We start from the raw sequence: 57423 nt of genomic DNA on the forward strand, positions 1-57423 counted from the left end.
GCTGCCTGGCTCTTGTTGCCGTGCAGCGCCATGGCGCTGATGCCGTTCTTCTCCAAAAACTCGGCCACGTTGTTGGCGCCGAACTTGGTGCGGGTGAACACTAGCACCTGGCTCCAGTTGTGCTGCTGGATGATGTGCGCCAAGAGCGCCTTTTTCTTACCCCGCCCGACAGGGTGGATGACCTGGGTGATGCGCTGCACCGTGGTGTTGCGCGGCGTGACCTGCACGCTTTGCGGGTTCTTGAGCAGGTTGTTGGCGAGGTCGCGGATCTCGTCGCTGAAGGTGGCGGAGAACAGCAGGCTTTGCTTGTCTTTGGGCACCAGGGCCAGGACCTTTTTGACGTCGTGGATGAAGCCCATGTCGAGCATGCGGTCGGCCTCGTCGAGCACCAGAATTTGCACTTGCCCCAAGTCCAGCATGCCTTGCTGTTGCAGGTCCAGCAGCCGCCCGGGGGTGGCCACCAAAATGTCCACGCCCTTTTTGAGCTTGGAAATCTGCGGGTTCATGCCCACCCCGCCAAAGATCACGGTGGAGCTCAGTTGCAGGTACTTGCCGTAGGTGCGAATCGATTCTTCGACCTGGGCCGCCAGTTCCCGGGTGGGGGTGAGCACCAGGGCGCGGATGCCGGTGCCGCCAAGCTTGTTTTGCGCGCTGCGGGCCATGGAGAGGCGGTGCAGCAAGGGCAGGGTGAACGCGGCGGTTTTGCCGGTGCCGGTCTGGGCGCCGCCCAAGAGGTCGTGGCCGGCCATGACCAGGGGGATGGCCTGTGCCTGGATGGCGGTGGGGGTCTCGTAGCCTTCTTCACGCACGGCTTTCAAAATGGCCGGGGCCAGTTGGAGTTCTTCAAATTTCATGGATGGTGTCGCCCGTTCCGGGGCGCTGGGTACCGGCCGTTCCGACTGCGCAAGGCAGCCGGTCAGTCAAAGGCAGATGGATTCAAAAGGTGGGCGCAATGCGGGACTGGGCCCCCAGCATGGTGCTGGCATTGCGGGCAACTGAAGCGCCGCAATGCGCTGGATTGTCGCACGGTCTCCTGTGACGTTTGTCACGGGGGCGTGCCAGCGCGCTTGCGCCACTGCGCACGCCATGGGTCGAATGCTTGCGCGCGCGCCGATAATGCCAACTTTTCGGTTGACCCAACAAGAAACTCCGCCATGGCCCAATACGTTTTTTCCATGAACCGCGTCGGCAAGATCGTGCCGCCCAAGCGGCAGATACTCAAAGACATTTCCCTCTCGTTTTTCCCTGGCGCCAAGATCGGCGTGTTGGGCACCAACGGTTCGGGCAAGTCGACCTTGCTCAAGATCATGGCCGGGCTCGACAAGGAGATCGAGGGCGAGGCCATCCCGATGCCGGGCCTCAACATCGGCTACCTGCCGCAGGAGCCCAAGCTGGACCCGAACCAGACGGTGCGCGAAAGTGTCGAAGCCGCCATGGGCAAGGTGTTCAGCGCCAAGGCCCGTCTGGAAGAGGTGTATGCCGCCTACGGCGCAGAGGATGCCGACTTCGACGCACTGGCTGCCGAGCAGGCTGAGCTGGAGGCCATCATCGCCACCGCTGGCACCGATTCCGAGCACCAGCTGGAGATCGCCGCCGACGCGCTGCGCCTGCCGCCCTGGGACGCCAACATCGGCGTGCTCTCGGGCGGCGAAAAGCGCCGCGTGGCGCTGTGCCGCTTGCTGCTGTCCAAGCCCGACATGCTGTTGTTGGACGAACCGACCAACCACTTGGACGCCGAATCGGTGGACTGGCTGGAGCAGTTTTTGCAACGCTACCCCGGCACGGTGGTCGCCATCACCCACGACCGTTACTTCTTGGACAACGCCGCCGAATGGATTTTGGAGCTCGACCGCGGCTCTGGCATTCCCTACAAGGGCAACTACAGCGACTGGCTGAGCCAGAAGCAGGCCCGCTTGGAGGCCGAGCAAAAGGGCGAAGAGTCCCGCGCCAAAGCCTTGAAGAAGGAACTGGAGTGGTCGCGTCAGAACCCCAAGGCCCGCCAAGCCAAGAGCAAGGCCCGACTGGCCCGCTTTGAAGAGCTGTCCGACTTTGAATACCAAAAGCGCAACGAGACCAATGAAATCTTCATCCCCGTGGCCGACCGCCTGGGTAATGAAGTCATCGAGTTCGTGAACGTGACCAAGTCCTTTGGCGACCGGGTGCTGATCGACAACCTCAGCTTCAAGGTGCCTGCGGGCGCCATCGTGGGCATCATCGGGCCCAACGGCGCGGGCAAGTCCACACTGTTCAAGATGATTGCCGGGCGCGAAAAGCCGGACTCGGGCGAGGTCAAGATCGGCTCCACGGTGAAGATGGCCTTTGTGGACCAGAACCGCGACGACCTGGCCAACGACAAGACGGTGTGGGAAGACGTCTCGGGCGGCCTGGACATCATCAACGTGGGCAAGTTCCAGATGGCCAGCCGCGCCTACTGCGGCCGCTTCAATTTCAATGGCGGCGACCAGCAAAAGCGCGTGGGCACGCTCTCGGGCGGCGAACGCGGGCGCTTGCACCTGGCCAAGACGCTGATTGCCGGTGGCAACGTGCTGATGCTGGACGAGCCCTCCAACGACCTGGATGTGGAAACCCTGCGCGCCCTGGAAGACGCGCTGCTGGAGTTTGCCGGTACCCTGATGGTGATCAGCCACGACCGCTGGTTCCTGGACCGCATTGCCACCCACATCCTGGCTTGTGAGGGTGACAGCCAGTGGACCTTTTTTGACGGCAACTACCAGGAGTACGAGGCCGACAAGAAGAGGCGTCTGGGTGAAGAGGGCGCCAAGCCCAAGCGGATGCGCTACAAGGCCCTCAAGTAACACCGGGTTGACGCACAACAGCCCCACCATGTGTTGTCAGGCTTCCCGGCTGGTATGAGCAAGGCAGCGCGCGCAACTGCCGGTGCATGGTTGCTGGGCGCGAGCGCGGTACCAGCTGCCAACACCCATAGCGCAAGTCCGGAGGCTGTGGGTTCCTTTGCCCAGATGGCCGCGCTGGCACTGGGACCCTTGTGGATCGGGGGCGTGTTTTTGCTTGCAGCGTGGATGGTGCAATACCGCAGGCGCAAGCGGCGAGGCATGGGCCGAGCCTCGCTGCAGGTGCACAAAAGAGCCACTGGCTGGGCGTTAGGGACCGCCGCGTTGGGCGCGGCGCTGACCTTGGTGCTGGCAGACGATGCGCGACTGGAGGCCTACCGTGACGCGCAGCGCTACTTCCAGCAGCAGGTGGAGCGTGCGCAAAATGCCCTATCGCAAGAGGTGGTGGCGCTGGCCAAGCCCTTGGGTGGCATGCGCGGGGCTTTTGCCATCGACGGCTCGGTATCGCGTCAAGAATTTGCTGCGATGGTGGATGCGCTTGATCTGCCCCGCAACTACCCCGGCATCCGTGGCATTGGCTTTGTAGAGCGGGTGACGCCGTCGGCATTGGAAACCTACTTGGCTCGCCAGGAGCGCATCGATGGGCAAGCAGCCACGATGCGCCCGGTGCTGGGTAACTTGCCCGAGCCGCTGGATGCGCATTTTCGGGTTCAGCACATCGAACCCCTCGCGGCCAACGGCCAGGAAGTGGGGCTGGACTTCGCCTCCGAGCCCAGGCGCCGCGCGGCGATGCGGGCGGCACTGCAATCGGGCGAGCCTTCGATGACGCGCAAAACCGCGTTGGCCATTGATCCCCTGCATCGCCCGGGGTTCCTGGTGTTTGTGCCGGTGTACCGGGCGGGTTCGGAGCGCCAGCCCATCGGCTTGACATTTGCGCCGGTGGTCTGGGCGGAGCTGATGGCCAGCAGCCCGGCGCATGACGATTTGTTGGTGAAAAAGCAGATTTTTGACGGCCCGAACTTCCAGACCGCCGAGCTTCTCTACGACAGCGATTTTCCAACCGGCAAGCAGGGTGACTTTGCTGGTCAGCGTGGCCCGCGCAACGCGCTGTTTGCCGAGGTCCGTTCGGTGCGTCTGTTTGACCAGGTGGTCTATGTGCGGGTGTCTTCCGCGCCGGCCTTCGAATCGGGGTTGGACCGGCGTTCGCACTTGATGCGCGCGCTCGCTGGTGGTTTGCTCAGTGGCTTGGCGGCGCTGGTGGTGTGGCTGCTCATTGCGGGACGCAGCCGGGCCGAGCGCTTGGCCCGCAGCATGACGGCCGACCTGGACCGGCTGGCGATGGTGGCCAAGCGCACCACCAACGCGGTGATCATGACCGATGCGCAGCAGCGCATCACCTGGGTCAACGAGGGCTTTACCCGCATCACCGGATACGGCTTGGACGAGGTCATTGGGCGGGTGCCTGGGCACTTCTTGCAGTCCGAGCGCACCGATAAAGCGGTGGCACGGGCGATTGGGGAAGACTTGCGCGCCCTGCGGGTTTCGCGCCACATGATCCAGAACCGCCACAAGGACGGACACCACTACTGGCTGGACATCGAGATCCAGCCCGTGCTGCGAGCCGATGGCAGCCTGGGCGGTTTCATGGCGATGGAGAGCGACGTCACCACCGAGGTGGAGGCCCGTGAGGCCTTGGCCCGGGAGACCGAGCGTGCCCACACGATCCTGGAGGGGACCGGTGTGGGCACCTGGGAGACCAACATGGTCACCGGTGAGTCGCAGTGGAGTGACCGTTGGGGTTCGATGATGGGGTATGCACGCCACGAGGTGGTGCCCAACGCCGCGGTGTTCTGGCGCACGGTGTTGCACCCCGATGACCTCAAACGGGTGGAGAACGCCACCAAGCTGTGCAACGCGGGCACCACCGACGGTTATGCCTGCGAGGTGCGGGTACGCCACCAGGACGGAAGCTGGATGTGGATCCTGACCCGCGCCAAGGTGATGTCGCGGCTGCCTGATGGTCGCGTCGAATGGCTGGGTGGCATTCAAACCGACATTACCGAGTCCAAGCGCACGGAACTCAATTTGCGCGATGTGGAGGCCTCCTTGGGCCGGGCGGGGCAGCTCTCGGGGGTCGGCGCGTGGGAGATTGAGCTGCAAAGTGGCGCGATCATTTGGAGCGACCAAACCTGCGCCATCTACGGTGTGCCACCTGGTCACCGGCCCACCATGGAGGAGATGCTGGCGTTTTATCCCGAGCATGCGCGGCTGGCCCTGGTGGCCGCGATGGACCGCGCCAAAGAGCGTGGACTGAGTTGGGACCTGACCACCGAAATGGTCGACGCCGACGGCGAGCCGCGCTGGGTACGTACCTACGGCGACGTGGAGTTCAATGACAGCGGCCCGGTGCGCTTGGTGGGCGCGTTCCAAGACGTGACCCAAGACCGCAAGACCCAACTCCAAATGCAACGCAGCGCCGCTTTGTTGCGCGGCGCCATCGACGCCATCAATGAGGCCTTTGTGGTTTACGACCCGCAAGACCGGCTGGTGTTTTGCAACGACAAGTACCGCGCGCTGTACGCCGAGTCGGCCGAGTTCATGACCGAGGGCGCCAGCTTCGAGAGCATTCTGCGTGGCGGCCTCTCCAAGGGGCAGTACGCGGCGGCGGTGGGGCGCGAAGAGGCCTGGCTGGCCGAGCGACTGGCTCAGCACCGCGCGGGCAACATCACGCTGGAGCAGCAGCTTGCAGATGGCCGTTGGCTCAAGGTGGTGGAGCGCAAGATGGCCGACGGGCACATCGTGGGCTTTCGGGTGGATGTCACCTCACTCAAAGAAGCGACTGCGCGGGCCGAGTCGGTCGGACAGTCCCTGGCCCTGGAACAGCGCCGCCTGCGCAGCATTTTGGAGGGCACCAACGTTGGTACCTGGGAGTGGATCATCGACACAGGCGCAGTCACGTTCAATGACCGCTGGGCCGAGATCGCGGGCTACACCTTGGACGAACTCGCGCCCATTGACATCAACACCTGGATTGCCCTCTCGCACCCCGACGATTTGCTGCGTTCCAACGAACGGCTCCAGGCGCACTTCGATAACCGCTCCGAGTTTTACGAGTGCGAAGTGCGCATGCGCCACAAAGACGGCCACTGGGTCTGGGCGCTCGACCGCGGGCGCGTGTCTGAGCGCACGCCCGAGGGCAAGCCCATCAGCATGTCGGGCACCCACATGGACATCTCGGAGCGCAAGCGGGCCGAACAGTCGCTCGCCGAGACCTCGGCCATGCTGCAAAACGTGCTGGACTCGGCGGTCAATGTGGGCATCGTCAGCGCCGGGCTGGACCGGGTGGTGCGGGTATTCAACAAGGGTGCAGAAAACTTGCTGGGCTACTTTGCGCACGAAGTCGTGGGCCACAGAAGCAGCAGCCTGTTCTTCGACATGGGCGAGCTCAACGCGCTGCGCAAGACCCTGGAGCTGCAACAGGGGCGTAACCCGACCATGCACGAGGTGTTTGAGCATGTGGTGAGCATCCGCGAGCAGCAGGAATGGACCTTTGTTCGCCAGAACGGCGAGCGCTTCCGGGGCAGCCTGATCGTGTCGCCCATGCGGGACGCTGCCGGGCAGACACTGGGCCACCTGGCCATCCTCTACGACATCTCGAAGCAAAAGGAGGTGGAGGCCTCTCTGCGCCAGGCGATGGTGCTGGCCGAGCAGTCCAACGTGGCCAAGAGCCAGTTCCTGGCCAACATGAGCCACGAAATTCGCACGCCCATGAATGCGGTCTTGGGCATGTTGCAACTGCTGGGTACCACCGCGCTGGACAGCCGCCAGGGCGACTATGTCCAAAAGGCCGACGGCGCAGCGCGTTCGCTGTTGGGCTTGCTCAACGACATCTTGGACTTCTCCAAGGTGGAGGCGGGCAAGATGCAACTGGCCCACGAAGAGTTTTCCATGGCCGCGCTGCACGATGAGCTGTCGGTCATTCTGGCTTCCAACCTGGGCGACAAGCCGGTGGACCTGGTGTTCGAGGTGGACCCGGCAATTCCGGATGCGCTGCTGGGCGACTCGCTGCGCATCAAGCAGGTGCTGATCAACCTGGCGGGCAATGCAGTCAAGTTCACCGCGCAGGGCCATGTGGTGGTGCGTTGGGCACTGCTCGAGCGTGGCCCGGAGGCGGTGCGCTTGCATGTCTCGGTACGCGACACCGGCATTGGCATTGCCCCGGAGAACCAGGCCCGCATTTTTGAGGCCTTCACCCAGGCCGAGGCCAACACCACCCGGCGCTTCGGCGGTACCGGCCTGGGACTGGTCATTTGCACCCGACTGATCCGGATGATGGGTGGCGAGATCGTGCTGCACAGCGCGGTGGGGCAGGGCAGCACCTTCAGTTTCGAGTTGGTATTGGCGGTGCCCAAGACGCAGCCCATGCTGATCGCCGCTGCCCCTGCCCAGGCGGTGGCGCGGCGTGTGCTGGTGGTAGACGACAACCCTGTGGCCTTGGCCAGCAGCGTGTCCATGGCGCAGTCGCTGGGTTGGACCGTGGCCCAGGCGCAGACCCTGCCCCAGGCCTTGGAGGTACTGCGCCAGGGGTTGGCCGACGGCCAAGGCCCCTGGGACGCGGTGCTGATCGATGCGCGCCTGCAGGGTGCCAGTGCCGCCGAGTCCGTGGACCTGATGCGCCAGGCGTTGATCCCAAGCCCGCAAACCAAGTTCCTGGTGCTGGGTGCGCAAAGCGACCGGCAGGCACAGCAGGGGTCCGGTGTGTCGCCATTCGATGGTGTGTTGGTCAGGCCGCTGACGGCGCGCATGCTGGCGCATTCTGTGGATATGGCGCAGCAAAGCAAGGCTTCGCCATCAGGGCAAGCCGCTCAGACCTCGGCCCAGGTCGCGCCGAGCGCCCGCCGTGTGCTCGACGGCATGCGCATCTTGCTGGTGGAAGACAACCCGATCAATCAGCAAGTGGCCAGCGAGTTGCTGCGCACCCAAGGCGCTGAGGTCACGGTGGCTGACAACGGCGCGCTGGGCCTGCAGGCCATTGCACAGGCCCAGCCCCTGTTCGACGCGGTGCTGATGGACTTGCAAATGCCGGAAATGGATGGCCTGACCGCTGCACGATTGCTGCGGCAGGATGCGCGCTTCCAGTCCTTACCAGTGGTGGCCATGACGGCCAACGCCATGGCCAGCGACCGGCAAGCGTGCTTGGAAGCCGGCATGAACGACCATGTAGGCAAGCCCTTCGATCTGCACGACTTGGTGAACACGCTGGTACGGGTGACGCAATGGGCTCCAGTTGCGGCAGGAGACGCTTGGGTTCTGGCCGCGCCCAGTGCTGCGCCCAAAGCGCCATCGCGGGTGTGGCCAGCGGGCTTGGACATCGACCGTGCGCTGGCGCGCATGGGTGGCAACGATGCCGTGCTGCTGCAATCCATTGCCGCGTTTGTGGCCGATGCAGCGACCGTCTGTGATCGGGTAGCGCAGCAGTTGTCGCAAGGCGACCCAGCGGCCGCCACACGCACCCTGCATTCCCTCAAAGGCTTGGCCGCCACCCTGGGCGCGGGTGGGCTGGCCGCGCTCGCGGCGGACGCGGAAAAGGCGCTTGCAGGTGCGCTCGGTGCAGCCCACATCGACGCGTTGCTACAGCAGATTGCGCGCAGCTTGGCCGAGGTGCTGCCCGCGCTGCAATCGGTGGCCGTACAGCTGGGTGGCGCGCGCGAGGTGTCCGACGGCCCCCCACCTGCATCGGCGCTGCCGGCCTTGCACACTTTGCTCCAAGCCCTGCAGGAAGGCGATATGACCGCGCTGGAACTCCATGCCGAACTGCGCCCGCACATCCCGGCCCTGTGGGCCGGCTGGATGGCGCCGCTGGACGCTGCCCTGGCCGAGCTGGAGTTGGAGTTGGCTGCGGTAGAGTGCGAAAAACTGATCACCCTGGTGACTGCCACATAAATTTGCATTGGGAGATGTACTGCCATGACCGAGACCGTCCGGCCCCGCCTCTCTACACCGCGCGCCATGAAAGTGCTGGTGGTGGAGGACAACATCATCAACCAGCGCTTGGTGGTCGGACTCTTGTCCAACCTGGGGCACACCGGCGTGGTCGTGGGCGACGGCGAGAAGGCCTTGCGCGCTCTGGCCAAACTCAAGTTTGACGTGGTGCTAATGGACGTGATGATGCCGGTGATGGACGGCCTGGCCGCCCTGCGTGCGATCCGCGATAACGAGCAAGTTCAAGGCGGCCATCTGCCCATCATCATGGTCACTTCGCACGACGAGCCCGGCGATGCGGCACGCTTCAAAAAGTCTGGTGCCGACGGCTACCTACCCAAACCCATCAGCGTGGACCAGCTTCAACTGGAGCTGGCACGCTTTGCATGAACTGCTTGCCCACCATGCGCACCCTCTCCGAATCCCATGCCCTGAACGTTTTGCTGGCCCCCGGTGTGGCGCTGATGCAGCGCCTGAAGATGCCGGTGAAGTTGTCGGTGATGGTTTTTTTGTTGGTGATCCCCCTGTTTTTGGCGGGTGGGTTCTTGCTGCATGCGCGCTTCAACGACCACCAGGTGGCGGCGTCCCAGGTGCAAGGCGCGCTGGCGGTGGATCTGCTCAGCGCGGTGGTGACCGAGGTGCAGCAGCACCGCAGTGCAGTCCAGTCGATCGACCTGCCAGGCATGCGCGAGCGACACAGCGAAACCGTGCAGCGCCTGCGGGCCACCACCGAGGCGCTGGACGCATTCGTGCAGGCCTCGCCAGAGCTGCGCCTGGGTGCGGATTGGCCAGCTGTGCTGCGGTCATTGCAATCGATCGCCAGCGCGCCGCCCAGCACCGACCTGCCCGCAAGTTTCCAAAGCGACACTGCCACCGTGCAGCGTCTGCGGGTGATGGTGATGCTGGCGGCACAGCATTCGTCCTTGGTGTTTGGCGGCAACTCCGAGGTGGCGCTGCTGCAAGATGTGCTCACCGACCACGCGGTGCTGTGGACCGAGGCGCTTGGAAAGTCGCAGGCGCTGGGTACGCGCTGGTACGGCGATGCATCGGGCAGCGCGGCCACAGGGGCGTGGCTGCTCGCGCTTGCGGACAACCTGGACGACGCGGCCGACACCGTGGACCAGAACCTGGCTGCCATGCTCGATGCCAGTGTGAGCCAACTGCCTGAGCGTGCCCGTGAGTCGGTGCAGGCCACCCGCGCCTTGTCCGCGTGGATGCGCGCGCAGGCCGGTAAGCCCGCCTCGGCGGACGCACAAACCACGTTCATGCGGCTCAGTGACGTGGCCTTGCAGGACATGCGGACTTTTCGTTCGTCGACCTCGCAGCAACTCATTGGCGTGCTGCAGCAACGCCAAACCGTGCTGGCGCGCCAGATCGCACTGTTGTTTGGTCTGGCCCTGGCGGGCTTGGTTTTGGTGCTGTACTTGAGTGTGTGCTTTTCGATTGCAACGCTCAAAAGCATCGAAACGCTGCACTTTGCCATCGCCGAGGGCACCCGTGGCAACCTGGCCACCCATGTCAACGTGCCGGGACGCGATGAGATGGCGCTGATCAGCCAGGAGTTTGAGGGGATGCTGGGCGTGCTGTCCGCGCTGGTGGCCGACGTGCGCAGCGCATCGGCCATGGTCACCCATGTCGGTGCCCAACTGGTGCAAGACGGGCACTCGCTGTCGCAGCGCACCCAATCGCAGGCCGTGAGCCTGGAGGAGGCCGCCACCAATGTGGCCCGCGTGAGCGACACGGTGGCGCGCAATTCGGAAGCCGCGCAGGAGGTCAGCATGATGACCAAGAGCCTGCACGCCGAGGCCGGCAATGCGGGCAGCAAGATGGCCAAAACCGTGGGCGGTATGGCGGCGTTGCAAACCACCTCGCAACGTATGCGCGACATCATCAGCACCATCGACGGCATCGCATTCCAAACCAATTTGCTGGCGCTCAACGCTGCGGTGGAGGCGGCGCGTGCAGGCGAGCAGGGCAAGGGTTTTGCGGTGGTCGCAGCCGAAGTGCGCAGCCTGGCGCGGCGCAGCCAGGGCGCAGCTGCCGAGGTACGCAACTTGATTGCTGAATCGTCATCGCGGGTGACCGAGACGGTCTCCGAGATCGAGGCCATCAGCGCCTTGATGACCAGCTTGGTGGCAGGCATTTCGGAGATCGCTCAGAACGTGGAGACCATGGCCGATGGCAGCGCCAAGCAAAGCCTCGCCTTGTCCGAAGTGGTGCAGGCGGTGGGCGACCTGGACCGGGTGACCATCGAAAACTCCGGTTTGGTAGACCGCACTTCGCACCGCTCCAGTCGGCTGATGCAACGCTCCCAAGAGCTGGAAAACGCGGTCACTTACATCAAGCTGCGCCAAGGCACAGCGGACGAGGCGCTGGACATCGTCAATCGCGCCTTGGCCTTGGTGCAGTCGGTCGGCTTTGACGAGGCCTTCAAGGTGTTCCACGACAAAGAGGGCGGCTTTGTGGACCGCGATTTGTATGTGTTTGTGCTGGACCGCGAAGGCGTGTACCGGGTGATCGGCGCCGACATCAAGCGGGTGGGCACCAGCTTGTTTGCCACGCCGGGTGTGGACGCCCAGCAGCTACTTGATGATGCCTGGCGGCGCTGTGGGCAAGGCGGTGGTTGGGTGGAGTACAACATCATCAACCCCGTCACCGGCGATGTGCGGGGGAAGTCCTCCTACGTGATGCCGCTGAGCGACGACTTGCTGATTGGTTGCGGTGCCTACCGCTCCGCCTTGTCCGACAGCGACAGCCGCATCGGTGCGTAAACCGTGGTGTTCAGCCGCTGTGGCGGCGCGTGTGTCACCGGTGTGCCGCAGCAGTTTTGCTTGCGTCCTGCGCCGCAAGGGCACCAGCCGCCAGGTTCTGGGGCGCCAGCTCTATAGCGGGTGCTCCACGTAAAACTTGCCGCCATGGAACAGCAAAGGTGAGGCCGTAGGCTCGTGGGTACAGCGTTCCACCTCGCCCACAAAAATCACATGGTCACCCTCTTCATATCGGCTGCGGTTGAAACACTCAAACGTGGCGGCTGCGCCCACGATGAGCGGTGCGCCGCTGCTGCCCGGGGTCCAGTCAACGCCCGCAAACCGGTCTACCCCTGGGGTTGCAAATTTGCGCGCCAGCGCCTGCTGGTCGGCACTCAGAATATTGATTGCGTAGTGCGAGCCCGTGCGAAACGCATGCAGGCTGCTGGCCGACTGGCTCAGGCTCCACAGCACCAAGGGCGGCGTCATGGAGACCGAGTTAAATGAGTTGGCTGTCAGCCCGACCAGTGCTCCCTCCTCTGTGCGCGCGGTCACGATGGTGACCCCGGTGGCAAACATGCTCAAGGCAGCTCGGAATTCCAGTTTGGTAAAGGGCGGTGAAGCCGCTTGGCGGGGTAGGGTGGTGGGTTGCATCCGTTGAATTTAACCGCATTTGGCACCGCGCCGGCCCGGGGCAAGGTGCCCAGCCCGTCGCATGGCCTTTCCAGGCCCGGAACTTAGAATCCCGCGATGCGCTTTTGCATCCCTGTTGCATCGGTACTGGTGGCCCTGGCAGGCTTGCACAGCGCGCCCGCCACAGCGCGCGCCTGTGCCGAATTCGTGAGGCGTTTGCCCAACGTGTCCCAGCCATTGTGCGAGTCGGCACAGCTGCGCGACACCCAGGCCCGCTCGGTCCAGAACCGCACCCTGTGGGCTCGCGATTTGGGCGTAGAAGATGCTGCCCTGCGTGTGCTGGTGGTAGGGGGCATTCATGGCGATGAGATGTCATCGAGCGCGGTGGTGTTCCACTGGATTCGGCTGGCCGCCAACCCGCCGGCCGACATGCCCCATCCGGTGCACTGGCGCTTCATTCCCAGTCTCAATCCTGACGGCTTGTTGGCCCGACCGCCTAAGCGCGTCAATGCCAATGGCGTGGATCTGAACCGCAATTTCCCCACGCCCAATTGGCACCGCGACGCCACCAACTACTGGGAAAAGCGCACACGGCGCGACCCGCGGCGCTGGCCTGGGCGCCATCCATTGTCCGAGCCGGAGTCGCGTTTCCTGAACGGGCAACTCGACGCCTTCCAGCCGAACTTGATCGTCAGCGTCCACGCACCTTACGGCGTGTTGGACTTTGACGGGCCGTCGGTACCGCCCAGCAAACTGGGGCGTTTGTACCTGGACCAGGTGGGCATTTATCCTGGCTCCTTGGGCAACTACGCCGGCATCCACCGCCGCGTGCCGGTGGTTACCGTGGAGTTGCCCAGTGCTTTGCGCACGCCCTCGGACGCAGAGATGGCCCAGATGTGGACCGACTTGCTGCGCTGGGCCGCTGAGCGGCTCGCGCCAGTTGCCAGCGCAAGCCCTTGACGCGCGCGGCGTTCAGTGGCCGAGGATCTTGGAGAGGAAGTCCCGGCTGCGTTCGTTTTGGGGGTTGTTGAAGAAGTCGTGCGGGTTGTTTTGCTCGACGATTTGCCCCTGGTCCATAAAGATGACGCGGTCGGCCACCGCTTTGGCAAAGCCCATTTCGTGGGTCACGCACAGCATGGTGATGCCTTGGCTGGCCATTTCGATCATGACGTCAAGCACTTCCTTGATCATCTCGGGATCGAGCGCCGAGGTGGGCTCATCGAACAGCATGATCTTGGGCTTGAGGCACAGCGCCCGGGCAATCGCCACCCGCTGTTGCTGTCCACCAGAGAGTTGCAGAGGGTACTTGGTAGCCTGCTCTGCGATGCGCACCCGCTTGAGCTGCTCCATGGCTTTTTCTTCGGCGTCTTTCTTGGGCATTTTGCCCACCCACATGGGCGACAGCGTCAGGTTCTCCAGCACTGTGAGGTGCGGAAACAGGTTGAACTGCTGAAACACCATGCCCACTTTTTTGCGCACATCGTCGATGGCTTTGACGTCGTCGGAGAGTTCCACGCCGTCGACAAACAGGTGGCCTTGCTGGTGTTCTTCAAGCCGGTTGATGCAGCGAATCAGGGTCGATTTGCCGGAGCCCGACGGGCCGCACACCACGATGCGCTCGCCGGTTTTCACTTGCAAATCGATGTCGCGCAGCACATGAAAATTGTTGCCGTACCACTTGTTGACTTTGTCGAAGGTAATGATGTTTTCAGACATGGGAGGGGTCCGTGTAAAAGGGGGACGGGGCGCTTAGCGCAGCTTGCTTTTGTTGACTTGCTTTTCGATCCACAGGCTGTAGCGCGACATCGAGAAGCAAAAAATGAAGTAAATCAGGGCGATGAACAGGTAGCCCTCGATCTTGAACGGGCGCCAGTTGGCGTCCGAGTTCAGGGCCAGGCTCATCGCGCCGGTGAGCTCGTACAGGCTCACGATGGTGACCAACGAGGTGTCCTTGAAGGTCGAGATGAAGTTGTTCATGATGCCCGGCACCACCATCGCCAAGGCCTGCGGCAGCACGATCTTGCGTTGGGTTTGCCAGTACGACAGGCCCAAGGTGGCCGCTGCCTCAACTTGGCCTTTGGGTACTGCCTGCAGGCCGCCGCGAATCACTTCGGCCATGTAGGCGGCAGCAAACAGCGTGATGCCCGCCAGCACCCGCACCAGCACGTCGATGCTGAAGCCCTGCGGCATCAAGAGCGGGAACATGAAAGACGCCATGAACAGCACCGAAATCAGCGGCACGCCGCGGATCAGCTCCACATAGATGGTGCAAACGCTGCGAATCGCCGGCAGCGAGGAGCGGCGCCCCAGCGCCACCACCAAGGCAATCGGGAAGGCCATGGACATGGACAGCGACGCCAACAGAATGGTCAGCGGCAGACCGCCCCAGCGGTCGGTCTCCACCTTGGTCAGGCCGAACACGTCGCCATACATCAGGGTGAAGAAAAACGCGAGTACCGCCACCCATGCCAATGCCAGCCAGGGCTTCCAGAAGGCGCGCATGCAGCTCACCACCAGCAGGCTGAGCAAGGCGGTGGTGGCGATCAGCGAGCGCCACTGTTCCTCAAACGGGTAGCGGCCAAAAATGATGATGCGGAACTTTTCGTACACCACGCCCCAGCAGGCGCCAGCAGCGGCCTGGCAGGCATCGTAGTCCTTGGCGAAGACCGCATTGATGAAGGCCCAGTTGATCAACTGGGGCAGGATGTAAAGCAGCGCCGCGCCTATGACCAGGGTGCCAATGGAGGTGGAGAGCCCGCCAAACAGGTTGGTGCGCACCCAGGCCACCAAGCCCTGTGTCTTGATGGGTGCGGGTCGCGCCGCGATCGGTTGGAATGTATTTGCGTTCATAAAAGTAGCCTAGGGTGTGCTGCTTAGCGCTCTTTGATAGCCGAACGCGTGTTGTACCAATTCATGACGACGGAGGTGAACAGCGAGGTGCTCAGGTACACCAGCATGATCACGGCAATGCACTCCACGGCACGCCCGGTCTGGTTGATGGCCGTGTTGGCGATCGACACCACGTCGGGGTAGCCAATGGCCACCGCCAGCGACGAGTTTTTGGTCAGATTGAGGTACTGGTTGGTGACCGGCGGAATGATGACCCGCAGCGCCTGCGGCAGCATCACCAGGCGCATGGACTGGCCGCGGCTCAGGCCCAGGGCGCTGGCTGCTTCCGACTGCCCCAGCGCCACCGACTGGATGCCGCCGCGCACCACCTCGGCGACGAAGGCCGCGGTGTAGACGGTCAGGCCCAACAGCACCGCCAGGTACTCTGGCGTCAGCGCACCACCGTTTTCCACGGCGAACTCGCCTTGCACCGGGCTATTCATGGCGGTGGGTGCACCACCCAGCAACCAACCCAGCAGACCTACGGCAACCACGATCGCCAGCGGCACCCAAAACATGCTGCGCGGGCGCCCGGTTGCCTCAAATGCCCTTTGGGCGCGCCCTCGGTAGAGCACCGCGACCACCACACCCGCAAGCAGCCCCCAGGCGGCCCAGAGGTGGCCTGCGGCCCACACGGGAATAGGAAAATTGAGTCCGCCCTTGCTCAGGAAGATGGAGCCGAGTACCAACGGGTCGCTGGAGTCGGGCAGCAGTTCGGTGAACATCAGGTACCACATCAGCAACTGCAGCAACACCGGGATATTGCGGAAGAACTCCACATACGCCGAGCACAGCCCCCGCACCAGCGCGTTGCGCGAAAACCGGCCCACGCCGATCAGAGTGCCCAGTAGGGTGGTCAACACAATGCCGATCACCGCCACCCGCAAGGTGTTCACAAAGCCCACCAAGTAGGCGCGCCAGTAGGGTTCGGCGGAATCGAACGGGAACAGGCTTTCGCCGATGTCGAACCCGGCGCCACCAAGCATGAAATCAAAGCCGCTTTGGATGCCGCGGGCCTTCATGTTGGTATTGGTGTTGTGGGCCAAATACAGCACCACAGAAACAATCACCGCGACGGTGACCACCTGGTAGATCAAACCGCGAAAGGCCTGGCTGCGCCAGGACCACGATTTCTTGGGGGGGGTGGAGGGTGTGGACATAGAACAATCAACCGGGTTGAGCTGCGCAATAGAAAAGGGGCCGGGCAACCTGGTTGCACCCGCCCCTTTTGGTTCAGTGCCTACGGATTAGCGCACCGGTGGTGCGTACTGGATACCGCCCTTGCTCCACAGGTTGTTCAGGCCACGTGGCAATTGCAGCGCAGACTTGGGGCCCACATTGCGCTCAAAGATTTCACCGTAGTTGCCGGTGGCCTTGATGGCGCGTGCCAGCCATTCCTTGTCCAGACCCAGCAGCTTGCCGGTGTCTTCGGTGGAGCCCAGCAAGCGGCCCACGACGGGGTCTTTGCTATTGGCTTTTTGCTCGTCCACGTTGGCCGAGGTCACACCGTACTCTTCAGCTTCCAGAAGACCGTAGATCACCCACTTGACGATGGTGGTCCACTCGTCGTCACCACGGCGCACCATCGGGCCCAGGGGTTCCTTGGAAATCAGGTCAGGAAGAATGACATGGTCGGCGGGGTTCTTGGCGACCTTGTTGCGGGTCGAAGCCAAACCGGATGCGTCGGTGGTGTACGCCACGCAACGGCCGGAGAAGTACGCGCCTTCAGCCGCTTCGAGCTTCTCGAACACCACAGGCTTGATGTTCAGGTTGTTGGCTTTGGAGTAGTCGGTCAGGTTCTTCTCGGTGGTGGTGCCGGATTGGACGCACACCGTTTGGCCCTTGAGCTGCTTGGCGCTCTTGATCTTCTTGTTCACCGGAACCATGAAGCCTTGGCCGTCGTAGTAGGTCACGGCGGTTTGGGTCAGGCCCAGGGAGGCGTCACGGGTGAGGGTGAAAGTGGTGTTGCGCGACAGCACATCGATCTCACCGGACTGCAGGGCGGTGAAGCGCTGTTGGGCGTTGAGGGGCACGTACTTGACCTTTTCTGCATCGCCCAGGACGGCTGCGGCGACCGCACGGCACACATCCACGTCCAGACCGGTCCACTTGCCGCTGGAGTCGGCTGCCGAGAACCCGGCCAAGCCGGTGTTCACGCCGCAAACCACTTGACCACGGGCCTTGATGGCGTCCAGGGTCTTGCCGGCAAATGCTGGCGTGGCCGCCAAAGTGCCAACTGCTGCGACCAGTGCTGCAACTGTTTTCAAAGTGTTCAATTTCATGTATCGGTGCTCCGGTTAAAAAAATATGCCCCAGTTCCGTGACTAAGCCGCCTCAGGATGGTGCAAGCCCGTGAATGTAGCGGCCCCATCAAGACGACTAGCTCAGGGTTTACTCTTGCTTCTCATGCAAAAAGAACATGAACTAATTCGGCGGTCAGGGCCATGCATGCCTGGGCATGCATAGGCTGAGCAGAAAGCGTGCCAGGCCGCCGATCGTGGCGGCCCGGGTCGGGCGCTGCTGGGGGCGGCTCAGACCGCGCCGCGTTCAAGCCTCTGCGACTTGCAGCACCAGCTTGCCGAAGTTTTCTCCCTGAAACAGCTTGAGCAAGGTCGTCGGGAACTGGTCCAGACCGATGACGATGTCCTCTTTGCTTTTCATGCGGCCTTCGCGCAGGTAGCCAGCCATTTCGGCCACGCCCACAGCGTAGCGGTCGGCGTAGTCGAACACCACGATGCCTTCCATGCGCGCCCGGTTCACCAGCAGGCTCAGGTAGTTGGCCGGGCCTTTGACGGGCGTGGTGTTGTTGTACTGGCTGATGGCTCCGCAGATCACGATGCGCGCCTTGCGGTTGATGCGGGTCAGCACCGTGTCCAAAATGTCGCCGCCGACGTTGTCGAAATAAATGTCCACGCCCTTGGGGCAATGGGTCTTGAGCCCCTCGCGCACCGCGCTGGGGCTGGCCTTGTAGTCGATGCAGGCATCGAAGCCGAGCTCTTGCACCACCCAGTCGCATTTGGCCTGTCCCCCGGCAATGCCCACCACCCGGCAGCCCTTGATCTTGGCGACCTGGCCCACAGTCTGGCCCACCGCACCGGCGGCACCGGACACCACCAAAGTCTCACCGGCGCGGGGCTGGCCTACGTCCATCAGCCCAAAGTAGCCGGTCATGCCGGGCATGCCCAGCACATTGAGCCACTGGCTCAGGCTGCCCATTCGCAGATCGATCTTGGTCAGGCCGCTGCGCGCGATGTCGGACGGCGCCAGCGCCAGGTACTCCTGCACGCCCAGACCGGCGCTGACCATGTCGCCCACCGCGTAATCGGGGTGGCGCGACGCGATCACCTGGCCGACGCCACCGGCGCGCATCACCTCGCCGATACCCACCGGTGCGATGTAGCTTTTGCCCTCGTTCATCCAGCCGCGCATGGCGGGGTCGATCGACAAGGCCAGGGTTTTGATCAGCAGACCGCCCTCGACGGGCTCCGTCACCGGGGCGGTGGTGTGGCTCCAGTCGCTGGCTTGGGGGAGACCGACCGGGCGTGCGGCAAGGCGAATCTGGTGGTTGGTGGTGGGTAGCGGCATGGGCTTGTGAACCAGGGGTTGAACAGGCACGCATCGTAGCCTGCGAGCGCAGCATGCGGCAACGCTCGCTGGGCCGCTGTGTCACGCCAGCGACTGCGTTGGCACCGACCGATAATGGCCAACCACTTACGACCGCTATGACCGCGCCATTTCCTCCCCCGTTTTTGTCCGATCCCACCCACCTTGCCGCCACCTTGGCGCGCCAAGGGTTTGCGGTGCTGGGTGCCGAGCAGGCCGCATCGCTGGCCGGCGTGGACCAGACGAGCTTGCTGGCTTGGCGCAGCTATTGGAACGACCTGCCACCGGACGGGTACTTGCGCGACGGCGGGCGCTACCGGCGCCGTCGCCACAGCTGCTTTGTGCTCGACGGTGGCCAGGTGCAACAGGTGCCGCACCGGGCGCATTGGCAGCCGGTGGCCTACAACGCTTTGCATGGGGGCATGCAGCGCCATTTCGAGCCGATTGCAGATGCCATGCTGGGCCAGGCTGCCTGGTCGGAACTCTTGGCCTGGCTGGGCCGTGTGGCCAGCACACTCAAGGGCGCGCAGCCTTGGTACACCGAGGCCCACCAGTTCCGGATCGACACCACCGACGGCATTGGCCGGCCCACGCCCGAAGGCGCGCACCGCGACGGTGTGGACTTGGTGGCGGTGTTCATGGTCGACCGCTTTGGCGTCAAAGGCGGCGAAACCCGGGTGTTTGAAGCCGACGGTCCCAGCGGCCAGCGCTTCACCCTCAGCCAGCCATGGTCAGTGCTGCTGCTTGACGACGCCCGCGTCATCCACGAGTCCACCCCCATCCAGCCGCTGCAAGCAGGCGGCTACCGCGACACGCTGGTGGTTACGCTGCGTGCGGGTGGGTTTCAAGCGGCGCAGTAGCGCCGGGCGTGAGCAGGTGCTGCACCAAAGCGCTGACGCTTTGAATTTGCGATCCAAACGGCAGCCGCCCCGCGCCCCGAAAGAACAGCCCCTTTTTGACATCGCCGCGCAGCGCGGCAGCCAGCTGGTTGTCGATGCAGAACTGCCCCCAGCCGGGTAGGCCGTCGCGCAGCCCGCACTGCGCCAGGCAGTCGAAGCTTTTGGTGCAACGCGACTTGGCATGCGCCACCGCTTGCAGCTTGGGTTCGAGCTTGAGGTAGGCGCGTAGCCAGGGCGTGCCCACGGCCCTTGCTGGCAGCCCCGCCACGCTGGTGAACTCCACCATGTCCTCTGCGCCAGCCTCGGCGAGCACGCGCTTGAACTCCGCATGGGCGTCGCTCTCTTGCGTCACGGCGAACGCGGTGCCCAGCTGCACGGCGTCGGCGCCCAGCGACTGCAGCCGCGCAATGTCCTCAAAGCTGCCGATACCGCCGGCTGCTACCAGCGGTATCTCGCGCTCCAGGCCGGCATCTTTCAAAAAGGCCCGCACCTGGGGCAAGGCGTTGGCAAATTCAAAGCGCGGATCGTGCAGATCGGCAATGCGTGCAGCGCCCAAATGACCGCCCGCCAAGCGCGGGTGTTCGATGACGATGGCGTCGGGCAGGCGCTTTTTTCGCTCCCATTTCTTCACCACCAACTGCACGCCGCGCGCGTCCGACAAGATGGGAATCAAGAGGGCTTGGGGATGCTCGCGCGCCAGGTCGGGCAGGTCCAGCGGCAAGCCCGCGCCCACCACTACCGCATCGATGCCGCACTCCAGTGCCTTGGTCACGCTGGCGGCGTAGTCGCTGATCGCACGCATCACATTGATGGCCAGCAGGCCCTTGCCTTGGCTGCGCGCACGTGCTGCTGCGATCTCGCGGCCAATGGCCTCCAGATTGGCCCGGTTGATGCCGGTCTTGGCCTCGTCGCCGGGATGCAGGTCGCGGGTTTGTTCCATCAGGTCGGGGTGGTGGCGGCGCAGGTCCACCGCCGACAAGGTGCCCACACCACCCAATGCGGCCACGCTGCCAGCGAGCCGGTTGCCCGAGACGCCAATGCCCATGCCACCTTGCACAATGGGCAGCAGGGTGCGGTCACCCAAACGCAAAGGACGCAAGCCGCTGCGGCGCAGCCAATCTTGCGCGTGGGCAGGAACGGTGGAGTCCAGGCTGGGAGTGATCATGTGCGCGCCCCGAAAAAAGCAAAAAAGCCAACCGCCCAGCTTAGAGCGCGGTTGGCTTTGCGTATTGCTTTAGGTCAAGACCGCGCCAATGCTCAGGCCTGGCGTTCAAAAATCGCGGCAATCCCCTGGCCACCGCCGATGCACATGGTGACCAGCGCATAGCGTCCGCCGATGCGCTGCAACTCATGCAGGGCCTTGACGGTGATCAGCGCGCCGGTGGCCCCAATGGGGTGGCCCAGCGAAATGCCCGAACCGTTGGGGTTGACCTTGGCCGGGTCCAGCCCGAGGTCGCGGCTGACGGCGCAGGCTTGGGCGGCAAAGGCCTCGTTGGCCTCGATCACGTCCAGGTCCTGCACGGTCAAGCCGGCTTTTTTCAGAGCCAACTGGGTGGCAGGCACCGGGCCGATGCCCATGTACTTGGGGTCCACACCGGCATGTGCGTAGGCCACCAGCCGCGCCATGGGCGCCAGGCCTCGGGCCTTGGCGCTGGCCGCGTCCATCAGCACCACGGCGGCGGCGGCGTCGTTGATGCCGGAGGCATTGCCTGCGGTCACGGTGCCGTTGTCTTTGAGGAACACCGGCTTGAGTTTGACCATGTCGGCGGCGGTGCAGTTGGGGCGGAAGTGCTCATCGGTGTCAAACGCCACATCGCCTTTTTTGCTCTTGAGCATGACCGGCGTGATTTGCGACTTGAAGTACCCGCCTTCCACCGCGCGCTGGGCGCGGTTGTGGCTCTCTACCGCCGTGGCGTCTTGTTCCTCGCGGCTGATGCCCCACTTGGCGGCGATGTTCTCGGCGGTCACGCCCATGTGGATGGTGTGGAAGGGGTCGTGCAACGCGCCCACCACCATGTCCACCATTTTGGTGTCGCCCATGCGCGCACCCCAGCGGGCACTGAGCGAGGCATAGGGGCCGCGGCTCATGTTCTCGGCGCCGCCACCGATGGCGATGTCGGCGTCGCCCAGCAAGATGCTTTGGCTGGCGCTGACGATGGCTTGCAGGCCCGAGCCGCACAGCCGGTTGACGTTGAACGCTGGCGTGCCTTCGCCGCAGCCCCCCTGGATGGCGGCCACGCGCGAGAGGTACATGTCTTTGGGTTCGGTGTTGACCACATGGCCAAACACCACATGGCCCACGTCTTTGCCGTCCACGTTGGCGCGGGCCAGCGATTCGCGCACCACCTGGGCGGCCAGATCGGTGGGGGCGATGTCCTTGAGACTGCCGCCAAAGGTACCAATGGCGGTACGAACCGCGCTCACCACAACAACTTCACGGGACATGCCTATCTCCTTATCGGTGTGTAAAAAATCCCTTGGGCACTGCGCCCGGTGTCGCAAGTGTGCCCGCCCAAAGCTGCGCCGAGCTTACGGGCGGTTTGATCTGTATCAGGTGGATGCGCTTTACGCAGCGGCCTGGTCGGCGGCCTGCGCCGCTTCGACGAGCAAGCGCAGTCTGCGCACGCCGTTCCAGGCGTCGGTGTCGAGCCGGTAGGCCAGCCGGGTGTGGCGTGGCAGCGGCTCGGTGTGCCCGAACCAGATGCCGTCGATGGGCTGGCCCTGAAGCAGCAGCTTGAGTTGCAGGTGCTTCTCGGCCACCAGCCGCTGCGACACCACCTCCACCTCATCGCAAAACACCGGCGCGGCAAAGCCCTGTCCCCACACCGCCTGCTGCAAGGTGTCGGCCACATCGAGCCGCAGGTACTGCGGCTCCAGCGCTCCGTCGGTTTCCAGCCGGCGCGCGAGGGTGGCCGCATCCAGCCAAGCCTGGGCCACCTCGATGAGCGCCTGCTCAAAAGTTTCCAGGTTTTCCTCCGCCACGGTGCAGCCCGCCGCCATGGCGTGTCCGCCGAAGCGCAGCAACACCCCGGGGTGGCGCTTGGCCACCAGGTCCAGCGCATCGCGCAAATGGAAGCCTGGTATCGACCGGCCCGAACCTTTGAGCTCGTGCTCCTTGCCCGGCGCGCCGCTCGCGGCAAACACAAACGCAGGCCGGTGCAGCCGGTCTTTGATGCGCGAGGCCACGATGCCCACCACGCCCTCGTGGAAGTCGGGGTCGAACACGCACACCGCGCTGGGCGGCTCTTGGCCTTCTTCAAACAGCGAGTCCACGATTTCCATGGCCATGTCGCGCATGCCGCTCTCGATGGTGCGGCGCTGGCGGTTGATGCTGTCCAGGGCGGTGGCGAGCTCATCGGCGCGGCCGGGGTCGTCGGTGAGCAGGCACTCGATGCCCACCGTCATGTCCGAAAGCCGCCCTGCTGCATTGATGCGTGGCCCCAGCGCAAAGCCAAAGTCGAAGGTTGTTGCGGCCTGCGCGTTGCGGGCACACACCGCAAACAGGCTGGCCATGCCTGCAGGCATGGCCCCGGCGCGCACCCGCTTGAGCCCCTGGGCCACCAAGCGGCGGTTGTTGGCGTCGAGTTTGACCACATCGGCCACCGTGCCCAAAGCGACCAGCGGCAGCAGTGCGTCGAGCTTGGGCTGGCTGGCCGCATCGAACAACCCTCGGTTGCGCAGCTCGCTGCGCAGGGCCAGCAGCACATAAAACACCACACCCACGCCGCACAGCGCCTTGCTTGCAAAAGGGCAGCCGGGCTGGTTGGGGTTGACGATCACATCGGCCAGCGGCAATGCGACCCTCCCGTCGGCACCCGGTGCGCCGGGCAGATGGTGGTCGGTGACTACCACCTGCAGGCCCAGCGCCTTGGCCTGCGCTACACCGTCGATGCTGGCAATGCCGTTGTCCACGGTCATCAGCACGTCGGCACCGCGCTCGCGCACCCGGCGCGCGATGGAAGCGGTCAAGCCGTAGCCGTCGACCACCCGGTCGGGCACCAGGTAGCTGGCCTGGGTTGCCCCCAGCAGCCGCAAGCCGCGCACCGCAACGGCGCAGGCGGTGGCGCCGTCGCAGTCATAGTCGGCCACGATGCACAGGTGCTTGTTGGCCGCCAGCGCATCGGCCAGCAGTACCGCCGCTTGCTGCGCGCCCAGTAGGTCGGACGGTGGCAGCAGCTTGGAGAGTGCGGCGTCGAGTTCCTCGGGCTGGGTCACGCCACGGGCCGCGTACAAGCGCGCCAGCAGTGGGTGGGTACCAGCCTGCTCCAGCGCCCAGGCGGCGCGCGGCGCGCTGGCGCGGGTCACGATGTTCATAGGCTGTGCAACAGGGTGGAGATATCGGGTGGCGCCAGGCGCTGCAGGCAGCGCGTCCACAAGTTGGCGGGTCGCAGCGAAAAGGTTTGCGCCGCCGTTGTGCCGCACAGCGTCAGCGCAGTGTGCGCCGCCGGGCTGCGTCCCAGGGCCTGCGCACGCAGCGCAGCAATGGGGCCTTGGTCAAGCTGTTGCCAGGCTTGGCACCAGGCGCTTGCATCGTCGTGCAATGCCGCATTGCGCAGCGCATCGTGGAGTTGGGGTGCCTGCGCCAACACGGCACCTGCATGGTTGCGGGCTTCTTCGGGCAGGTCGCCAGTGCCGCTGATCCAAAAGGCGTTGATCGCTTGCGAGCCGGCGCTTGCGCGCGCTGTGTTGACGGGGTGGGTGTAGAGCAGCATTTGCATCTCGTTTTGCAGTCGCCGCAGCGGCTTGGCCTGGGACTGCCGGGGCAGCCAATCGTCGATGCGGGTGCCGCGTACCCGGTCCAGCGAGGCGGTAGGCAGATTGCGAAACACCTCGCCCTGTGCCAGCCAGGTGCCACTGCGCAGCGTGTACAGGCGGATGCCGTCCTCAGCAAAGTAGCCGCGCATAGCGTCTTGCAGCGCGTTCGACTCCGCCTCGGTCACTTGCAGGGTGGCGGGGTCGTTCATGTGCACATGGTCAGAGTGCACGACCACATGGCACAGGGTCAGCAAGGCCCAGCCGGGCCGCAAGGCATCGAGTCCGAGGTGCTGGGCTTCAGCAGCGGCCCAGGGCAGCAGGCCGTCAGGCAGGGGGGAGTTGGGCCACAGGCTGCGTGCGATGCACTGCTCGTGCAGGGGCACCAGGTCGGTGGCGTCCCCGGTGACGCGCTCGGTGGGTGTGAGCCGTGACAGCAAGGCGCGCAATTGGGGCAGGCGCAGGCCCGACAGCGCCTGGGCGGTCGCCGCCCCGGTGGGCGCGGCGTAGGGAATCACCATGTGCATGGTCGGTATTGTGGGCCATTGCGGAGCCCACGGCGGATGGTGGATGGGGCGGTGCCACAATCGACGGGTGCGTAAATTTCCCTTTGAGATCCCCTACGAATTGCGAGTCGGCTGGCGTTACACCCGCGCTGGCCGCGCCACGCGGCGCAATGCCTTTATCAACTTCATTTCCGGCGTGTCTATGCTGGGTATTGCGCTGGGTGTGGCGGCGCTGATCATTGTGCTGAGCGTGATGAACGGCTTTCAGAAAGAGGTGCGCGACCGCATGCTCGGCGTGGTCTCGCATGTGGAGGTGTACGGCGCCGGTGGCCTGCCGCTGCCCAATTTGCCGCGCACCCTGGAGCAGGCGCGCAGCCACCCGCAGGTGGTGGGTGCTGCGCCGTTCATTGCCGCGCAAGCGCTGCTGGCGCGGGGCGAGGACATGAAGGGTGTGGTGGTGCGCGGTATCGATCCGGCGCTGGAGCACGAGGTGACCGATGTTGCCGCAGGCGCGCAAGCCGATGCGCTGCTCCAGCTGGTGCCCGGCGGTTTTGGCGCGGTGCTCGGTATCGAGCTGGCGCGCTCCTTGGGCGTGCGCTTGGGTGACAAGGTGACGCTGATCGCGCCCAGCGGGCAGGTCACGCCCGCAGGCGTGGTGCCGCGCCTCAAGCAAATGACGGTGGTGGGCACCTTTGATTCTGGCCACTACGAGTACGACGCCTCGCTGGTGATGGTGCATTGGGAGGACGCCGCCCGGGTGTTCCGGCTGGAGGGGCCCACCGGCGTGCGCCTGAAGCTGCGCGATTTGCACCAAGCGCGCGCGGTGGCCTTCGAGCTAGAGCAAACCATCTCGGGCGATGTGTACATCCGTGACTGGACGCGGCAAAACCGCACCTGGTTTGCCGCGGTGCAGGTGGAAAAACGCATGATGTTCATCATCCTCACCCTGATCGTGGCGGTGGCGGCCTTCAACCTGGTCAGCACCTTGGTGATGACGGTGACTGACAAGCGCGCTGACATCGCCATCCTGCGCACGCTGGGCGCGAGCCCGGCGAGCATCATGGCCATCTTTGTGGTGCAAGGCGCGATGGTGGGTTTGATCGGCACCATCGGTGGCTTGCTGCTGGGGCTGTCGGTGGCGTTCAACATCGACGTCATCGTGCCGGCGCTGGAGCGCTTGTTCGGGGCCAGTTTTCTGCCGCAAGACATCTACCTGATCAGCCGCATGCCCAGCGACCCGCAGTCGGCCGACATCGTGCCCATCGCCCTCATTGCCCTGGTGCTGGCCTTCCTGGCCACGCTGTATCCGAGCTGGCGCGCCAGCCGTGTCAACCCTGCACAGGCCCTGCGCTATGAATGACCCACGGTCCGCCCGGCCCTCCGGTCCGGGCCCATCCTCTGGCGCCAAAGTTGGTGCCGTGTCCAGCCCCGTCTTGCTCCAATGCCGTGGGCTGACCCAGCGCTTTACCGAAGGGCGGCTGGATGTGACGGTCCTGCGCGGCATCGACCTGGAGGTGCGCCGCGGCGAGACGCTGGCCATCGTGGGCGCGTCGGGCTCGGGCAAAAGCACCTTGCTGCACCTGCTGGGGGGACTCGACACCCCCACCAGCGGCAGCGTGACCCTGTGCGGGCATAGCCTGGCCGGGCTGGATGCCGCAGCGCAAGGCCGACTGCGCAACCAACACCTGGGCTTTGTGTACCAGTTCCACCACCTGCTGCCCGAGTTCAGCGCCCAGGACAACGTGGCCATGCCCTTGACGATTCGGCGCTCCGACCCGGCCCAGGCAGCGCAGGCTGCGGCGCGCCTGCTGGCCAAAGTGGGCCTGGCCGACCGGCTGCACCACCGCCCCTCGGAGCTGTCGGGCGGCGAGCGCCAGCGGGTCGCGATTGCCCGCGCGCTGGTGACCCAGCCCGACTGCGTGCTCGCCGATGAGCCTACTGGCAATCTGGACCGCAGCACCGCCGATGGCGTTTTCTCGTTGATGCTCGATTTGGCCCGCGAGCACGGCACCGCCTTTGTGGTGGTCACCCATGACGCCAGCTTGGCAGCGCGCTGTGACCGCCAGCTGCTGCTGGTGCAAGGCCAATTGGCAGAGCCTCCTGTGCCCCACCGGGATGCTGCCGCTGGTTGACACCCACTGCCACCTGGACGCGCCGGAGTTCGGTGCCGATGCGCACCAGGTCTGGCAGCGTGCACTGGCGCAAGGCGTGCAGCACTGCGTGATTCCGGCCGTGCACGCCGCCAACTTCGACGCCGTGCGTGCGCTGGCCCACCGCAGCGGCAACAGCTACTGCCTGGGCATCCACCCGCTGTATGTGCCGCAGGCCAGCGCGCAGGACCTGCAGCAGCTGCAGGCGCAACTCCAGCTTCACCAGCACGACCCGCGTTTGGTCGCCGTGGGCGAAATCGGTCTCGACTTTTTTGTGCCGGCGCTGGCGCAGCCGGCCATGCGCGAGAAGCAAGAGCACTTCTACCGCGCCCAACTGGCCATGGCCCGCGCCTGCAGGCTGCCGGTGGTGCTGCATGTGCGGCGCTCGGCCGACCGGTTGCTCAAGTTCTTGCGCGCCACGGCCACGCCCGGGCAGGCTTGGCAAGGTATTGCCCACGCCTTCAATGGCAGCGCGGTGCAGGCGCAAGCGTTTGTGGACTTGGGGTTCAAACTGGGTTTTGGTGGCGCGTTCACCTTCGAGCGCGCGCTGCAATTGCGCCACTTGGCCACCACCTTGCCGCTGGACGTGCTGGTGCTGGAGACCGATGCGCCCGATATCCCGCCGCACTGGCTCTACACCACCGCCGCCGAGCGTGCCGCTGGTGTGCCGCCGGGGCGCAACGAGCCGGGTCAGTTGCCGCGCATCGCCGCCGAGCTGGCGCAACTGCGCGGCATCGATTTGGTCGCGCTGGCCCACGCCACCACCGCCAATGCCACGGCGGCACTGCCTAAGCTGGCCGCGCTGCTGGTATAAACCGGCATGCCAAAAACAGCCCACGCGGCCTTGCCGGAAGTCAATTTCTCAGAGGAAGGCAGCGTGCGCCATTTGCACCTGGGCAGTCCCTGGATCCAGGGCTCGATGCGGATCGACGCCCCCACCGCGCTGGTACACGAATACATCCAACGGATGATGGGCTGGTTGCTGTGGATCGACCCTGCCACTTTGGGCCAGCGCCAGGCGCTGCAACTGGGCTTGGGCGCGGGATCGCTGACCAAGTTTTGCGCCAAGGAAGTGCGCATGAAGCAGACCACCGCGATCGAACTCAACCCGCAGGTGCTGCACGCCTGCCGAGGCTGGTTCAAGCTGCCGGCCGATGGCCCACGCATGCAAGTGCTGCTGGCCGATGCCGCGCAGGAGATTCGCGCGCCGCGCTGGCAGGCGGCAGTGGACGCACTGCAAGTGGACTTGTACGACGAACACGCCGCCGCCCCGGTGCTCGACAGCGCTGCGTTCTACGCCGACTGCCGCGCGGTGCTGACGCCCGAGGGCAGCATGGCGGTTAACCTGTTTGGCCGCACCTCCAGCTTTCAAGGCAGCGTCGACAAGATGGCAGCCGCCTTTGGCGCCGACGCGCTCTGGGCCTTCCCCGCCACCCGCGAGGGCAACACCGTGGTGCTGGCGCAGCGCACACCCTCGCGCCCCAGCCGCGCGGTGCTGACCGAGCGCGCAGCGTGGATCCAGGATCGGCTGGGCCTGCCCGCTGACAAATGGGTCCGCGCACTCAAGCCGGTGCAGCCATGAAGACAGGCTTGGCGCGCGCTGATACTGCTGGTGCCTTGGCAGAGCTGGCCCGCAGTGGCGCGCCCATTGACTGGCGCTTGCTCGTTCAGTGGCTGCAGGCCGACGGGCTGATTTCGCTGGATGAAGCGCAGCGCACGGTGGCACGTTGCGCCCAGGCAGAAAGCGTACAGCACCCCTTGGTGCGCCTGGCCAGCGTGGCGATGCGCGCGCAAGCCACCCAAAAGCCGCTCGACATCGATACCCTGACCCAGTGGCTGGCCGCGCGGGTGGGCATGGACCATTTGCGCATCGACCCGCTCAAGGTGGATGTCGCCAAGATTTTTGACGCCATGGGCGCGGCCTACGCCGAGCGCCACCGCATCCTGCCGGTGGTGGTGACGCCGACCCAGATCACGGTGGCCACGGCCCAGCCTTTTGTGACCGATTGGGTCGCCGAAGTGGAGCGGCAGTCGCGCCGCAGCGTGCGCCGGGTGCTGGCCAACCCGCAAGAGATATCGCGTTTCACCGCCGAGTTCTACGCCTTGGCCAAATCGGTGCGCAACGCCAGCAAGTCCGGCGCCAACAACGGCGCAAGTTTTGAGCAACTGGTGGAGCTGGGACGCAGCAACAAGCAGCTCGATGCCAACGACCTGGGCGTGGTGCAGGTGGTGGACTGGCTCTGGCAATACGCCTTTGATCAGCGCGCCAGCGACATCCACCTGGAGCCCCGGCGCGAGCAGGGCGTGATCCGCTTTCGCATCGACGGCGTGTTGCACCCGGTCTACCAAATGCCCATGGGCGTGCTCAATGCCATGACGGCGCGCATCAAGCTGCTCGGGCGCATGGATGTGATTGAGCGCAGGCGTCCGCAAGACGGGCGCATCAAGACCCGCAACCCACGCGGCGACGAAGTCGAGATGCGCATTTCCACCTTGCCCACCGCGTTTGGCGAGAAGATGGTGATGCGGATTTTTGACCCCGACAACGCGGTCAAGGAACTCGACGCGATGGGCTTCTCGCGCCACGACGCGCAGCGCTGGGAGGCGCTGGTGCGCCGGCCGCACGGCATCGTGCTGGTGACCGGCCCCACCGGCTCGGGCAAAACCACCACGCTGTACGCCACCCTCAAGCGGGTGGCCACCGAAGAGGTCAATGTGAGCACGGTGGAAGACCCCATCGAAATGATCGAGCCCGCCTTCAACCAGACGCAGGTGCAAACCCAGCTCGACTTCGGCTTTGCCCAGGGCTTGCGCGCATTGATGCGCCAAGACCCCGACATCATCATGGTGGGCGAAATTCGCGACCAGGAGACCGCCGAGATGGCGGTGCAGGCGGCGCTCACCGGGCACTTGGTTTTTTCCACCTTGCACACCAACGATGCACCGTCTGCGGTGACCCGCCTGCTGGAGTTGGGGGTGCCCGCCTACCTGATCAACGCGACGCTGCTGGGTGTCCTGGCCCAGCGCCTGGTGCGCACCTTGTGCCCGCAGTGCCGCGTGCCCGACCCGGGTTTGGCGCGCGATGCGTTGGCAGATCGGGTCAAGCCTTGGCCGATCGAGGGCACCTTCATGCCCTACCAGCCGGTGGGTTGCGTGGACTGCCGCATGACGGGCTACTCAGGGCGCATGGGGCTGTACGAGTTGCTGGAGGTGACCGAGGGTTTCCGGGAACGCGTGGCCGCACAGCCCAGTACCGATGCGCTGCGCCGACAGGCCTTGGCCGATGGCATGCGCCCGCTGCGTTTGGCCGGCGTGCTGCGGGTGGCGCAGGGCCTGACCGTGTTGGAAGAAGTGCTGGCGTCGACGCCGCCGATGGATACCTAGACCCAGTGGCGCGGCAGCGTGCTGCGTATTGCTGCGTATTGTTGGCCCGCAGTTTGCATGCAAAATGCGCATTGGGTTTTTTACGAGGAGACACAAGAATGAATATAAAAAGTCAAAAAGACTTTTTCTCTGGGCTGATGTTCATGGTGGTGGGCGTCACTTTCGCCTGGGGCGCAAGCACCTACAACATTGGCACCGGCGCGCGCATGGGGCCGGGCTACTTTCCGTTGGTGCTGGGCATCTTGCTGGCGATCTTGGGGGCGGCCATTGTTTTTGTGTCGCTCACCAAGGGCGGCCCCGATGGCGACAAGATCGGCAAGTTCGCCTGGAAGCCGCTGTTCTTCATCATCAGCGCCAACCTCGTGTTTGGTGTTTGCATTGGCGGCCTGCCCTCGATTGGTTTGCCGCCGCTGGGTTTGGTGGTGGGCATTTACTTGCTCACCTTCATTGCCAGCAACGCTGGTGACACCTTCAAGCCCAAGGAAGCTGCGGTGCTGGCCACCATTCTTGCGCTCTTGAGTTACTTGGCCTTTGTAGTGATGCTCAAGCTGCAGTTCCCGGTCTGGCCCGCCTTCTTTAAAGCCTAAGGACCGAGACACACCATGGAACTCTTTGACAACCTCGCCCTCGGCTTTGGCGTTGCCTTCACCGCCCAGAACCTGATTTACGCCTTTGTGGGCTGCCTGCTGGGCACCCTCATTGGGGTGCTGCCCGGCATTGGCCCCCTGGCCACCATCGCCATGCTGCTGCCAGCTACCTACGCACTGCCTCCTGTGGCTGCGCTGATCATGCTGGCAGGCATTTACTACGGCGCACAGTACGGTGGCTCCACCACCGCCATTTTGGTGAACCTGCCGGGCGAATCGTCCTCGGTGGTGACCACCTTGGACGGCTACCAAATGGCCCGCAACGGGCGCGCTGGCCCGGCACTGGCGGCGGCTGGCCTCGGCTCGTTCTTCGCGGGTTGCGTGGGCACCTTGATCTTGGCGGCGTTTGCTGGGCCACTGACCGAGCTGGCCTTCAAGTTCGGCCCGGCTGAGTACTTCTCGCTGATGATTTTGGGCTTGATTGGCGCGGTGGTGCTGGCCTCGGGTTCGCTGCTCAAGGCCATTGCGATGATCGTGCTGGGCCTGCTCATGGGCATGATTGGCACCGACGTCAACTCCGGCGTGGCGCGCTTTAGCATGGATATCCCCGAGCTCACCGACGGCATCGGCTTCATCGTGATTGCCATGGGCGTGTTCGGTTACGGCGAAATCATCAGCAACCTCTCCAAGAGCGCCAGCGAGCGCGAGGTGTTTACCGCCTCGGTCACCGGGCTGCTTCCCACCAAACAGGACTTCAAGAACATGATGCCCGCTGTGCTGCGCGGCACCGCTCTGGGCTCGGCACTGGGCATCTTGCCCGGTGGCGGTGCAGTGATGGCGGCGTTTGCGGCCTACACCCTGGAGAAGAAGACCAAGTTGCGCCCTGGTGAAGTGCCCTTTGGCAAGGGCAACATCCGCGGTGTGGCAGCACCCGAGGCGGCCAACAACGCCGGCTCGCAGACCTCGTTCATCCCCTTGCTGACCTTGGGCATCCCGCCCAATGCGGTGATGGCGCTGATGGTGGGGGCGATGACCATCCACAACATCCAGCCCGGCCCGCAGGTGATGACCTCCAACCCCGAGCTGTTCTGGGGTCTGATCGCCTCGATGTGGATCGGCAACCTGATGCTGATCATCCTGAACCTGCCGCTCATTGGCATCTGGATCAAGCTCTTGAGCGTGCCCTACCGCTGGTTGTTCCCCGCCATCGTGCTGTTCTGTGCGATTGGCGTGTACTCCACCAACAACAACACATTTGACATTTGGATGGTGGCCATCTTTGGTGTGCTGGGCTACCTGTTCATCAAGCTCGGTACCGAGCCCGCGCCCTTGCTGCTGGGCTTCATTCTGGGCCCGATGATGGAAGAGTACCTGCGCCGCGCGCTCTTGCTCAGCCGGGGTGACTGGAGCGTGTTCGTGACGCGCCCTTTGTCTGCCAGCTTGCTGGTGGTGGCCTTGGCCCTGCTGGTGATCGTGCTGCTGCCTTCGGTCAAATCCAAGCGCGAAGAAGCTTTTGTGGATGACTAAGCCCGCCATGCAACACCCTTTGCGCGTCGCGCTGCACAACGAGATCCATGCCCGGCCGCCCGAGGCCATGGGTGCACCGCTGTGCATCTCGCATGTGGTGATGGTGTGCAACGCCGAGCAGCGCGCCCAAAGCCGCGCGCACATGGCGGCGCTGGCACGCGACAACCACCTGCCCGCACCCGACGCGGCTGCCACCCACACCCGGGTGGACTTCGGGCCGTACCGCGTGCGCTGGGAGTTGCACACCGAGTTCGTCACCTGGACGTTTATTCGCCCCCTGAAGTCCGACCCCTTTGGCGACCGCGAGCCTGAAACCGCCAGCGCGGTGGTGCCGCGCGACTGGATGGCCCAGCTGCCGGGCCAGTGCCTGGCCTCGGTGCACCTGTGGGCCTTGCCTGCGGGCAGCGTGGAGCCCGACACCCTGGTGCGCCAGGTGCTGTCCGACGAAACCTTGGTCGCCTCCACCGTGGCCGATGGCTTTGCCGAGGTCTACACCGACTTTGCGATTCACGCCGATGGTTTCTCGCGCATGGTGGTGCTGGCCGGTAGCCTGACACCGCGCCGCCTGGGCCGCTTGGTGCAATGCTTGCTGGAGATTGAAACCTACCGCATGGCTGCCTTGCTCGGCCTGCCAGCCGCCCGCGAGGCGTCTGCGGTGCTGGCCTCTGCCGAACTGGAACTCGCCGAGCTGGCGCAGTCGATCCGCTCGGCCAACCGCGACGACGAGCCTGCCTTGCTCGACCGCCTGACCCGGCTGGCCGGGCAGGTGGAGAGCCAGCACGCCGCCAGCCACTCGCGCTTTTCCGCCAGTGCGGCCTATTTCGAGTTGGTGGACAAACGCATTGGCGACATCGCCGAGTCCCGGCTGGCGGGCATGCAAACCATCCGCGAGTTCATGGACCGCCGCTTGACCCCGGCGCGCAGCACCTGCGAGTGGTCGAGTCGGCGGCAAGACGCCCTGTCGCAGCGCGTCTCACGCATCAGCAACCTGTTGCGCACCCGGGTGGAAATTGAGCAGCAGCAAAGTAGCCAAGCGTTGCTGGCCGCGATGAACAGCCGCCAGGGCATGCAACTCAGGATGCAGTCCACCGTGGAAGGCCTGTCGGTGGCGGCCATTACCTACTACATCGTGGGTCTGGTGAGCTATCTGGCCAAGGGTGCGCAGCACCTGGGCTGGCCACTGGGGCCGGAGGTGACTGCTGCGGCCACCATTCCGGTGGTGGTGGGGGTGGTGTGGTGGTCCATGCGCCGCCTGCACGCCAAGGTCTTCAAGGCCTGAGCGGCCTCAGGCAAACCAGGCCTCAAAACCCGCCTCCGGTTCGAACCGCCGCCCCCGTTGCACCAGCCGTGTGGGGCCGGGCAGGGCGCGCTCTGCTACGTCGTGCAAAGCGTCTCCGGGGTAGCAAAGAATGCGCTGGCCATCTTCGGCCAGCATGGCCTGGGGAAACACCCGTGCCGGAGGCCGCGTCTGGCAGTGCTGCAACACCTCGGCCACGCTGCCAAAACGCGCCAGGTGCGCCAAGGTCATGGTCTGCGGCGGGGCCATCACCATGGTTCCGCGCACATACTGCTCCAGCGCCGCGCGCGGGCGCAGCCAGATGCTCTCGGTGGTTTCGTGTGCGTCGTGGGTGGCTGACTGGCCTGCTGGCAGGGCCGCCACAAAAAAGCGGGTGTCAAAACGTTTGCTGCCCATGGAGGGCGACAGTGGTGTGATCCATCGCGAGAACGGCCGCAGGGCGCGGGTGTCCAGCCGCAGCTGGAGCCGGGCCAGTGTGGCGTTGAAGTCGTGTCCAGCGCGCAGCATCTGCATCGCTGCCAACCCTTGCTCGGCTGTCAGCGCCTGACCAAACAGCACGCCTGCTTCCTCAAACACCTCGCGCACCGCTGCCACATACAAGCCCTGCGCACGCAGCGGCTCCAAATCCGGCTCGGCCAAGCTGGTGTGCAATGCCTGCACATCGCTGTCGAGGTGCCGATGGGCGTCAAGCTGCAGGTCGCTGGCGTCGAGCTTGCCGCCGGGAAACACATAGGCGCCGCCCAGCACGTCCGAGTCCGTGTGGCGGCGTGCCAGGAACACTTCGGGGCCTTGGGGCGTCTCGCGCAGCAGCACGACGGTAGCCGAGTCACGCGGCGGGCTGTGGGGCAGGGGCGGTGCCGGTGTGGGGATGGTTTGCATGCGAATGCGGCCATTATCGACGCGGCGATTGCGGTGCCAAGGCGGCTTGGGCCGCGCCAGCGCGCCGCGCGCGCCTGTGGTACCTTCGCTGGCCCAAGAAGACGCAAAGGGCCCTACGGCATGGATACGAATTTGCAGGGCCATACCGCCCTGACCGAGCAGCAACTCGCCGGCATGCGCCGCGGCCTCGAAAAAGAAAGCCTGCGTGCCTTGCCCAACGGTGCACTGGCCATGACGCCGCACCCCGCCGCCCTGGGTTCGGCGCTCGCCCACCCCCACATCACCACCGATTTCAGCGAGTCGCAGCTTGAGCTCATCACCGGCGTGCACGCCAGCGCGCAGGCCTGCATCGACGAGCTGGTACAGGTGCAGCGCTTTACCACCCAGGTGCTGGGCGATGAAATGCTGTGGGTTTCCAGCATGCCCTGCGCCTTGCCCGAGGACGATGCGATTCCGCTGGGCCAGTACGGTAGCTCCAACGTGGGCCGCGCCAAGACGGTGTACCGCAGCGGCTTGGGCTACCGCTACGGGCGGCGCATGCAGACGATCTCGGGCATCCACTACAACTGGTCCATGCCCGGCGTGTCCAGCGAAGACTACTTCGCACTGATCCGCAACTTTCGGCGCAACGCGTTTTTGTTGCTGTACCTGTTTGGCGCGTCGCCCGCCAGCTGCAGCAGCTTTGTGGCCGGGCGCGCGCACCAGTTGCAGGCGCTCAACCCGCACACCATGTACCTGCCCCACGCCACCTCCTTGCGCATGGGGCGGCTGGGCTACCAAAGCGATGCGCAGTCCTCGCTGGCGGTGAGCTACAACAGCCTGCAGGGCTATGCCGCCTCTTTGCACGACGCACTTACCCAACCCTACCCGGCCTACGAGGCGGTGGGCGTGCGCGATGCGCAGGGCCAGTACAAGCAACTCGCCACCACGCTGCTGCAAATCGAGAACGAGTTCTACGGCACCATCCGGCCCAAGCGGGTGATTTTTCAGGGCGAGCGGCCCCTGCATGCACTGCGCGAACGCGGCGTGGAGTATGTGGAAGTGCGGCTGTTGGACCTCAACCCATTTGAGCCAGTGGGCATCAACGCGCAAACGCTGCGCTTTATCGATGTGTTCTTGCTGTACTGCCTGACCCACCCCAGCCCGCCCGACACCCCGCAAGAAATTGCCGCCATGGCGCGCAACCAGCACCGCACCGCCGAGCGCGGGCGCGAGCCGGGCTTGCTGCTGGAGCGCGCAGATGAACAAGTGCCACTCACCGCGTGGGCCGCAGAGATTCTGGCCGCCATGCAGCCACTCGCTGAGCGCTTGGACGCCATCAACGGCTCCACTGGCAGCGCAGGTTCCGATGGCAGCGCGCACGCCCACGCGGTGCAGGCTGCGCGCCAAGCGCTGGAGCAGCCCCACACCTTGCCCTCGGCGCGGGTCTTGCAGTCCATGACCGAAGACCACGCCGGGAGCTTTTTGGCCTGCATGCGCGCGCACTCCGAGGCCACCCAGGCCGCCATGCTCTCCGAGCCCCTGCCACCGGCTGTACTGCAGTCCATGCAAGCGCAAAGCGCCGAGTCGCTTGCGGCGCAGCACCGCATCGAGGCGGCCGACACCATGCCCTTCGATGTGTACTTGCAAGCCTACCTGTCGCCCAAGCGTTTGCTGGCCAGCGCGGCGGCACCGGCGTAGCGCGCACCGCCAGGGCGCAGCGCAACACACTCCCCAAGGCACAGGCATGGCGATTCAGTGGTTTCCGGGTCATATGCACTTGACCCGCAAGGCGATTGAGGACCGCATCAAAGAGATTGATGTGGTCATCGAGCTGCTCGACGCACGCCTGCCCGGTTCCAGTGCCAACCCGATGTTGGCCCAGCTCACCGGCCACAAACCGGCGCTCAAGGTGCTCAACAAGCAAGACCTGGCCGACCCCGAGCGCACCGCCCTGTGGTTGGACCACTACAACGCGCTGCCCGGTGTGCGCGCCTTGGCGCTGGACGCCAGCACAGTAGCTCCTGCGCGCGCGCTGGTGGCGGCCTGCCATGCGCTGGCGCCCTTGCGCGGCGGCATGGCCAAGCCGATGCGGGTGCTGATTTGCGGCATTCCCAACGTGGGCAAGTCCACCCTCATCAACACCCTCAAAGGCAAGCGCGCCGCCAAGACCGGCGACGAGGCCGGTGTGACCAAGGCGGAGCAGCGCATTGCGATTGCCGACGACTTTTACCTCTACGACACACCGGGCGTGCTGTGGCCGCGCATCATCGTGGCCCAAAGCGGCTACCACCTGGCCGCCAGTGGTGCCGTGGGGCGCAATGCGTACAACGACGAAGAGGTGGCGCTGGAGTTGCTCGACACGCTGCGCAGCCACTACCCGCAATCGCTACAAGTGCGCTACAAGCTGGGCGACATCGCCGCGCTGCGCAGTGAACAGTTGCTGGAGGCGGTGGGCCGCAAGCGCGGCGCGCTGCAGTCCGGCGGCACGGTAGACACCAACAAGGCCGCAGAGATATTGATCCACGACTTTCGCAGCGCCGCGCTGGGCCGCATCACGCTGGAGACGCCGCAGGAGTTTGCCCAGTGGCTGGCACAAGGGCAGCAGCGCGATGCAGAGCGCCAGGCCAAAAAAGACGCGATGGAGCAAGCGCGCTTGGTGCGCCTGAAAAAAATTCCCCGGCCCGATCCGCCGGTGCCCGCAAGCTAAGTTGCAGCGCGTATCGACGCGTCCAGCCACTGCGCCACGCAGTCGGCAAACGCCTGCGGTTGCTCCACCATCACCCAGTGGCCGGTGGCAAAGGGTGCGACCTTGCAGCCCTCGCGTTGGGCCAAGGATTCAAGCCACTGTGGTGAGTGAAACATGTAGGGCTTGCGCTGGCCGTAGATGAACAGCACCGGGCAGGCCGGCTTGACCCGAATGCAACCGCGCAGGCCACCGTGCAGCTTCATCCACAGCATGGCGTACGGAAAATTTTTCTGCCATTGCAGGTCCTCTGGCGGCGTGGGGCAGCCCAGTTTGCGCGCCATGAAGCGCGTCAGCGCATTGCCTGCGCCGCTGCCAAGGTAAGCACCGGCATACCAGGCGCAGGCAAGCCAGTATTGGTACTTGAAGATGGCCCACTTGGCGCCGGGCGTGAGCGAGCGCATGTAGGCGCCGGTGTTGTGGTCGCCAATGTCCACCGCCGCGATGCGCGCCACCTTGTGCGGATGCCGCGCAGCGTACTCGTAGCCAAAGGTGCAGCCCCAGTCGTGTATCAGCAATGTCACTGGCGCATGGGGGCTGACCGCCTCCACCACCGCGGCAATGCGCGCCGTCATGTCCGCCAAGGACAGGCCGCGTTCGGGCGGTGTGCCGTCAAAGCCCGGCAAAGAAAACCGCACGCAGCGCCAGCGATCTTGCAGCTGTGCCACGGTGCTGTCCCACAGCCGGTAACTGTCGGGCCAGCCGTGCAGCATGACGATGGTGTGTTCGCCATGGCCGTCGATGTGGACCTCGATGCCGTCCACGGTTTGGGTGCTGGTGCTGGTGGTGTACATACGGCTCCTGGTGTGCGGGTTGCAGGAATGTTTTGATGCACATCAAGCCCACACGGGGCAGAAGGCGCATCATGGAACGGTGTTCATCCACTCCGTGAGAAATAAACCATGTTCAAAAGCATTTTGTTGGCAACCGATGGTTCGGCCGCTTCCACCAACGCGGCCCGCATGGCAGTTGACTTGGCCCGCGTCCATGGCGCCAAGCTTACCGCGGTCTATGTGTCCGACCCGTACCCGTATTTGGGTGTGGGCGAGGTCAACCCCATGGGCTACCAAGCCTACAGCGCAGCCGCGCAGCAACTGGCTGCTCAGGCGCATGCGCAAGTCGAGGTCATGTGCAAGTCGGGCGGAGCGGCAGTTCCGCTGGCAGTGCAGTTGGTAGAAGACGTGGGCGCGGCTGCGGGCATTGTGCAAACCGCCCAGGGCGTGGGTGCCGATGTGATCGTGCTGGGATCGCACGGCCGCTCGGGCATTGCGCGGCTCATGCTAGGCAGCGTGGCAGCGCGGGTGGTGGCCGAGTCGCCGATTCCGGTGCTGGTCTGCCGCTAAGCAGCGCGAGGCGCTGGCTGCGCTAGGCACGGGTGGCGTGGCTTGCTTACGCGCCAGCCACCCTAGCGCCTAGACGCTGCCGGAAGCCTTGCGGTCGGCAACCACTTTTTGCGCCGAGGGGCGCTCGCCAATGCGTTTGATGTAGGGCTTGTAGTCGATGCCCGCAGCGCTGAGCATGTCTTCGCCGTACACCGCGCGGGTGGCCATGCCCACCAGTGGCAGGTTGTTGAAGGCCACCACATCGGCCATGGAGAACTCGTCACCGGTGGCGTAGGGCGATAGCTTCAACAGGTGCTTGACCCCTGCGATGTTGCGCTGCAGTGTTTTTTGAACGCGGGCCTTGGTGTCGTCGCTGACGGTGCCACCAAAAAACGCTTGGCCATACAGCTCGCGCGCCACCAGCTCCAGGTGCAAGTCGATGTACATCATCAACTCGCGCACCTTGCCCGCTGCAAAGGCGTCGCTGGGAAACAGCGCGGGTTGCGGGTAGGCCGCCTCCACGTACTCCAGAATCGCCTGGCTCTCGCACATGCCACCCTGCGCGGTCTTGATAAACGGAACCTTGCCCAGCGGCGAGATCGCCAGCACCGCCGGGTCGCTGCTGCGCGGTTTGACCATCTCTTCGGTGAACGGCGCGCCCTTTTCGAGCAGCGCCATCTTGACGACGTTGTAGTAATTGGAGAGGGCGAAGCCGCAAAGAGTAATCATGGAAGTGCCTTGGGTTGAAAGGTTGGTAGGGGTTGGGTGGGGGGTAGGGGCTTGGGGAGAGCGCTTGGGTTGGTGCGTCGCGTTGGCGTTGCTGTTTATAGCGCTGCGTTTAGTTGATACCCAAGAACTTGCCAAGCGCTTCGGTGTCCAGCGCGCCGGTGTTGCTCACCACCTGGCCGGTCACTTGGTTCTTGGCGATGATGTGCGGCACCGATGCCACGCCCAGGCGGTTGAGCAGCTGGGTGTTGTTCTTGATCGCGCTTGCCAGCTCGGGTGCCACGCTGCTCGATGCCGCCATGCCGCCCGCACCTGCGAGGATGGACGCCTCGTGCGCATTCATGGCTTCTACCGGGTCGGTGGCGGACATCAAGGCGGCGCCCTGGGGCTCGCTCTTGGCGTTGATGAAGGCCACCGGCAACCACACAAACTTGACTTTGTTGTGCAGCGGCAAGGCCTGCTGCCACAGATGACCGCAGTGTGGGCACTGCGGATCGAAGAGCACGTACACGGTGTTGGCCGCCATCATCGAGCCGACGGTAAAGCCCCGCCCTTCTTTGGCCACGGCGTCCAGCGATTGGTCGGCTGGGATGCTGGCCACGGTTTCTTTTTGCGGGGTGTCTTTGGGCGAGCAGGCAACCAGGGTCAGCGCACTTGCAACACAGGCAGCCAGGGCGAGGCCGCGCAGAGCGGAGGGGAGGTGGTTCTTCACGGGCAGCTTTCCATCAGGGTGAAAAATGAAAAGTGCATAGCGTAGCTGCAAAACCGCCCCCCTCAGACCCCGCCGCCGGTAAAGCCCCGCAGTTGATGATTTCGCGGGCACCCCAGCGCAGCCCAATGCTGGCGCGGATTTGCGGGCTTGTGAACATGGTTATCCACAAAGTGGCCCACAGGCCGCGTGGGTAAGTTTGGCGCGCGGCCAGCGTGTACTTAGAACGACGACCCAGGCTCGCTCAAAAACGCCAGCTCTGCTGGCGTGGACGCGCGGCCCAGCGGGGCGTTGCGGTGGGGGTAGCGGCCAAAGCGGTCGATGATTTCCTTGTGGCGCAGCTCAAAGCGCAGGGTGTCTTCCATGCCGGCTTGCGAAAACAGCGCCACCGCCTGCGCATGCACCAGCGCGGACTCGCTGTGCATGTAGGGCATGTAGGCAAAGCTGCGCTGCGCCAGGGGCAGGCTGCGGTCTTGTCCGCTGGCCACCAACTCTTGCGCCAGCACCAGCGCCAAGGCGTCTTGCGCAAAGGCGCGCGGCGTGTCGCGGTACACGTTGCGCGAGAACTGGTCCAACACCAGCACCTCCGCCAAGCGCCCCTCGGGCGTGGCGCGCCAAGCAAACAACTCACACCGTGCCGCAGACTCCAGCGTGGCACCGAAGCGGGAGCGGATGGCTTCGTCCAAGGCGGCGTCTTTGGCGTAGTGCTGCTCGGGGGTTAGCTCGGTGAACCAGAAGTGAAGGATGGGTTGGTGGTGCATATCAATCCTTCAAACTTCGAAACGGAAGCTCTAACTTGGCAAACAGTTCATTCCCTTGCTTATTAGCTAAAGACAAAACAAATTCAGGCTCGATTGACCATGCATATGCCAGCAGGCCACGAAGATGGGCAACATTTTCCCCATTTAGATAGCCCTTGCCATAGAGGTACAGCTTGGCGCGAATATCCCGCTTTCGTTCTCGTCCTAGCGAGACTTTTTGATTCGGCGTGATTGTCAACCCAACGAGCGACCGGCGATATCTCTTGGATACATTCACCGTCTTCTTATCGTTAATGGCGAGTTTTGGGGACTGAATCGATGAGGTAAGCCTATGTACCTCTGCCTCAACCTCCTTGAGCGTATCTTTACGCATTGTTGAAAATGCGAGGTCATCGGCATACCGACTGTACGTGACTTCTCGTTCCCGACAATAGGAACTGATGCATGTATCAAACTCAAACATCATGGAGTTTGATATGGCTGGAGACGAAGGGGCCCCAATAGACAAACCAAAACTACGGTCTAACTTATTCCGCCACGCAACGATATTTACAAAAATATCCAAATCATCTTCCTCAAGATTTGAATTGCGCTTTGCGTGTTGCCTAATGTCGGCCGCAGTAATGGATGGAAAGAAATTTTTAAAGTCGAGTTTTAGAAGGTATTTCGATTTGACATGGTGGCGAGCATGATCGGCTATTGATTGGTCCGCTACATAAGCGGTAGCAGCCTCATGCACCGGCCATTTTTCAATTAACTCTGCATGCAGAATGCGCTGCAAAAGTTTTACCTCTGGCGCGGGCTGAGCAATGGTCCGAACTGACTTTCCATCTCTTTTCGGTATTTGGTAAACCTTGTATCTGCGAGACGCAGTCGCAATGATTGTTAAAAGCTCTTCTCTTTCGAATGGCACCTCCCGCAGGAGCAATTGGAGCAACTTCATAGGTCGGCTCCCTTCGGGAAAAACTTCTGGAATACTTTTTCTCGGTCAGTGGAGATTCGATTCGTCAGTACTTTGACTTGCAATCGAGCGCGATTGAATTTTTCATTAGGTGATATACCTTTGAAATCCAAATACCTTGTTCCCCGCGTTGCTGGCGCGTAATAGTCGATTCCACCGTACCTGCGCTTCCTAATCAGTTCTGATTTTTCTAACGTGAAGAGAATCTGCAAAATTCGATGTTCGTTGGCGCTGACCTGAAAGTGTTCAAAAAGCAGTTTGATATCTGTAAACGTAACAACTTCGATAAGAGCAATAAGATCAAGGGCAAGGGCGAATTGATGTTGCTTGTCCTCCGGCGTAAACGTCCGCTTGGTCTTGTTTCTCGCTTTCTTCTTCAAAACGGCAGCATTGATGACATTGATATCGTTCAATATCTCCGTTTCGTCTCTGGCTGGCACTACGCACACGCTATCCGTATCTTTCTTCTCCAGTTGGCGAAGTGGGCCAAGGCTAATGAAAGACTTGATTGGATGGCGATCCCCAAGTACTACGATAACTAAGCGATCCTTTAAGGACTCGATTTGGGAGAACGCGCCCAATTCGGCAATTGATCCAAAGGCCTCTAGGAATACCACAATCGCAGCGGTCAAGTACCCTAGATCGGCCTCAAAGAGCAGTAAATCGCTATAGGTGTTGAAGTTGCTCCAATCCTCATAGCTTTCTGGCATGAGAACTTTAGATCTGTCACCGGGCAAATTTGTCGTAAGCCACTGGACATACGCATCACGGCAACTCTTTGGTGAAGACCCGGCTGCGATCTCGCTTGGGCTTGATAGCGGGCCACCGAAAATTGCCACAAGATCGGGCAAGGCGTCAACGGTTCCACCATCTGGGGATATGACTGACTTTACGAGTTCGACTTCGCTTTGGGCCATAGAAAAAGAGCTCAGATACCCTGATTACAGGCACGAAACCGGACCTGCGGCCACTCGTGACAGACTTGGCGCGATTGGCCGCAGGGCCGGTTTCGTGCCGTCGAAGTCACTCAATTCATTTCCGTCTGGCAAATCGCCCGACGATGGCTAGTTACCTTCACCACAAACGCGTAGCTGAGCAAATGCATTATGCCGTGCAATAGATGCCTATCTGATACCTTTCTTGTGGATGCCACAAGTTACTTCCCCCAACTATCCTTCAACCCCACCGCCAGGTTAAACACCGGCTTGCCCCCCGTCACATGGTCCACCCGATCCGCCACAAAGTATCCATGCCGCTCAAACTGAAACTTCTGGTCCGGCAGCGCATTCGCCAGTGACGGTTCCACCAACGCGGTGACCACCTTCAGGCTGTTCGGGTTCAGGCTCTCGATGAAGTCTTTGCCGCCCGCGTCCGGGTGGGCGTCGTTGAACAGGCGGTCGTACATGCGGACTTCGGCGCGCACGCCGTCGGCCACGCCGACCCAGGTGATGGCGGCTTTGACCTTCACGGTTTCGCTGCCGGGGGTGCCGCTTTTGGTGTCGGGCACCACGGTGGCCAGCACTTGGGTGATGGTGCCGCTGGCGTCTTGGGTGGCGCCGGTGCATTCGATCACATAGCCGCCTTTCAGGCGCACTTTGTTGCCGGGGTAGAGGCGCTTGTAGCCCTTGGGCGGCGCTTCTTCGTAGTCTTCGCGCTCAATCCACACTTCTTTACCGATGGTGAAGTGGCGCGCAGGCGCCTCAGTGCCTTCGGGCGGGTGTGGCAGGGCGGGCAGGCTGCAGGGCTCCAGGTAGCTGGCGCCGCCTTGGGCTGCAAACACTTCGTCCCAGTTGGTCAGCACCAGCTTGACCGGGTTGAGCACGGCCATGCCGCGGTGGGCGGTGTTTTCCAGGTCTTCGCGCAAGCAGCCTTCCAGGGTGCTGTAGTCGATCCAGCTGTCGCTCTTGGTCACGCCAATGCGCTCGGCAAACAGTTGCAGGCTGCTCGGGGTGTAGCCGCGCCGGCGCAGGCCGACGATGGTGGGCATGCGCGGGTCGTCCCAGCCAGACACTTTTCGGTCGTACACCAGCTGGGCGAGCTTGCGTTTGCTGGTGATGACGTAGGTGAGGTTGAGCCGCGCAAACTCGTACTGCCGGGGCGGGGGAGCGGACAGCAGGCCGCCCACCACGCGGCCATCGGGCAGTGCGGTGGTTTCGGTCAGGCGCTCTAGCAGCCAGTCGTAAAACGGGCGCTGGTCTTCAAACTCCAGGGTGCAGATGCTGTGGGTGATTTGCTCCAGCGCGTCTTCAATCGGGTGGGCGAAGGTGTACATCGGGTAGATGCACCAGGTGTCGCCGGTGTTGTGGTGGGTGGCGCGGCGGATGCGGTAGATGGCCGGGTCGCGCATGTTGATGTTGGGGCTGGCCATGTCGATCTTGGCGCGCAGCACCATGGAGCCGTCCTCGTGCAGGCCGTCGCGCATTTCGCGAAACCGCGCCAGGTTCTCGGCGGCTGTGCGGCTGCGAAACGGGCTGTCCACGCCGGGCTTGCCAAAGTCGCCGCGGTTGGCGCGCATTTGCTCGGCGGTTTGCTCGTCCACGTAGGCGTGGCCGGCCTCAATCAGCGTTTCGGCAGCGCGGTACATGAAGCCAAAGTAATCGCTGGCCTGGTAGGGCGCGGTGTTGCCGGGCTGGCTCCAGTCAAAGCCCAGCCAGCGCACCGCGTCGATGATGGAGTTGACGTACTCGGTGTCTTCTTTTTCGGGGTTGGTGTCGTCAAAGCGCAGGTGGCACACGCCGCCGTAATCACGCGCTAGACCGAAGTTGATGCAAATGCTTTTGGCGTGGCCGACGTGCAGGTAGCCGTTGGGTTCGGGCGGAAAGCGGGTGCGGATTTTGGCGGTATCGGGCGGCGCGGCGGCATGGTGCGCCGCATCGCCCGGGCTGCCGGCCCAGCGGCGGCTGGCGTAGGTGCCAACGGACAGATCGTGCTCGATGATCTGGCGCAAAAAGTTGCTGGGTTTGGTGGCTCCTGGGGTGCTGTCGGGTGGGGGCGTGCTCATGCGTGCGATTCTAGACGTCACATCTTCCACAAATGGACCAGCCGCTCGAGTGCAAACGCACCCAAAACCGAGTTGCCTTTGGCATCAAGTTCGGGCGCCCACACCGCCACCGCCATGCCAAACTGGCGCGGCGGCACTTGGCCCAGAGCGGGTATGTAATCGGCCACACGGCCGGTGCCGTAAAGAGGTTGAACGTCGGCGTAAATCTGGTCGAGGATGTTTTGCATGCAGCGGGTTAGGGGAGCAACTCCCAACCCTGGGACGCCATGCAACCTTTGAGTTGGCTGCGGGCTTCCACCAGACGCTCGCACATTTCAAAGTCGCGTGCCATGACCTGCGAGCCTCTGTCGCCACGCATGTCTTTCCAAGGCAACTCTGCGTAAGCTTGGGGAATTTGGGCGCAACCCGCCAGCAACAAGACGGTTCCTAAAGTTGCGGCTACGGCCCGGCAGTTGTGATGTTGAACCATGGGTAGGGACGAAAAAAAAGGGGCCCTCGCTAGAGAGCCCCAATCGTTAACACTCACACTATCGAATCACAAAGGAAGAACCTTAGCGAATGACGGCCAGGGTTTCCAATTTGCCAGCGCGCACAGTCTTGAGCGTCAGGGCACCGTTCTTGATGTCGCCCTTTTCGTCAAAGCTGATGGGGCCAGTCACGCCCTTGTAGTCGGCGGTAGCGGCCAACACGGGCAGGTACTTCGCTGGGTCAGAGGAATTGGCCTTGACCATGGCAGCAACCATCAACTTCACAGAGTCATACACATAGGGTGCGTAGACCTGCACTTCAGCGCCGAACTTGGTCTTGAACTTGTTGCGGAAGTCTTCCATGCCAGCCTTGGCTTCACCTTCCACGCCACCGGCTTCTGCACAGAACACTTGGTCGTCAGCAATTGCATCACCGCCGAGCTTGACCAGTTCGGTGGAGCAGATGCCGTCGCCGCCCATGAACTTGGCCTTGATGCCCAAGGACTTCATTTGCTTGAGCATGGGGCCAGCAACAGCGTCCATACCGCCGAAGAACACGACGTCAGGCTTCTTGCCCTTGATGGTGGTGAGGATGGAGTTGAAATCGGTGGCCTTGTCGGTGGTGAACTCTTTGGCTACCACTTTGCCGCCAGCGGCTTCGACGGCTTTGGTGAACTCTTCAGCCACGCCTTGGCCGTAAGCGGTACGGTCATCGATCACCGCAATGGACTTGCCCTTGAGGGTTGTCACAGCGTACTTGCCCAGGGTGCCGCCCAGTTGGGTGTCGTCAGCCACCACGCGGAAGGTGGTCTTGAAACCTTGGCGGGTGTACTTGGGGTTGGTAGCCGAGGGGGAAATCTGGGGGATACCAGCTGCGCTGTAGATGGCAGAGGCGGGGATGGAAGTACCGGAATTCAAGTGACCGATCACACCAGCAACCTTGGCATCAGCGAGCTTTTGAGCCACTGCGGTGCCTTGCTTGGGATCGGCTGCGTCGTCTTCAGCAACCAGCTCAAAGGTGACCTTCTTGCCGTCGATCATCACGCCTTCGGCGTTCAGTTCTTCGATGGCCATACGGGCGCCGTTTTCGTTGTCTTTACCAAGGTGGGCGATGGCGCCGCTGATGGGGCCAACGTGACCGATCTTCACAACATTAGCCGGAGCCGCCGCTGGCGCGGCTGCCGGTGCAGCTGCTTCTTCTTTCTTTCCGCATGCCACCAGCAAGGTTGCAGCAGCCAATACCGTCATCGCGCTTTTCACTCGAAATTGCATAAAAACTCCATGAATTGATAGATTGCTGTGAATATATTTTCCACGCCCCCTACGTTAACCGACTTTTCTTGCCCTGTACATGGGACATCTGCTAGGCGATTTGGGCCTAGAAAAGGTCGCAGAAGCGCTTTTTCCGAGGTGATTAAAGCAAACGGTATGCCACCGCCAGTCCGACCGGGCGACGCCCGGCCGGACTGTGGCTTAGGCCCAGCTCGCCTTGTAGTCCTTTGCGTACTGCGCCAAGGTGCGCGGTGCCTGGCCGGTGATCTCGCGCACATGGTCGGTGGTGCGCTCGGCATACCCGGCCTTGAAGTAGCCCAAGATCACCAGCAAGAACTCGGCGTAGTCCTGGGGCAGGCCCGCCTCTTTCAATGCAGTCAACATGGCCTCTGGCGGGATATCGGTGAAGCCGATGGGCTTGCCGCTGGCCTGCGTGAGGATGGCGGCTACCTCGTTGTGGTCCAGCGCCAGTGGGCCGGTGAGGTCGAAGTCCCGGTTGGCAAAGGTGTCGCTGGTGAGCAGCCGGGCGGCCACCGCCGCGATGTCGCGGGCGTCGATGAAGCTGCCCTTGGCAGCGCCCACCGGCAAAAAAATCTGGCCCGCTGAACGTATGCCTTGCAACCAAAAGGTGTTGAAGTTTTGCATGAACCAGTTGGGCCGAATGATGTTGTAGGCCAGGCCAGAGGCCTCCAGGCGGCGCTCGGCTTTGCGCAGCGGCGCGTTGTCGTCCGCGTTGGCGCCCATGGCCGACATCAGCACCACCTTCTTCAGGCCGCGCGCCTTGGCTTCGTCGACCAAGGGGGCCAACAGCACGTCCTGGTTGGTGTGCCCGGGTGGGGCCAGAAAGAACGCCCGGTCCACACCGTTGAACGCGGTGCTCAGACCCCCATGGTTGAGCAAATCGAGCTGAACCTGGTCTGGGGCAGTGGGCGCTCGGCTGGTCGCCTTGACCACGGTTTCGCCCTGGGCAGCCAGAAGGCGGGAGAGTTCAGAACCGACGGTGCCACTGGCACCAAGAACAAAAATACGCGGCATGGATAGCTCCTGTGATGAGATTGCAGAGGCGTGCATGTTGCCAAGGTCAATCCGTATCAGGAATGGACAAAAATTCATTTTTCATGTTCAATCGTCCGCATGGACTTGCTTTCAAACATTCTTCAAGACGCGGGAATGCGCCGCCGTGTGCTGGGTTTGCGCACCATTGCGGACGATGTGGCGCTGCGTTTTCCCTGCGACAAAAGCATCGGTCTGCATGTGGTGATGCAAGGCCCGGTGCATGTGCATGCGCCCACGCTGGCGCAGCCGCTGGCCCTGGCCACCGGTGACGTGGCCTTCATGGCGCGGGGCTGCGACCACGCGCTCAGCGTGGGCCCCAGCTTGGAGGGCCTCAGGCCAGAGACGATCACGCAGGAGTCCGCGTCGGCAAAGGCAGGGAACAGCAGCACCGTGGTGGGTGGTGCCTACCAGCTCTGGAACACGCCCTTGCACCCGCTTTTTTCCGAGTTGCCGGCGTGGACGGTGTTGCGGGCCGAGACCCGGCCCCGCTTTGGTCCGTTGGCCTTGGCTGCTGGTTTGATGGAGCAAGAGATTCTGGCCGACACCCCTGGCAGCGACACCATCGTGCAGGCGCTGCTGGATGCGGTGTTCACCTACGCGCTGCGGGAGGTGGTTGCACAGCGCGGCCAGGTCGGCCAAAGCTGGAGCCACGCGGTGCGCGACCCGCAGGTGCTGCGCGCACTGACATTGATGCACGAGCGCAGCGCGCACCCGTGGACCTTGGACGAGTTGGCCCAGCACGCCGGCCTGTCGCGCACCGCGCTGGCCGAGCGCTTTAGAGACGCCATGGGCGACACCCCACTCAACCACCTGCGCGTGCTGCGCATGCAGCGCGCCATGCGCTTGCTCGCAGAGACGCAGCAGCGGCTGGAGGCGGTGGCAGCCGAGGTGGGCTACGGGGATGCGTTCAGCTTCTCCAAGGTCTTCAAGCGCACGGTGGGCGTGTCGCCCAAGGCCTTTCGTTTGCAGGATACCGCCAGCAAGGGGCACCCCTGGCGCATGGGCGCCGCCTAGTCCAACAAGGTGTCGGTGAAGGCGTTGATGGCCGCGACGTCCGGCGGTAGTGCGGTGTAGTGCAAGCCCTCGCGCACCAACGTTGCGCGCAGCCCGCGGTCGATTTGCTTGGCCTGCTCTTCATCTTGAAAGCGGCCGGTGTGCACGTACTTTTTGTCGCCACGTTCGACAAACACATTGACGTTGTTGTGTTGGCGGTACCACTGCAAGATTTGCTGCCGGGTCTTGCCGATGTCGCAGATGTTGTCTTCGTAGTGCTCGTTATAAAACAGGATTTGAGGCAAGGAGCATTCGGTGATCAGGAATTGCACCTGGCCGTCGAGCAGGTTGAGCATCTCAAACTGTCGCTGTGCAATGAAGTACTGATTCTTGAGCACCTCATAGTTTTGCTGCCAGACCAGCGACTTGGCGTAATCCGGGATGGTCTCGGCGGTTTTGTGGCGTAGGTTGAGGTGCAAGACGATGGCCGCAGAGAACAGCGATTTGTCGCAGCCCGGCCCGCCAATGATGTTGATGACCTTGGTGGGGTAAAGCCGCATCTTGGACTCGGGCAGCACGTTGACGCTGGTGTAGCGGAGGGTCATATGTCGGTGTGTCCCATGGAAGTTGCAGTCTGTGCACGATGGTAGTGCGCTGCCCGGGCCAGCGCAAGCCACGGCGGTGCACGCGCGCCACCCGGCGGTGGGACAAAGTTGGCCGTTTACAGCTTGCCTGTCACGCCACCTTCCTAGAATCGCGACATGAAACGAAACTACCTAGTAGGAGCCTTGGTGCTGTTGGTCGCGGTGGCCGCGCTCGCAGGGTGGATGGCGCAACGCTCGAACGCGGACGCCCCAAGCTACCGCAGCACCAAAATCGAGCGCGGCAACTTGCAGGCCAGCGTGGCCGCCAGCGGCACGCTCAACCCGGTGGCGTTGGTGACGGTGGGTACGCAGGTAAGCGGGCAGATTCGGGAGGTGTATGTGGACTTCAACTCCGAGGTCAAGGCCGGCCAGTTGCTCGCACAAATCGACCCCGAGACTTTTGAATACCGATTGCGCGCGGCGCAGGCTGACCTGGATGCGGCCAGCGCCGCAGTGATGACGGCGCAGGCCAACCAGACTTCAGCGCAAGCCCAGGTGGCCCGCGCCCAGGTGGACCTCAACGAGGCGCAGCGCGACATGGAGCGCAAGCTGCATTTGGTGGAGCGGCAGTTCATCGCCCAAAGCGAGGCAGACAAGGCGCGCGCCCTCTACAACACCAGCGAACAGGCGCTCAAAGCCGTGCAGGCGCAGGTGGGCGTGGCGCAAGCCAATGTGCGTCTGGCCCAGGCTAATGTGGCACAGCGCGAATCGGCGCTGGCGCAGGCGCGCATTGACCTGTCGCGCACACGGATCACTTCGCCGGTGAACGGCATCGTGATCAAACGCACCATCGAACGCGGCCAGACGGTGGCCAGCAGCCTGCAAGCGCCCGAGCTGTTCATTCTGGCCAAAAACCTCAGCGACATGCAGGTGGAGGCCAGCATCGACGAGAGCGATGTGGGGCGGCTGGCGGTGGGGCAAAAGGCCAGCTTCAATGTCGACGCCTTTCCCGGCCAGACCTTTGAGGGTGAAATTCGCCAAGTGCGCAAAGCTGCCTCCAATGTGGCCAATGTGGTGACCTACGTAGCGGTGGTGGGTTTCTCCAATGTCGGCGGCAAGCTGCTACCGGGCATGACCGCCAACGTGAAGGTCACCACCGATGTGCGCAAGGACGTGCTCAAGCTGCCCAACGCGGCCTTGCGGATGCGCATCGCTGGGGTGGTACCGGCAGCGGGCGCCGTTGCGCGTACCGATGGCGCCGGCCGTGGAGGTGCGACCGCCCGGGTGTACCAGCTCGGCGCAGACGGCAAGCCGCGCGCCTTTGCGGTGCGCGTGGGTATCAGTGATGGCGCGTTCAGCGAGTTGCTGGTGCAGCCACAAACCCCCGCGGCCGAGGCGCTGGTAGAGGGCGCAGAGGTCATCACCGCCACGGGTGCTGCGGCGTCAGCGGCGTCCAACCGGCCGGCAGGCCCGAGGCCGCTGTTTTGATCGCGCTGCGCAGCGTCTCCAAAACCTACGACATGGGCACGCCCGCGCAGCGGCGCAACGGCGCGGGGCAACAGGTGCATGCGCTGCGTGATGTGTCGCTCGATATCGAGGCGGGTGCGTTCGTCGCGGTGATGGGCGCATCGGGCTCAGGCAAGTCCACACTGATGAACATCCTGGGCTGCCTGGACGCCCCCAGCAGCGGCAGCTACCACTTGGGCGGCGAGGCGGTGCATGCGATGACACCGGACCAACTGGCCTTGGTGCGCAACCGCCGCATTGGTTTTGTGTTCCAGCAGTTCAATCTGTTGGCGCGTACCTCGGCTTTGGAAAACGTGGAGCTGCCCATGGAGTACGCCGGTGTAGGCGCAGCGGCACGCCGCACGCGGGCCCGCGCCGCGCTGGAGCGGGTGGGCCTGGGCGAGCGGCTGAACCATTTGCCCACTGAACTCTCGGGCGGGCAGCAGCAGCGGGTGGCGATTGCACGGGCGCTGGTCAACCAGCCGCAGCTCATCTTGGCCGACGAACCTACGGGCGCTTTGGACTCGCAGACCAGCGAGGACACCATGCGCCTGCTGGCCGACCTGCACCGCGAAGGACTCACCGTGGTGCTGGTCACCCACGAACCCGAGGTGGCAGCCTGGGCGCAACGCAAGTTGGTGTTCAAGGACGGCCGCATGGTCGACGACCTGACCTTGCCGCCGCGCACAGGGAGTGCCGCATGAACGCAGCGGTGGCTTTGCGCAGCGCGCTGCGTTCGCTCAGCGCCAACGCCTTGCGCAGTGTGCTGACCATGCTGGGCATCATCGTCGGCGTGGGTGCGGTGATCACCATGGTGGCGGTGGGACAGGGTGCCACCAGCCGGGTACAAGAGCAAATGAAGGGCTTGGGCTCGAACGTCATGCTGGTGGTGCCAGGTGGGGTGTCGCAAGCCGGGGTGCGCTTGGGCGCGCAGACGCGCCAGCGCCTGACCGAAGAGGATGCGCAGGCGATTGCGCTGGAGATTGCAGAGGTGCAGGTGGCCGCGCCCACCTCGCGCGCCAGTGGGCAGATTGTGTTTGGCAACAGCAACTGGGGCACCAGCATCATGGGGGTCACCAACGAGTACCTGGAAGCACGCGAATGGACTTTGCTGAGCGGCCGGCCTTTTGACGCCGCCGAGCTGGCGGGCTCGGCCAAGGTGGCCTGGATTGGGGCCACGGTGGCACGCGAGTTGTTTGGCGACCAAGACCCGGTGGACCAGACGATTCGGGTGCGCAACATTCCGATGACGGTGGTCGGTGTGCTGGCGGTAAAGGGCCAAAATTCCATGGGCCAAGACCAGGACGACACCGTGATGGTGCCCTTGTCCACTTTGCGCAACCGCATCTGGGGCGGCGACGCCAGCAGCCGGCTCAAGCGGGTGGGGTCGATTTTGGTGAAAGTGCAAGACGGCAAGGACATGACCCAGGTCGAAGAGAACATCAAGGACCTGCTGCGCCAGCGATTCAAGGTAGCACCGGGCGGCGACGACCCGTTTGTGGTGCGCAATCTCACCGAAATTCTGCGGGCGCAAGAGGAGTCGAGCCGTGTGATGACGCTGCTGCTGGCGGCGGTAGCCGGTATCAGCCTGTTGATTGGTGGCATCGGCATCATGAACATCATGCTGGTGAGCGTGACCGAGCGCACCCGCGAGATTGGCCTGCGCATGGCAGTGGGGGCGCGTGCGCGCGACATCCTGGCGCAGTTTTTGATCGAGGCGGTCACGCTCAGCCTGATTGGTGGAGCCATCGGCGTGGTGCTGGGTGCGGCGGCGACCTGGGGTGTGGGTGCCTTGTCCGGTTGGGAGGTGTCGCTCAGTGCGGCTGCGGTGGCGCTGGCCGTCGGGTTTTCGGTGCTGGTTGGCGTCTTCTTCGGTTTCTACCCAGCCCGGCGTGCCTCTAAACTTCAGCCCATTGCAGCGCTGCGCTACGAATAACTCAAGGGGACATCGTTTTGGATTTTGTTTTGCTGGCCAAGGCGGCTGTGATGGGTGTGGTCGAGGGCTTGACCGAATTCTTGCCCATCTCCAGCACCGGCCATCTGATTCTGGCCGGTGCCTTGCTCGGCTTGCACGACGAGAAAGCCAAGGTGTTTGACATTGCCATCCAGACCGGCGCCATCGTGGCGGTGATCTTGGTGTACTGGCAAAAAATCCGCGCGACCGTGGTGGCGTTGCCGTCTGACCGGCAGGCGCAGCAGTTCGCACTCAATGTGTTGGTGGCCTTTGTGCCCGCGGTGGTGCTGGGCTTGCTACTGGGCAAGGCAGTCAAGGCGCACCTGTTCACACCGGTGGTCGTGGCCTCGGCGTTCATCGTGGGAGGATTCATCATTCTGTGGGCCGAGCGCCGCCAAGCGGTGCAGCGTGGCGCGGTGCGGGTGCATGCGGTGGAGGACATGGGCACGGCGGATGCCCTCAAGGTGGGGCTGGTGCAGTGCCTGGCCCTGGTGCCTGGCACGAGCCGCAGCGGGGCCACGATCATCGGCGGCATGCTGCTGGGTTTGTCGCGCAAGGCGGCGACCGATTTTTCGTTCTACTTAGCTATTCCCACGCTGATCGGGGCTGGTGCATACAGCTTGTTCAAGGAACGCGCGCTGCTCAGTTGGGCCGATGTGCCCACGTTTGGGGTGGGTTTGGTGTTTTCTTTCATCAGCGCCTGGCTGTGCATCCGCTGGTTGCTGCGCTTTGTGGCCACGCACAGCTTTGTGGGTTTTGCCTACTACCGTATTGCCTTTGGCGTGCTGGTTCTGCTGACCGACTGGAGCGGCACGGTGCGCTGGACGCCTTAGGGCACTTCAGCCGCGCTGGGCGGTCTACCGCGTTGGCGCCTTGCGCTCTGCTCCCTGTTGCCGTGGCGTATGTGCCATGTTGCGCAGTGCGGTCTCGATGGCGGCGGATGTCACCAGCGGCTTTTCCATCGGGAACAAATGGCTGCCGTCGAGCATCAGCATGCGCCCGCGGGTTACCGACTCGGTGAGCGCCAGGCCCACGGTTTTGAGCTCAGCCGACTGAATTCCACCGATGAATGAGACCGGGCAGTGCAGCGGCTGTCGCCGCAGCAGCGCCGGCAGGTTGTCGGGCAGGGTGTTGTAGATCTGGGTTTCTACAGCGGGTTCAAACGCAAGTCGGCGCGAGCCTTCGTGATCGGTGGTGCAGTGCGTGACGTAGTCCCACAGCACCTCGTCGGCCCAGGCGGCGAAAGCGCGCTTGTGGCGAAAGTGGGCGTAGGCCTCTTCGATGCTGGCCCAGGCGTTGCGCCGCTGCCGACTGACCGCACCCGGCGAAAACGACCCGACCAGCCCGGACGCCTTCGCGCCTTTGAGTGCGGTGGCACGCCAGCCGCCCACAATGGGCGAGTCCATCAGCACCACACCGCGCGCCAGAGAAGGGTGGCGCGAGGCCACCATCAGGCTCAGGAATCCGCCCAGCGAATGGCCCACCAGCCACACCGGGCCGCCATGGCGCTGCGCTGCAGCTTCGCTGAAATCTGCCAGCTCTTGGACCAAGTGGGGCCAGTTGTTGGTGACGGGGTACTGCGGGTTGTGGCCGATTTTTTCCAGGGCCTCGACCGTGTGCCCCTGCGCGCGCAAGCTCTTGAAAAGCACCCGGTAGGTGCTGGCAGGAAAGCTGTTGGCGTGCGAGAAAACCAGCATGTGCGCTTAGATCAGCTTCTCGTCGGGGTTGCTGATCTTTTTGAGCGGCTGGTTGCGGCCTGAGGGCACCAGCAGTGGTACTTCGGTGGCGCCGCCAGTCCACATCGGGTCTTCGATGCTGTCGAACACCTGGCGCAGCTTGTGGCCCCAACTGCCGTGCAGCATCTTGAAATAGGGGTTGTTCTCGTCGATGCAGACCACCTTGTCGGTCGCAAAGCGGTTGGCCTCGTACACCACCATGTCCAGCGGCAACCCGACCGAGAGGTTGGACTTGAGGGTGGAATCCATGGACACCAGCGCGCATTTGGCCGCCTCGTCCAGCGGGGTGGTCGGTGTGATGACCCGGTCCAGCACGGGCTTGCCGTACTTGGACTCGCCAATCTGGAAGTACGGTGTTTCCAGCGTCGCCTCGATGAAGTTGCCCGCCGAGTACACCTGAAACAGGCGCATGCCTTCGCCTTTGATTTGCCCACCAAAGATCAGCGAAACATTGAAGTCCACACCCGCTTGCTTGAGCGACGCCGCATCGCGTTCGTACACCCGGCGGATGGCAGCGCCCAGTACACGCGCCGCATCGAACATGCTTTTGGCGTTCCAGATGGTGATGCCCTCGTCGTCTTCGTTGTCTTTGATGCGCTCGACCTGCAATATTTCGCGCACCGACTGTGAGATGCTGAGATTGCCCGCCGACAGCAGCACCATGAAGCGGTCATCGGTCTTCTCGTAGACGATCATTTTGCGGAAGGTGCTGATCTGGTCCAGCCCGGCGTTGGTGCGTGAATCGGAAAGAAACACCAGCCCGGCATTGAGTTTGATGGCGACGCAATAAGTCATGGTGGGGGAACAAAGCAAAGCCCAGATTCTAGGCGGCAGGGTGTTGCGAACCGGCATTTGTGCACGCGGCAGCGTCCCAGGGAATCAATTCCCCAGCGGCTATTCGGAAAATACGGTATAAACCGTTTACATCGTTTTTCTAAAGGAGCCCGTCATGGCCAAGCTTGTGATGCGTCTGTTGCGGCGCCTGACCCACCACCACGCGCTGCATGCGCCCGAACAGGTGGGCGCTTACGCTTCTGCCTACATTACGCTGCGCGATTGGTAAACGTGCTGGGGTACGCCAGTGCGTTGCACCGCGTACCCGTTAGGTTTTGATCAAAGCCTTGAGCTGGTAAAGCGCATCCAGCGCCTCGCGCGGGCTCAAAGCGTCGGGGTTGATCGCGGCCAGCGCGGCGTCTAGCGCACTGATAGTGGGCGCATCTTCAGCAGGCGGCGCGGCAAACAAGTCGACTTGCTGTTGCGCGTCGGCCGCCTGCGCTTCCAGTGCGTCTAAAGTGTGGCGGGCCTGCTTGAGCACCGCAGCGGGCATGCCCGCAAGCTGCGCTACCTGGATGCCGTAGCTTTTGCTGGCGGGCCCGGGCTCGATGGCGTGCAAAAACACAATGTCGCGCCCCGCCTCGGCCGCGCTCACATGCACATTCACCGCACCGTGGTGGGTGGCTGCAAACGCGGTCAGTTCAAAGTAGTGGGTGGCAAACAGGGTGAAGGCCTGGGTTTTGTCGTGCAGCTGGGTGGCAATGGCGCTGGCCAGCGCCAGGCCGTCGAAGGTGGAGGTGCCACGGCCAATCTCGTCCATCAGCACCAGGCTGTGCGGCGTGGCGGCGTGCAGTATCTGCGCGGCCTCAGTCATCTCCAGCATGAAGGTGGATTGCGCGTTGGCGAGGTCGTCGGCCGCGCCAATGCGGGTGTGGATCGCGTCGATGGGACCGAGCCGACAAGCGTTGGCGGGCACGTAACTGCCGATGGAGGCGAGCAACACGATGATCGCCACCTGGCGCATGTAGGTGGATTTGCCGCCCATATTCGGGCCAGTGATGACCTGCATGCGCTGGCGTGCCGAGAGCTGGCTGCTGTTGGCAATGAAGCTGCGGCTGCCGCCTTGCCCGCTTTGGCCCGAGAGTTCGGCCAAACGCGCCTCGACCACTGGATGGCGGCCCGCCTCGATCTCGATGCAAGCATGTTCCACAAACTGCGGCGCGCACCAGCCCAGGGTGAGCGAGCGCTCTGCCAAGGCGCACAGCGCATCGAGCGCCGCCAGCGACTGCGCGGTACGGGTGAGCGGCGCTACGAAAGCCTGCAGCTGGTCGAGCACCTGCTCGAACAACCACTTCTCGCGGGCCAAGGCGCGTTCTTGTGCACTCAGGGCCTTGTCCTCGAAGGCCTTGAGCTCGGGAGTGATAAAGCGCTCGGCGTTTTTCAGGGTTTGGCGGCGGCGGTAATCGCCCGGCACCTTGTCGGCCTGGCTGCTGCTCACCTCAATGTAGAAGCCATGCACACGGTTGAATTGCACCCGCAGATTGGCGATGCCAGTGCGGGCCTTCTCTCGCACCTCCAGGTCCAGCAAAAAGGCGTCGCAGTTGGTCTGGATGGCGCGCAACTCGTCCAGCTCGGTATCGAACCCGGCGGCAATCACGCCGCCATCGCGCACCAGCGCCGCAGGCTCCGCGTCAATGGCCGCGAGCAGCAGCGCAGCACATTCGGCCGGCGGCACCAGCCCCGCCGCAATCTGCGCTAGCAAACCATCCGCCCCCTCCAACAGTCGCGCCAACCCTTCGGTTTTGTGCAGCGTTTGCAACAGCGCCACCAACTCCCGCGGCCGCACCTGCCGCAAGGCCAGCCGGGCGGTGATGCGCTCTACATCCGCACTGCCCTTGAGCGCAGCGCGCAGCGTCTGCCACAGCGTGGGGCGCAGCGCGGCGATGGAGGAATGCCGCGCACGCGCCTCGCTGCGCTCACGTTGCGGCTCGAGCAGCCAACGCTTGAGCGCACGGCTGCCCATGCCGGTCATGCACACGTCCAGCAGCGAAAACAGCGTGGGTGCGTCCTCGCCGCGCAGCGTCTGCGTCAGCTCCAGGTTACGCCGCGTGGTGGGTGGCAGGTCGATGTGCGTGTCGTTGCGCTGAACTTTCACGCTGCTGATGTGCGTGAGTGCCCGGCCTTGGGTGTGTTCGGCATAACCGAGCAGGGCGGCGCTGGCGGCATGG

Annotated in this window: 49 protein-coding genes (1 of these 49 only partly in view); 22 read left to right on the top strand and 27 right to left on the bottom strand. The window is 63.6% G+C overall.

Translation table 11 applies throughout. The features are described 5' to 3' along the window. Window positions 1-854: DEAD/DEAH box helicase (locus ACILRC_RS04165; RefSeq protein ID WP_395668092.1), on the bottom strand; the 854-nt coding region annotated here is incomplete at its 3' end. A 300-nt stretch (window positions 855-1154) separates the two neighbouring features. Here ACILRC_RS04165 and ettA point away from each other — a divergent pair. Genes ettA through ACILRC_RS04185 form a run of 4 tightly spaced genes read left to right on the top strand, consistent with a single transcriptional unit; the run spans window position 1155 to window position 11566 of the window. Next, window positions 1155-2816 carry an energy-dependent translational throttle protein EttA gene (gene ettA / locus ACILRC_RS04170; RefSeq protein ID WP_395668093.1) on the top strand — a complete coding sequence of 554 codons (1662 nt, stop codon included), beginning with the start codon at window positions 1155-1157 and terminating at the stop codon, window positions 2814-2816. A 54-nt stretch (window positions 2817-2870) separates the two neighbouring features. Continuing rightward, complete coding sequence (locus ACILRC_RS04175; RefSeq protein WP_395668094.1) at window positions 2871-8756, top strand: PAS domain S-box protein; 5886 nt, start codon at window positions 2871-2873, stop codon at window positions 8754-8756. A 24-nt stretch (window positions 8757-8780) separates the two neighbouring features. Next, a complete protein-coding gene (locus tag ACILRC_RS04180; protein ID WP_395668095.1) occupies window positions 8781-9185 on the top strand; it encodes a response regulator in 405 nt (134 codons plus the stop codon). Between the two features lie 14 nt (window positions 9186-9199). Continuing rightward, window positions 9200-11566: a methyl-accepting chemotaxis protein gene (locus ACILRC_RS04185; protein WP_395668096.1), complete on the top strand. Its 2367-nt coding sequence runs from the start codon at window positions 9200-9202 to the stop codon at window positions 11564-11566. Window positions 11567-11677: 111 nt separating this feature from the next. Here ACILRC_RS04185 and ACILRC_RS04190 read toward each other — a convergent pair whose 3' ends face one another. Beyond that, the gene (locus tag ACILRC_RS04190; protein WP_395668097.1) at window positions 11678-12196 is read right to left on the bottom strand and encodes a flavin reductase family protein; all 519 of its coding nucleotides are present in this window, start codon (window positions 12194-12196) and stop codon (window positions 11678-11680) included. Window positions 12197-12292: 96 nt separating this feature from the next. Between ACILRC_RS04190 and ACILRC_RS04195 the strand changes: the two genes are divergently transcribed. After that, window positions 12293-13135 carry a M14 family zinc carboxypeptidase gene (locus ACILRC_RS04195; RefSeq protein ID WP_395668098.1) on the top strand — a complete coding sequence of 281 codons (843 nt, stop codon included), beginning with the start codon at window positions 12293-12295 and terminating at the stop codon, window positions 13133-13135. A 12-nt stretch (window positions 13136-13147) separates the two neighbouring features. On the opposite strand, the gene ACILRC_RS04200 is transcribed toward ACILRC_RS04195, so the two are convergent. The 5 genes from ACILRC_RS04200 to ACILRC_RS04220 all read right to left on the bottom strand — a co-directional run bounded on the left by ACILRC_RS04200 (window position 13148) and on the right by ACILRC_RS04220 (window position 18649). Then, complete coding sequence (locus tag ACILRC_RS04200) at window positions 13148-13891, bottom strand: amino acid ABC transporter ATP-binding protein (protein WP_395668099.1); 744 nt, start codon at window positions 13889-13891, stop codon at window positions 13148-13150. A gap of 33 nt (window positions 13892-13924) precedes the next feature. Next, complete coding sequence (locus ACILRC_RS04205; RefSeq protein ID WP_395668100.1) at window positions 13925-15025, bottom strand: amino acid ABC transporter permease; 1101 nt, start codon at window positions 15023-15025, stop codon at window positions 13925-13927. Between the two features lie 23 nt (window positions 15026-15048). Further along, window positions 15049-16224: an amino acid ABC transporter permease gene (locus tag ACILRC_RS04210; protein WP_395668101.1), complete on the bottom strand. Its 1176-nt coding sequence runs from the start codon at window positions 16222-16224 to the stop codon at window positions 15049-15051. Between the two features lie 87 nt (window positions 16225-16311). Next, window positions 16312-17346, bottom strand: coding sequence for an amino acid ABC transporter substrate-binding protein (locus tag ACILRC_RS04215; protein ID WP_395668102.1), 1035 nt, complete (start codon window positions 17344-17346; stop codon window positions 16312-16314). A 265-nt stretch (window positions 17347-17611) separates the two neighbouring features. Further along, a complete protein-coding gene (locus ACILRC_RS04220; RefSeq protein ID WP_395668103.1) occupies window positions 17612-18649 on the bottom strand; it encodes an NADP-dependent oxidoreductase in 1038 nt (345 codons plus the stop codon). Between the two features lie 137 nt (window positions 18650-18786). Between ACILRC_RS04220 and ACILRC_RS04225 the strand changes: the two genes are divergently transcribed. Continuing rightward, window positions 18787-19527: a 2OG-Fe dioxygenase family protein gene (locus ACILRC_RS04225; RefSeq protein WP_395668104.1), complete on the top strand. Its 741-nt coding sequence runs from the start codon at window positions 18787-18789 to the stop codon at window positions 19525-19527. Here ACILRC_RS04225 and ACILRC_RS04230 read toward each other — a convergent pair. From ACILRC_RS04230 to ACILRC_RS04245, 4 genes are all read right to left on the bottom strand, one after another. Beyond that, window positions 19490-20731: an NAD(P)H-dependent flavin oxidoreductase gene (locus ACILRC_RS04230; RefSeq protein ID WP_395668105.1), complete on the bottom strand. Its 1242-nt coding sequence runs from the start codon at window positions 20729-20731 to the stop codon at window positions 19490-19492. The genes ACILRC_RS04225 and ACILRC_RS04230 overlap by 38 nt on opposite strands. A gap of 92 nt (window positions 20732-20823) precedes the next feature. Continuing rightward, window positions 20824-22011 carry a beta-ketothiolase BktB gene (gene bktB / locus ACILRC_RS04235; RefSeq protein WP_395668106.1) on the bottom strand — a complete coding sequence of 396 codons (1188 nt, stop codon included), beginning with the start codon at window positions 22009-22011 and terminating at the stop codon, window positions 20824-20826. Between the two features lie 120 nt (window positions 22012-22131). Beyond that, window positions 22132-23880 (bottom strand): single-stranded-DNA-specific exonuclease RecJ, encoded by a 1749-nt coding sequence (recJ, locus tag ACILRC_RS04240; protein WP_395668107.1) that lies wholly within the window; start codon window positions 23878-23880, stop codon window positions 22132-22134. Next, window positions 23877-24845: a hypothetical protein gene (locus ACILRC_RS04245; RefSeq protein ID WP_395668108.1), complete on the bottom strand. Its 969-nt coding sequence runs from the start codon at window positions 24843-24845 to the stop codon at window positions 23877-23879. The genes recJ and ACILRC_RS04245 overlap by 4 nt, the downstream gene beginning before the upstream one ends. Window positions 24846-24912: 67 nt before the next feature. On the opposite strand from ACILRC_RS04245, the gene ACILRC_RS04250 reads away from it, so the two are divergent. The 8 genes from ACILRC_RS04250 to ACILRC_RS04285 all read left to right on the top strand — a co-directional run bounded on the left by ACILRC_RS04250 (window position 24913) and on the right by ACILRC_RS04285 (window position 33751). Continuing rightward, on the top strand, window positions 24913-26184 hold the full coding sequence (locus ACILRC_RS04250) for a lipoprotein-releasing ABC transporter permease subunit (protein WP_395668109.1): 1272 nt from the start codon (window positions 24913-24915) through the stop codon (window positions 26182-26184). Next, complete coding sequence (gene lolD, locus ACILRC_RS04255; RefSeq protein WP_395668110.1) at window positions 26177-26956, top strand: lipoprotein-releasing ABC transporter ATP-binding protein LolD; 780 nt, start codon at window positions 26177-26179, stop codon at window positions 26954-26956. Before ACILRC_RS04250 ends, lolD begins: the two co-directional genes overlap by 8 nt. Continuing rightward, on the top strand, window positions 26940-27788 hold the full coding sequence (locus ACILRC_RS04260; RefSeq protein ID WP_395668111.1) for a TatD family hydrolase: 849 nt from the start codon (window positions 26940-26942) through the stop codon (window positions 27786-27788). The genes lolD and ACILRC_RS04260 overlap by 17 nt, the downstream gene beginning before the upstream one ends. 6 nt (window positions 27789-27794) lie before the next feature. Further along, window positions 27795-28556 (top strand): spermidine synthase, encoded by a 762-nt coding sequence (locus tag ACILRC_RS04265; protein ID WP_395668112.1) that lies wholly within the window; start codon window positions 27795-27797, stop codon window positions 28554-28556. Beyond that, complete coding sequence (locus tag ACILRC_RS04270) at window positions 28553-30358, top strand: GspE/PulE family protein (RefSeq protein ID WP_395668113.1); 1806 nt, start codon at window positions 28553-28555, stop codon at window positions 30356-30358. The genes ACILRC_RS04265 and ACILRC_RS04270 overlap by 4 nt, the downstream gene beginning before the upstream one ends. Window positions 30359-30456: 98 nt before the next feature. Continuing rightward, complete coding sequence (locus ACILRC_RS04275; RefSeq protein WP_395668114.1) at window positions 30457-30945, top strand: tripartite tricarboxylate transporter TctB family protein; 489 nt, start codon at window positions 30457-30459, stop codon at window positions 30943-30945. A 15-nt stretch (window positions 30946-30960) separates the two neighbouring features. After that, window positions 30961-32472, top strand: coding sequence for a tripartite tricarboxylate transporter permease (locus ACILRC_RS04280; protein WP_395668115.1), 1512 nt, complete (start codon window positions 30961-30963; stop codon window positions 32470-32472). A gap of 7 nt (window positions 32473-32479) precedes the next feature. Further along, complete coding sequence (locus ACILRC_RS04285) at window positions 32480-33751, top strand: DUF3422 family protein (protein ID WP_395668116.1); 1272 nt, start codon at window positions 32480-32482, stop codon at window positions 33749-33751. A 6-nt stretch (window positions 33752-33757) separates the two neighbouring features. Here ACILRC_RS04285 and ACILRC_RS04290 read toward each other — a convergent pair whose 3' ends face one another. Next, window positions 33758-34648, bottom strand: a complete 891-nt coding sequence (locus ACILRC_RS04290; protein ID WP_395668117.1) for an NUDIX hydrolase — start codon at window positions 34646-34648, stop codon at window positions 33758-33760. A 120-nt stretch (window positions 34649-34768) separates the two neighbouring features. Between ACILRC_RS04290 and gshA the strand changes: the two genes are divergently transcribed. Both gshA and ylqF read left to right on the top strand, forming a co-directional pair. Beyond that, window positions 34769-36328, top strand: a complete 1560-nt coding sequence (gshA, locus tag ACILRC_RS04295) for a glutamate--cysteine ligase (protein ID WP_395668118.1) — start codon at window positions 34769-34771, stop codon at window positions 36326-36328. A 46-nt stretch (window positions 36329-36374) separates the two neighbouring features. Next, window positions 36375-37337: a ribosome biogenesis GTPase YlqF gene (ylqF, locus tag ACILRC_RS04300; protein ID WP_395668119.1), complete on the top strand. Its 963-nt coding sequence runs from the start codon at window positions 36375-36377 to the stop codon at window positions 37335-37337. Here ylqF and ACILRC_RS04305 read toward each other — a convergent pair. Continuing rightward, a complete protein-coding gene (locus ACILRC_RS04305; RefSeq protein ID WP_395668120.1) occupies window positions 37334-38167 on the bottom strand; it encodes an alpha/beta fold hydrolase in 834 nt (277 codons plus the stop codon). The two genes, ylqF and ACILRC_RS04305, sit on opposite strands and share 4 nt — an antisense overlap. A gap of 108 nt (window positions 38168-38275) precedes the next feature. Here ACILRC_RS04305 and ACILRC_RS04310 point away from each other — a divergent pair, with 108 nt between their 5' ends. Beyond that, entirely contained in the window at window positions 38276-38716 is a 441-nt protein-coding gene (locus ACILRC_RS04310) for a universal stress protein (RefSeq protein ID WP_395668121.1), read from the top strand. Between the two features lie 69 nt (window positions 38717-38785). Here the strand turns inward: ACILRC_RS04310 and ACILRC_RS04315 are convergent, their stop codons facing one another. From ACILRC_RS04315 to ACILRC_RS04360, 10 genes are all read right to left on the bottom strand, one after another. Beyond that, complete coding sequence (locus ACILRC_RS04315) at window positions 38786-39424, bottom strand: glutathione S-transferase family protein (protein WP_395668122.1); 639 nt, start codon at window positions 39422-39424, stop codon at window positions 38786-38788. A gap of 109 nt (window positions 39425-39533) precedes the next feature. Then, window positions 39534-40133, bottom strand: a complete 600-nt coding sequence (locus tag ACILRC_RS04320; protein ID WP_395668123.1) for a thioredoxin fold domain-containing protein — start codon at window positions 40131-40133, stop codon at window positions 39534-39536. A gap of 218 nt (window positions 40134-40351) precedes the next feature. Next, the gene (locus ACILRC_RS04325; RefSeq protein ID WP_395668124.1) at window positions 40352-40891 is read right to left on the bottom strand and encodes a DUF924 family protein; all 540 of its coding nucleotides are present in this window, start codon (window positions 40889-40891) and stop codon (window positions 40352-40354) included. A 1-nt stretch (window position 40892) separates the two neighbouring features. After that, window positions 40893-41834, bottom strand: a complete 942-nt coding sequence (locus ACILRC_RS04330) for a retron St85 family RNA-directed DNA polymerase (RefSeq protein WP_395668125.1) — start codon at window positions 41832-41834, stop codon at window positions 40893-40895. Beyond that, window positions 41831-42769 (bottom strand): retron St85 family effector protein, encoded by a 939-nt coding sequence (locus ACILRC_RS04335; RefSeq protein WP_395668126.1) that lies wholly within the window; start codon window positions 42767-42769, stop codon window positions 41831-41833. The genes ACILRC_RS04330 and ACILRC_RS04335 overlap by 4 nt, the downstream gene beginning before the upstream one ends. 239 nt (window positions 42770-43008) lie before the next feature. Continuing rightward, window positions 43009-44853, bottom strand: coding sequence for a glutamine--tRNA ligase/YqeY domain fusion protein (locus ACILRC_RS04340; RefSeq protein ID WP_395668127.1), 1845 nt, complete (start codon window positions 44851-44853; stop codon window positions 43009-43011). A 17-nt stretch (window positions 44854-44870) separates the two neighbouring features. Continuing rightward, a complete protein-coding gene (locus tag ACILRC_RS04345) occupies window positions 44871-45080 on the bottom strand; it encodes a hypothetical protein (protein ID WP_395668128.1) in 210 nt (69 codons plus the stop codon). Window positions 45081-45088: 8 nt separating this feature from the next. Further along, window positions 45089-45322, bottom strand: coding sequence for a hypothetical protein (locus ACILRC_RS04350; RefSeq protein ID WP_395668129.1), 234 nt, complete (start codon window positions 45320-45322; stop codon window positions 45089-45091). A gap of 82 nt (window positions 45323-45404) precedes the next feature. Beyond that, window positions 45405-46592 (bottom strand): branched-chain amino acid ABC transporter substrate-binding protein, encoded by a 1188-nt coding sequence (locus tag ACILRC_RS04355; protein ID WP_395668130.1) that lies wholly within the window; start codon window positions 46590-46592, stop codon window positions 45405-45407. Between the two features lie 201 nt (window positions 46593-46793). Continuing rightward, window positions 46794-47627, bottom strand: coding sequence for an SDR family oxidoreductase (locus tag ACILRC_RS04360; RefSeq protein ID WP_395668131.1), 834 nt, complete (start codon window positions 47625-47627; stop codon window positions 46794-46796). Window positions 47628-47726: 99 nt separating this feature from the next. Between ACILRC_RS04360 and ACILRC_RS04365 the strand changes: the two genes are divergently transcribed. Then, entirely contained in the window at window positions 47727-48662 is a 936-nt protein-coding gene (locus tag ACILRC_RS04365; RefSeq protein ID WP_395668132.1) for an AraC family transcriptional regulator, read from the top strand. Here the strand turns inward: ACILRC_RS04365 and ACILRC_RS04370 are convergent. Beyond that, complete coding sequence (locus ACILRC_RS04370; protein WP_395668133.1) at window positions 48659-49246, bottom strand: hypothetical protein; 588 nt, start codon at window positions 49244-49246, stop codon at window positions 48659-48661. The two genes, ACILRC_RS04365 and ACILRC_RS04370, sit on opposite strands and share 4 nt — an antisense overlap. Window positions 49247-49402: 156 nt before the next feature. On the opposite strand from ACILRC_RS04370, the gene ACILRC_RS04375 reads away from it, so the two are divergent. From ACILRC_RS04375 to ACILRC_RS04390, 4 genes are read left to right on the top strand one after another with little or no spacing between them, the layout of a single operon-like run. Further along, window positions 49403-50713 (top strand): efflux RND transporter periplasmic adaptor subunit, encoded by a 1311-nt coding sequence (locus ACILRC_RS04375; protein ID WP_395668134.1) that lies wholly within the window; start codon window positions 49403-49405, stop codon window positions 50711-50713. After that, window positions 50710-51435: an ABC transporter ATP-binding protein gene (locus tag ACILRC_RS04380; protein WP_395668135.1), complete on the top strand. Its 726-nt coding sequence runs from the start codon at window positions 50710-50712 to the stop codon at window positions 51433-51435. Before ACILRC_RS04375 ends, ACILRC_RS04380 begins: the two co-directional genes overlap by 4 nt. Then, window positions 51432-52667, top strand: a complete 1236-nt coding sequence (locus ACILRC_RS04385) for an ABC transporter permease (RefSeq protein ID WP_395668136.1) — start codon at window positions 51432-51434, stop codon at window positions 52665-52667. Before ACILRC_RS04380 ends, ACILRC_RS04385 begins: the two co-directional genes overlap by 4 nt. 17 nt (window positions 52668-52684) lie before the next feature. Further along, window positions 52685-53518, top strand: a complete 834-nt coding sequence (locus ACILRC_RS04390) for an undecaprenyl-diphosphate phosphatase (RefSeq protein ID WP_395668137.1) — start codon at window positions 52685-52687, stop codon at window positions 53516-53518. A gap of 24 nt (window positions 53519-53542) precedes the next feature. On the opposite strand, the gene ACILRC_RS04395 is transcribed toward ACILRC_RS04390, so the two are convergent. From ACILRC_RS04395 to mutS, 3 genes are all read right to left on the bottom strand, one after another. Further along, window positions 53543-54382 carry an alpha/beta hydrolase gene (locus tag ACILRC_RS04395; RefSeq protein WP_395668138.1) on the bottom strand — a complete coding sequence of 280 codons (840 nt, stop codon included), beginning with the start codon at window positions 54380-54382 and terminating at the stop codon, window positions 53543-53545. 6 nt (window positions 54383-54388) lie between these two features. After that, the gene (locus tag ACILRC_RS04400) at window positions 54389-55216 is read right to left on the bottom strand and encodes a peptidase (RefSeq protein WP_395668139.1); all 828 of its coding nucleotides are present in this window, start codon (window positions 55214-55216) and stop codon (window positions 54389-54391) included. 307 nt (window positions 55217-55523) lie between these two features. After that, a protein-coding gene (mutS, locus tag ACILRC_RS04405) for a DNA mismatch repair protein MutS (protein WP_395668241.1) crosses the window boundary here: on the bottom strand, window positions 55524-57423 show its 3' portion. Its footprint extends 680 nt past the window's final position; 1900 of the gene's 2580 nt are visible here — the last part of the coding sequence; its start codon lies beyond the right edge, outside the window; it ends in the stop codon at window positions 55524-55526.

The sequence above is a fragment of the Rhodoferax sp. genome, from assembly GCF_044236835.1.
Lineage (GTDB): Bacteria > Pseudomonadota > Gammaproteobacteria > Burkholderiales > Burkholderiaceae_C > Allorhodoferax.

Bases quoted from the DNA above. Each gene is read 5' to 3' on its own strand.
- ettA (WP_395668093.1), top strand. From the start codon at position 1,155: ATGGCCCAATACGTTTTTTCCATGAACCGCGTCGGCAAGATCGTGCCG.
- ACILRC_RS04175 (WP_395668094.1), top strand. From the start codon at position 2,871: ATGAGCAAGGCAGCGCGCGCAACTGCCGGTGCATGGTTGCTGGGCGCG.
- ACILRC_RS04180 (WP_395668095.1), top strand. From the start codon at position 8,781: ATGACCGAGACCGTCCGGCCCCGCCTCTCTACACCGCGCGCCATGAAA.
- ACILRC_RS04185 (WP_395668096.1), top strand. From the start codon at position 9,200: ATGCGCACCCTCTCCGAATCCCATGCCCTGAACGTTTTGCTGGCCCCC.
- ACILRC_RS04190 (WP_395668097.1), bottom strand. From the start codon at position 12,196: ATGCAACCCACCACCCTACCCCGCCAAGCGGCTTCACCGCCCTTTACC.
- ACILRC_RS04195 (WP_395668098.1), top strand. From the start codon at position 12,293: ATGCGCTTTTGCATCCCTGTTGCATCGGTACTGGTGGCCCTGGCAGGC.
- ACILRC_RS04200 (WP_395668099.1), bottom strand. From the start codon at position 13,891: ATGTCTGAAAACATCATTACCTTCGACAAAGTCAACAAGTGGTACGGC.
- ACILRC_RS04205 (WP_395668100.1), bottom strand. From the start codon at position 15,025: ATGAACGCAAATACATTCCAACCGATCGCGGCGCGACCCGCACCCATC.
- ACILRC_RS04210 (WP_395668101.1), bottom strand. From the start codon at position 16,224: ATGTCCACACCCTCCACCCCCCCCAAGAAATCGTGGTCCTGGCGCAGC.
- ACILRC_RS04215 (WP_395668102.1), bottom strand. From the start codon at position 17,346: ATGAAATTGAACACTTTGAAAACAGTTGCAGCACTGGTCGCAGCAGTT.
- ACILRC_RS04220 (WP_395668103.1), bottom strand. From the start codon at position 18,649: ATGCCGCTACCCACCACCAACCACCAGATTCGCCTTGCCGCACGCCCG.
- ACILRC_RS04225 (WP_395668104.1), top strand. From the start codon at position 18,787: ATGACCGCGCCATTTCCTCCCCCGTTTTTGTCCGATCCCACCCACCTT.
- ACILRC_RS04230 (WP_395668105.1), bottom strand. From the start codon at position 20,731: ATGATCACTCCCAGCCTGGACTCCACCGTTCCTGCCCACGCGCAAGAT.
- bktB (WP_395668106.1), bottom strand. From the start codon at position 22,011: ATGTCCCGTGAAGTTGTTGTGGTGAGCGCGGTTCGTACCGCCATTGGT.
- recJ (WP_395668107.1), bottom strand. From the start codon at position 23,880: ATGAACATCGTGACCCGCGCCAGCGCGCCGCGCGCCGCCTGGGCGCTG.
- ACILRC_RS04245 (WP_395668108.1), bottom strand. From the start codon at position 24,845: ATGCACATGGTGATTCCCTACGCCGCGCCCACCGGGGCGGCGACCGCC.
- lolD (WP_395668110.1), top strand. From the start codon at position 26,177: ATGAATGACCCACGGTCCGCCCGGCCCTCCGGTCCGGGCCCATCCTCT.
- ACILRC_RS04260 (WP_395668111.1), top strand. From the start codon at position 26,940: ATGCTGCCGCTGGTTGACACCCACTGCCACCTGGACGCGCCGGAGTTC.
- ACILRC_RS04265 (WP_395668112.1), top strand. From the start codon at position 27,795: ATGCCAAAAACAGCCCACGCGGCCTTGCCGGAAGTCAATTTCTCAGAG.
- ACILRC_RS04270 (WP_395668113.1), top strand. From the start codon at position 28,553: ATGAAGACAGGCTTGGCGCGCGCTGATACTGCTGGTGCCTTGGCAGAG.
- ACILRC_RS04275 (WP_395668114.1), top strand. From the start codon at position 30,457: ATGAATATAAAAAGTCAAAAAGACTTTTTCTCTGGGCTGATGTTCATG.
- ACILRC_RS04280 (WP_395668115.1), top strand. From the start codon at position 30,961: ATGGAACTCTTTGACAACCTCGCCCTCGGCTTTGGCGTTGCCTTCACC.
- ACILRC_RS04285 (WP_395668116.1), top strand. From the start codon at position 32,480: ATGCAACACCCTTTGCGCGTCGCGCTGCACAACGAGATCCATGCCCGG.
- ACILRC_RS04290 (WP_395668117.1), bottom strand. From the start codon at position 34,648: ATGCAAACCATCCCCACACCGGCACCGCCCCTGCCCCACAGCCCGCCG.
- gshA (WP_395668118.1), top strand. From the start codon at position 34,769: ATGGATACGAATTTGCAGGGCCATACCGCCCTGACCGAGCAGCAACTC.
- ylqF (WP_395668119.1), top strand. From the start codon at position 36,375: ATGGCGATTCAGTGGTTTCCGGGTCATATGCACTTGACCCGCAAGGCG.
- ACILRC_RS04305 (WP_395668120.1), bottom strand. From the start codon at position 38,167: ATGTACACCACCAGCACCAGCACCCAAACCGTGGACGGCATCGAGGTC.
- ACILRC_RS04310 (WP_395668121.1), top strand. From the start codon at position 38,276: ATGTTCAAAAGCATTTTGTTGGCAACCGATGGTTCGGCCGCTTCCACC.
- ACILRC_RS04315 (WP_395668122.1), bottom strand. From the start codon at position 39,424: ATGATTACTCTTTGCGGCTTCGCCCTCTCCAATTACTACAACGTCGTC.
- ACILRC_RS04325 (WP_395668124.1), bottom strand. From the start codon at position 40,891: ATGCACCACCAACCCATCCTTCACTTCTGGTTCACCGAGCTAACCCCC.
- ACILRC_RS04330 (WP_395668125.1), bottom strand. From the start codon at position 41,834: ATGAAGTTGCTCCAATTGCTCCTGCGGGAGGTGCCATTCGAAAGAGAA.
- ACILRC_RS04335 (WP_395668126.1), bottom strand. From the start codon at position 42,769: ATGGCCCAAAGCGAAGTCGAACTCGTAAAGTCAGTCATATCCCCAGAT.
- ACILRC_RS04340 (WP_395668127.1), bottom strand. From the start codon at position 44,853: ATGAGCACGCCCCCACCCGACAGCACCCCAGGAGCCACCAAACCCAGC.
- ACILRC_RS04345 (WP_395668128.1), bottom strand. From the start codon at position 45,080: ATGCAAAACATCCTCGACCAGATTTACGCCGACGTTCAACCTCTTTAC.
- ACILRC_RS04350 (WP_395668129.1), bottom strand. From the start codon at position 45,322: ATGGTTCAACATCACAACTGCCGGGCCGTAGCCGCAACTTTAGGAACC.
- ACILRC_RS04355 (WP_395668130.1), bottom strand. From the start codon at position 46,592: ATGCAATTTCGAGTGAAAAGCGCGATGACGGTATTGGCTGCTGCAACC.
- ACILRC_RS04360 (WP_395668131.1), bottom strand. From the start codon at position 47,627: ATGCCGCGTATTTTTGTTCTTGGTGCCAGTGGCACCGTCGGTTCTGAA.
- ACILRC_RS04365 (WP_395668132.1), top strand. From the start codon at position 47,727: ATGGACTTGCTTTCAAACATTCTTCAAGACGCGGGAATGCGCCGCCGT.
- ACILRC_RS04370 (WP_395668133.1), bottom strand. From the start codon at position 49,246: ATGACCCTCCGCTACACCAGCGTCAACGTGCTGCCCGAGTCCAAGATG.
- ACILRC_RS04375 (WP_395668134.1), top strand. From the start codon at position 49,403: ATGAAACGAAACTACCTAGTAGGAGCCTTGGTGCTGTTGGTCGCGGTG.
- ACILRC_RS04385 (WP_395668136.1), top strand. From the start codon at position 51,432: ATGAACGCAGCGGTGGCTTTGCGCAGCGCGCTGCGTTCGCTCAGCGCC.
- ACILRC_RS04395 (WP_395668138.1), bottom strand. From the start codon at position 54,382: ATGCTGGTTTTCTCGCACGCCAACAGCTTTCCTGCCAGCACCTACCGG.
- ACILRC_RS04400 (WP_395668139.1), bottom strand. From the start codon at position 55,216: ATGACTTATTGCGTCGCCATCAAACTCAATGCCGGGCTGGTGTTTCTT.